This is a genomic window from Streptomyces sp. DSM 116795, assembly GCF_055792905.1.
In genome coordinates this window covers 1,659,329-1,716,999 of the sequence record NZ_CM147707.1, presented here as the reverse complement: position 1 = coordinate 1,716,999, position 57,671 = coordinate 1,659,329, and the positions used below count along the sequence as shown (strand labels likewise).

Sequence of the window (57,671 nt, the reverse complement as noted above, 5' to 3'; positions counted from 1 at the left end):
CTGGGCGAGGTGTCGGGGAGCGCCTCCCGGACGGCGCCGAGCACCTGCTGTTCGAGGTCCAGGCCCTGAGCGGCGATCCGGGTCCGCACGCGGTCCAGCAGCTCCGCGACCTCACGTGCCGCCCGGCCGGCGGGGCGGGGGGCGACGGCGTCGGCCAGTGCCCCGAGCGCCGCGCGTGCGTCGGCGTGGATGCCGAAGGCGGGGTGGTTGGCCTCCAGTTTGCCCAGGTCCGCCTCGATGTGGATGACACGGCCGCGGGGCGCGAACGTGTGGTAGTTGGAGGAGAGTTCGCCGAGTCCGGAGCCGACGACGAGCAGTACGTCGGCGTCCGCGAGGAAGTCGGTGGTGTGCTGGTCCTCCAGCCATGAGCCGAGCGAGAGCCGGTGCTCCCAGGGGAACGCGCCCTTGCCCCCGAAGGTCGTGGCGACGGGGGCATCCAGCCGTTCGGCGAGGCTGAGCAGCTGTGCCTGCGCGCCCGCCCGTACGACTCCGCCGCCGGCGAGCACGGCGGGGCGCTCGGCCGCGTTGAGCAACGCGGCCGCGCGGGCGGTGAGTTCGGGCCGCGCCGGCAGCGGCCGTGGCCGTGCCGGTCCGTCCGCGGCGGCGAGCGACTCGGGGGGCGGTACGTCGGTGGGTGCGAGGAGGACGTCCTGCGGGACCTCGACCCAGACGGGGCCGCAGGGCGCCTCCAGGGCGTCGGCCCAGGCTGCGGCGAGCGCCGAGGGGATCTGCGAGACGGCCCGCACCGTGTGGACGGACTTGACGACATCGCGGAACGACGCCTGCTGGTCGCGGAGTTCGTGCAGGTACCCCTTGCGGCTGCCCCCGAGGCCGGCCGTGGGCACCTGACTGCTGATGCCCAGCACGGGCGCCGACGCCGCCGCCGACTCCTGGAGCGCGGCGAGCGACATCAGCGCGCCGGGACCGGTGGAGATCAGCAGCGGCGTGACCGTGCCGGTGAGGCGGGCGTACGCGTCCGCGGCGAAGCCGGCGTTGTTCTCCACCCGCAGCCCGACGTATGACAGCGGGGAGCGGCGTACGGCGTCGAACGCCCCCAGCGCGTGCTGCCCCGGCAGTCCGAAGACCGTGCGGGCACCAAGGGAGTTGAGGGATTCGGCGACGAGGTCGCCTCCGGTACGTACTGCGGCTGCGGGTGGCATGCGGGGGGTTCGCGCCTTTCCTCGTCGGGACGGTTTCGGGTGGGCCGGGGGCCGGGGGACCGGTCGGCGGCCGGGACCGGCTCGGTGAACGGTGCGGGGGTCACACTCCCGCGGGAGCGTCGGCGCCCGGCTTCTCACCGCCGGGCTGCCGGCCCTCGGGTGCCTCGCCCGCGAGCCGGGCCCGCCATGCCGCGAGCACCTCGGGGTCGGTCGGCTTGCCGGCGAGGCTCACCACGACGTGCGTGAGCAAGGAGGCCAGCAGCCCGAAGTAGATGGCCTCGTTGGCGAGTACGCCCTTCCAGGCCATCATCGCGATGACCGTGGCGCCTCCCACGGCGACGGAGGCCAGTGCGCCGTGTGCGGTGCCGCGCTTCCAGACCAGACCGCCCAGGATCGGCACCAGCAGCCCGCCGACCAGCAGGTTGTACGCCACGGTCAGGGCCTCGACGACGTCGTTGAGGGCGATGGATATCACCACGACCGCCACACCCATGATCAGGATGAAGATCCGGTTGCCGCGGACCTCGTCGTGGGTTCCCTCGCCCTCCGCGCCCGGCTCGGGCGCCGTGCGGCGCAGCCGCTTCCAGATGTCGTTGTTGGCGACCGTCGCGCACGCGATCAGCGCACCCGAGGAGGTGGACATGACCGCCGACAGCGCCGCCGCGAGCACGAGTCCCTTCACGCCGACGGGCAGCGCTTCGCCGACGATGGTGGCGAACGCCGCGTCGGGGCTGTCCAGTTTCGGGTAGAGCGCCTTGGTCGCGGTGCCGATCGCGGCGCCCGCGATCGCGTACACGAGGCAGTAGACGCCCGCGACCGAGCCGCCGCTGCGGGCGACGGTGTCGCTGCGCGCCGTGAACACGCGCTGCCAGATGTCCTGTCCGATGAGCATGCCGAACGAGTAGATCAGCACGTACGTGAACACCGTCTGCACGCCGATGTTCATGGGGGAGAAGTAGTCGTCGGGCAGCTGCTTCTGCATGCCGTCGATACCGCCCGCCTTCCAGACGGCGATGGGCAGCAGGAGCAGCAGCACGCCGACGGACTTGACGACGAACTGCGCCATGTCCGTCAGCGTGATCGACCACATGCCGCCGAGCGTCGAGTACGCGATGACGATGCCGCCGCCGAGGACGATCGCCAGCCACCTGTCCAGGCCGAAGATGACGTCGAAGATGGTGGCGTACGCGATCGTCGAGGTGACGGCGAGCATCAGCGTGTACGCCCACATCACCGTCCCCGAGATCACCGAGGACGAGCTGCCGTAGCGCAGGTCGAGCATCTGGCTGACCGTGTAGACCTTCAGCCGGGAGATGCGGGCGGAGAAGAACAGGCTCAGGGCCAGCAGCCCGAACCCGATGGCGAACACCAGCCACGCGCCGGAGAGTCCGTACTGGTAGCCGAGGCCGACGCCGCCGATGGTCGAGGCGCCGCCGAGCACGATGGCGGCCATGGTGCCGGAGTAGAGGGTGGGGCCCAGGCGCCGGCCCGCCACGAGGAAGTCGCTCTTCGACTTGGCGCGGCGCATGCCCCACCAGCCGACCGCGAGCATGCCCACGAGATAGATGATGATCACTGCGTAGTCGACGGCCATGAGCGCTCCTCGGGGCGAGCGGGACGAGCGGGATGCGGGGAGGGGGAGCGGGGGTGTGGGGACGGGGTTGTGCGAGCGTTCGAGCGGGAGCCTAGGTGTCGTCAAGGCGGCCAGGAAGTGTACGTTTCATCCACTGAGAGGCTCTCGGCTGCAGGAATCGTCCATGAGGGGTGGTGTGGCCGTGCAGGAGCTGGTTCCGCCCACCGTCCCGGTGCCGCTGTCCGTACTCACGGACGACCCGGAGCTGGGTCTGCGGCAGGCCGCCGGCCCGGACGGTTCGCCGGAGACGCCGGTGCACACGGTGCACACCAGCGAGATGGCCGACCCGCTGCCGTATCTGCTCGGCGGGGAGCTGCTGCTGAGCGCGGGCGTGCACTGCCCTCCGGGCCCGGACCAGGGCGGGCACTGGGAGCGTTACGTGCAGCGTTCGGTCGAGGCCGGGGCCGCGGCGCTCGGTTTCGGCATCGCCCCCGTGCACGACGAGGTTCCGCCGGAGCTGGCAGCCGCTTGCGACCGGCACGGTCTGCCGCTGGTCGAGGTGCCGCGGGACACCCCGTTCACCGCCGTCGCACGGGCCGTCTGGCAGGCGGTCACGGAACGTAGGCACCAGGCGCTGCGCAGGCTCAGCGAGGCACAGCAGACGCTGGCCGCGGCTGCCGCCTCGGCCCATCCCGTACCGGCGGTCCTCGGCCAGCTGGCGCGGCGTCTGGACGCATGGGCCGTGCTGCTGGACCCGGACGGCGCCGAGCTGGCATCCGCCGGCACTCCGCCGCCGCCGGAGGCGCGCGCCGAACTCGCTTCGCTCACCGGCCTGTTGCGGCCCGGGCCCACTTCCGCCGCGGGCTCTTCCGGCGAACTCCACCTGAGTGTGTACGGAGTGGGCAGCGGCCGGCGCAGACCCCTAGGACCTGCCCGGCGGACCTTCTCGGGCCCGCGACGACAGCTACGGCACCTCTCCCCCGCTTCGCGGGAGGTGCCCCCAGCGTTGTCGGAGTCGCCCGAGTACTCCCGCCCCTGGCTTCGCATGGGGAACCCCAGCCCTTCGAGGCATGGGGGACCCCAGTACGAGGACGATGCTCCGCCTTGCGATGCGTCCCCTCGGCCCTTGCAGGCCTGGGGAGGCCCCACGCATCTGACGCCGCGGGCTGATCCTCAAAGATCCGCCGGACAGGCCCTCGCGCTCGGACTTTGCGCACCTCACCGGGACGAGATCGACGGCGCCATCGCCGCGGTGGCCGTCGTACTGCTGTCGCTGCTGACGGAGCGGCGCGCCGCGGAGGCCGAAGAGCAGCGCTCGGCGGCCCTCGTACGGCTGATGCTCGGCGCTTCGGCGGAGGAAGCCGCACCTCTGCTGGACGGCGGCGCCCGCCGCTGGGCCGTTGTGCACGGGCAGCGGCGCCGCGGTCATGCGCCGGGTGGCGCGCGTACCGGCCCGGCGGCGGACGGGCAGCACCCCGACCCCTTCGCGACGGCGGCCCTCGCGGCCGGGCTGGGCACCACGCTCATCGACGCCGCGGGCGACGAGTTGCGCGCCCTGGTGCCCGCGCCCGGCCCGGCGGACCGGACGGGCGGGCCCGCCCCGGTCGAGGCCCAGGAAGGCTGGACCCTCGGTGTGAGCAGCCCTGTCCCCGCCGCGGAGCTGAGCCGGGGCGGCGCCGAGGCGGCCCGTGCGCTGCGCCGCGCGCTCGCGGAACGGCGGTCGCTGGTACGCGGGCGGAACCGGGACGTCGCGGACGTGGCCTCGCTGGTGGCCCCCGAGGAGGGCAGGGCGCTGGCGGCGGCACGGCTCGGGCCGCTCGACGGGAGCCCGCATCTGGTCGAGACGCTGCGGATGTGGCTGTCGCTGAACGGCAGTTGGGACCGTACGGCGGTCGCACTGGAGGTGCACCGCAACACCGTCCGGCAGCGCGTCGCCCGCGCCGGCGCGCTGCTCGGTGAGGACCTGGCCGATCCGGACGTACGGATGGAACTGTGGTTCGCGCTCAAGTGGGCCTGAAACCATGGACGTTCAAGAGCCCAGGGGCCGCGGGCCCACAGGGCTCACCCGCTCACGCGTTCATCCGCTCAGAGCTTCGTCCACGCCTCCGTCAGCACGGACCGGAGGATGCCCTCCGCCTCGTCGAAGACGCTCTGGTCCGAGATGAGCGGCGGAGCGAGCTGGACCACGGGGTCGCCGCGGTCGTCGGCGCGGCAATAGAGCCCGGCGTCGAAGAGCGCCTTGGAGAGGAAGCCGAAGAGGATGCGCTCCGACTCCTCCTCGGTGAAAGTCTCCTTGGTGGCCTTGTCCTTGACGAGTTCGATGCCGTAGAAGAAGCCGTCGCCCCGCACGTCGCCGACGATCGGCAGATCGAGCAGCCTGCGCAGCGTCGCCAGGAACGCGCCCTCGTTGTCCAGCACGTGCTGGTTGAGTCCCTCGCGCTCGAAGATGTCGAGGTTCGCGAGCGCCACGGCCGCCGAGACGGGGTGGCCGCCGAAGGTGTAGCCGTGCAGGAAGGTGTTGTCGCCCTTCCAGAAGGGCTCGGCGATCCGGTCGGAGATGATCGCGGCGCCGATCGGCGAGTAGCCCGAAGTCATGCCCTTCGCGCAGGTGATGATGTCCGGCACGTAGCCGAACTTGTCGCATCCGAAGAGGGTGCCCAGGCGTCCGAAGGCACAGATGACCTCGTCGGAGACGAGCAGCACGTCGTACTGGTCGCAGATCTCGCGGACCCGGCGGAAGTAGCCGGGAGGCGGCGGGAAGCAGCCGCCGGCGTTCTGTACCGGTTCGAGGAAGACCGCGGCCACGGTCTCCGGGCCCTCGAAGAGGATCTGCTGCTCGATCTGGTCGGCGGCCCAGCGGCCGAACGCCTCGGGATCGTCGCCGTGCGCCGTCGCCCGGTAGATGTTCGTGTTGGGCACCTTGTGCGCACCCGGCACCAGCGGCTCGAACGGCGCCTTGAGAGCCGGGAGTCCGGTGATCGAGAGCGCACCGTGCGGGGTGCCGTGGTAGGCGACGTTGCGTGAGATGACCTTGTACTTGCCGGGGGCCCCGTTCAGCTTGTGGAACTGCTTGGCGAGCTTCCACGCCGTCTCGACGGCCTCGCCGCCGCCCGTGGTGAAGAAGACCTTGTTCAGGTCGCCCGGGGCGTGGTGCGCCAGTCGCTCGGCGAGTTCGACGGCCTTGGGGTGTGCGTAGGACCAGATGGGGAAGAAACCGAGGTCCTGCGCCTGCTTGTTGGCGGCTTCGGCCAGCTCGGTGCGGCCGTGCCCGGCCTGTACGACGAAGAGTCCGGCGAGGCCGTCGAGGTAGCGCTTGCCGTTCGTGTCGTAGATGTGGGTGCCCTCGCCGCGGACGATGGTCGGGACGGGCGCCTGCTCGTACGACGACATGCGGGTGAAGTGCATCCACAGGTGGTCGTGGGCGTTCTTGGAGAGGTCCTTGCTCACGGTTATCGCGTTCCCCAGGTATAGGTCTGCTTGCGCAGCTTGAGGTAGACGAAGCTCTCGGTGGAGCGCACGCCGGGCAGCGAACGGATCCGCTTGTTGATCATTTCCAGGAGGTGTTCGTCGTCCTGGCAGACGATTTCGACGAGCAGGTCGAACGAGCCGGCTGTGATCACCACATAGGCGACCTCTTCGATCTCCGCGAGCGCGTCGGCCACGGACTCCAGATCGCCTTCTATGTTGATGCCGACCATCGCCTGCCGCAGGAAGCCGACGGTGAGGGGGTCGGTGACGGCGACGATCTGCATGACGCCCTGGTCCTGGAGCTTCTGGACCCGCTGCCGCACGGCGGCTTCCGACAGGCCCACAGCCTTGCCGATGGCGGCGTACGGGCGCCGGCCGTCCTCCTGCAGCTGTTCGATGATCGCCAGCGATACAGCGTCAAGCGAACGGATGCCGTTGCCGTTTGTCTTCTTCGCTTCTCGGGCCACGCACGCCACTGTGCATGAGACCTCCTCCGAATCGCAACCCGTAAGCGATGTAATTCGAAGCAATAGGTGTCCATAAGAACAGAATCCGTCGTTGCTGGTGTGGTGGTGTATCGAAAGCGTTGCGCTGCTGGTTAGGGTGGCGGTCTCACCCAATGGACAACGGAGCAGGAGGGGTGCGAAGTGACCACCGAGCTGCGTCGGCTGCGCAACTACATCGACGGGGAGTTCCGGGACGCCGCCGACGGCCGGACCACTGACGTGCTGAACCCGGCCACGGGCGACGTGTACGCCACCGCGCCGCTTTCCGCAGCAGCCGATGTCGACGCCGCGATGGCCGCAGCCGAGAAGGCCTTCCCGGCCTGGCGCGATGCCACCCCGGCCGAGAGGCAGAAGGCGATCCTGAAGATCGCGGACGCGCTGGAGGCCCGGGCTGAGGAGTTCCTGGCCGTCGAGTGCGAGAACTGCGGCAAGCCACTGGAGCTGACGCGGCAGGAAGAACTGCCCATGATGCTCGACCAGATCCGCTTCTTCGCCGGCGCCGCCCGGATGCTGGAGGGCAAATCCGCCGGCGAGTACATGGAGGGGCTGACGTCGTACGTACGGCGCGAGCCGGTCGGCGTCTGCGCACAGGTCGCACCGTGGAACTACCCGGCGATGATGGCCGTCTGGAAGTTCGCACCCGCGCTGGCGGCGGGGAACACGGTCGTCCTCAAGCCTTCCGACACCACTCCGGCCTCAGCAGTCTTCATGGCCGAGGTGATGGGCGAGATCCTGCCCAAGGGCGTCTTCAACGTCGTCTGCGGCGACCGCGACACCGGCCGCCTCATGGTCGAGCACAAGACGCCCGCCATGGCCTCGATCACCGGGTCGGTGCGGGCGGGCATCCAGGTCGCCGGCAGCGCGGCCAAGGACGTCAAGCGCGTACACCTGGAGCTGGGCGGCAAGGCGCCGTGCGTCGTCTTCGACGACGCGGACGTACCGGCCGCGGTGGAGGGCATCCGGGACGGCGGCTTCTTCAATGCCGGCCAGGACTGCACCGCCGCCACCCGCGTGCTCGTACAGGAGGGTGTGTACGAGCAGTTCGTCACCGCGCTGGCCAAGGCCGCCGGCGAGGTGAAGACCGGCGACCTCAGCGACCCGGACTGCTTCTACGGCCCGCTCAACAACCCCACGCACCTGGAGAAGGTGAGCGGCTTCATCGACCGGCTGCCCGCGCACGCGAAGGTCGAGTCGGGCGGTGAACGGGTCGGCGACAAGGGCTGGTTCTACGCGCCGACGGTCGTCTCAGGGCTGCGCCAGGGCGACGAGATCGTCCAGAACGAGGTCTTCGGGCCGGTGATCACCGTCCAGAAGTTCACGGACGAGGACGAGGCCGTGGGCTGGGCGAACGACGTCGAGTACGCACTCGCGTCGTCGGTGTGGACGACCAACCACGGCCGTGCCATGCGGATGTCGCGGGCGCTGGACTTCGGCTGCGTGTGGATCAACACCCACATCCCGCTGGTCGCGGAGATGCCGCACGGCGGATTCAAGAAGTCCGGTTACGGCAAGGACCTCTCGGCGTACGGCCTGGAGGACTACACGCGCGTCAAGCACGTGATGACGGCGCTGTGAGCCGATGAGCCTCCGGGGCTCCTGAGCTTGCGGGCTCCTGAGCCTGAGCCGTCGGTCCCCGCGGGCCCCGGAGTGCCGTGCGCTCCGGGGCCCGCGGTGTCACGGCTTGCCCCGTTGGGGCCGTCTCGTTACACGGCTCACTTGACGGGCGGTATGCGCCGGGTGGTTGTCTACGTCAGACACCTGTACGCACTCGGAAACGGAGCCCCCGTGCTCATCTTCGGCGCCTCGACCAAGACGCATCAGCTGGCCATGCTGAACCTGCTGTGCAGCTTCTGCGGCAATCCGTCGGCTCACGCCCTGCGCAAGAAGGTGACGAAGTTCTCGTTGTTCTTCATTCCGCTGTTTCCGATCGCGCCGCCGAAGCACCAGCTGCAGTGCACCTTCTGCGGTGCCGCGAGCGAGGTGACGAAGGAGAACGCGGAGCAGTTGCTCGCACAGGGCGCCGGCGCCCCGCAGCCTGGCGGGGGTCAGCCCCCGCAGCAGGGCAATCCGTTCGCCGGCAAGCACCCGCAGGGGCCGCAGGGCGGCGGGCAGCCGCCGCAGAACCCGTACTAGTCCTGAACACGTACCGGTCCTGAACACGTACCGGTCCTGAAGGCGTACCGGTGAAGGCGGGCGCCAGCCGGTCCGCAGGGACCCTTCCTCAGGGCCGCCGGCCCCAGTCGGTGAGGTACGCGTCGATCTCGCCGCTCAGCCCTCTCTTGCCGGCCTCGTCCATGAAGGAGGCACGCACCGCGTTCTTCGCGAGCTCGGCGATGCCCGCGGCATCGAGGCTGAGCAGGCGGGCCGCGATGGCGTACTCGGTGTTCAGGTCCGTGCTGAACATGGGCGGATCGTCGCTGTTGATCGTGATGAGGACGCCGGCCTCGGCCATCTCCCGCACCGGGTGCTCGTCGAGGTCCTCGACGGCGCGGGTGGCGATGTTGGAGGTCGGGCAGACCTCCAGCGGGATCTGCCGCTCCGCGAGGTGTTCCAGCAGCCGGGGGTCCTGCGCCGCGCTGGTGCCGTGCCCGATGCGCTCTGCCCGCAGCGAGGTCAGGGCGTCCCAGATCGTCCCGGGCCCGGTCGTCTCGCCCGCGTGCGGCACGCTGCGCAGCCCCGCGGCGATCGCCCTGTCGAAGTACGGCTTGAACTGCGGGCGCGGGACGCCGATTTCGGGGCCGCCGAGCCCGAAGGAGATCAGGCCGTCCGAGCCCAGCTCGGTGGCGATGTGCGTGGTCTCCTCGGCCGCCGGCAGCCCCGCCTCACCCGGGATGTCGAAGGTCCAGCGCAGTACGACGCCCAGCTCCTTCTCCGCCGCGACCCGCGCGTCCTCGATGGCCTCCAGAAAGGCCTCGGCGGGTATGCCGCGGCTGGTGGAGCTGAAGGGCGTGACGGTCAGCTCCGCGTAACGCACCTGCTGACGGGCGAGGTCGCGGGCGATCTCGTACGTCAGCAGCCGTACGTCCTCGGCGTCCCGCAGCAGGTCGACGACCGACAGATAGACCTCGATGAAGTGCGCGAAGTCGGTGAAGGTGAAGAACTCCCGCAACGCCTCGGGGTCGTGCGGAACGCTGGAGTCGGGGTGCCTGGCCGCCAGTTCGGCGACGATCCGGGGTGAGGCCGAGCCGACGTGGTGGACATGCAGCTCGGCCTTGGGCAGCCCGGCGATGAATGCGTTGAGGTCGGACAACTGAGGCCTCCAGCGGGGGAAAGGTATCCGGATCATCGTATGCGGGGCGTTCCGCCGGACGAATAGCATGGCCACCGGACGAGGAACCCCAGGAGGGGACATGGCAGACGACACCGGACAGCCACGGCGGTCCGGCGACGAGGGGCACGATCCGTGGGCGCCTCCCCGGGAGGGGACCGCACCGGGCAGGGGGAGCATGGACCAGAACGACGAGGCCGGTAAGCACAATTCGGTGCACGAGCAGCCGACGATCACTTCGGGCAGCGGCGCCGCGGTGCCCCCTCCGGTTCCGCCCGCGCCCGGGGCGCCTCCGCCGGGCTCCGGCGGAGCGCCGGGCTCCGGTTTCGGATCTTCGCCGTACGCGGCCCCGTCGCCGTACGGGCAGGGCGGGCAGCGGTACGGACAGGGCGGCGCTGCCTACGGCCATCCGTCCCCGGCGCCTCAGCCCTACGGATACGGAGCGGGCCCGGGCCCCGGTTCAGTCCCGGGCCCGGGTCCCGGCGGCTTCGGCTGGCACGGTGCCCCGCCGTCCACCGGGAGGTCGGTCGCCTCGATGGTGCTCGGCATCATCGGTCTCGTGGCCGTGGCCACCTGCTGGGGGAGCTTCATCGCCATCTTCCTCAGCCCTCTCGCGCTGGCGCTCGGCCTCTCCGCGCGGCGCGCCGCCGACCGCGGCGAGATGGGCGCGCGCGGCCAGGCCGTGGCGGGTTTCGTGATGGGGATCATCGGCACGGTCCTGTCCGTGCTGTTCGTCGCCTTCCTCATCGTGATGCTGACGGTCTACAACGAGGAGTTCGGGAACTACGACTCCGATCCCGGCTCCGGCCCGGGAGACGGCGACTCCCTCGACGCGCGCAAGCGCGCGGCGGTGCTCGTGCTGCCCGGCGCTGCGGATCGTGGACTGTAACCGGGGGCGGGCTGCAGATTCCGTAGCGCAATCAAAAGGTGACGACGGAATCCCTTGTTGAATCGGGGCCGTCCTGTCAGGATCGGCGTTCAAACCAGCTGACGCACCGCCTTGGCAGGAGAGCCCGATGGTCCAGCGCTTCGACGTGTCCTCACGGTTCGCAGCGGGCGCGCAGTTCACCGCAGGCCGGCTCGGATCCGGATCCTCGGGGCGGACGCACACCGTCCTCGACCCGGCCACGGGCGAGGGCGTGCTCGGGTACGAACTGGCGGGCCCCGCCGACGTCGGCGCGGCCGTGGAGGCGGCCGGGCGGGCGCTGCCGGAGTGGGCGGGAGCGACCCCGGGCGAACGCTCGGACGCGATGCACCGCTGGGCGGCCCTGCTGCGGGAGCGCACCGGGGAGTTCGTGTACGCCGAGTCGCTGCAGTGCGGCAAGCCGCTGAAGCTCTCCGAGGAATTCGACGTACCGGGCTCCTTCGACAACGTCGCGTTCTTCGCGGGCGCCGCACGCCAGTTGCCGGGCGTCGCCGCAGCCGAGTACAGCGGCGACCACACCTCGTACGTGCGCCGCGAACCGCTCGGCGTCATCGGCTCGGTCGCGCCCTGGAACTACCCGCTGCAGATGGCCGCGTGGAAGATCCTCCCGGCCGTCGCCGCGGGCAACACAATCGTCCTCAAGCCCTCCGAACTCACCCCGCTGACCTCGCTGATGTTCGCCGAGGCGGCCTGCGAGGCCGGCATCCCGGACGGAGTGGTCAACATCGTCTCCGGCGCCGGTGCGGACGCCGGCGAGGCTCTGGTGGGACACACGTCCGTCGCGATGACCTCCTTCACCGGGTCGACCGCCGTCGGCAGGCGCGTGGCCGAGATCGCGACCGGCACCGTCAAACGGCTCCATCTGGAGCTGGGCGGCAAGGCGCCGTTCGTCGTCTTCGACGACGCCGATCTGGCGGCAGCCGTGCACGGGGCGGTCGCCGGAGCGCTGATCAACTCCGGCCAGGACTGCACCGCCGCGACCCGGGCGTACGTACAGCGGCCGCTGTACGAGGAGTTCGTCAGCGGCGTCGCCGGCCTGATGCGGGAGATACGGGTCGGCGACCCCTTCGCACCCGGCACCGATCTGGGCCCCCTCGTCTCGCACGCGCACCGCGACCGCGTCGCCGGATTCGTGGAGCGGGCACGCTCATACGCCACCGTCGTCACCGGCGGCGAGGCGCCCGGCGGTGAACTCGCCAAGGGCGCCTACTATCTGCCCACGCTCGTCACGGACGCACCCCAGGACAGCGAGATCGTCCAGCAGGAGGTCTTCGGGCCGGTGCTGACGGTGCTGCCCTTCGACGCCGACGACCAGGGCATCGCACTGGCCAACGACACCCCGTACGGGCTGGCCGCCTCCGCCTGGAGCCGCGACGTCTTCCGTACGGGCAGCGCGGCGCGCGAGATCCGGGCGGGCTGCGTCTGGATCAACGACCACATCCCGATCATCAGCGAGATGCCGCACGGGGGCTACAAGGCCTCCGGTTACGGCAAGGACATGTCCGCCTACTCCTTCGAGGAGTACACACAGCTCAAGCACGTCATGCAGGACACCACCGCACAGGCGCGCAAGGACTGGCACCGCACCGTCTTCGGCGACCGCTGACACCGCTCGCGGCGCCCCCGCACCCACCCGCACTTCCTTCCCCGTCCCTCAACCGGAAGGCAGCCCCGATGGACCTGGACCCGAAGCTGTACGAAGGCTTGCCGGAGCCCGTGCGCAAGGCCTGGGAACGGAGCCAGACCAGCGGACGCGCGGCCATGAGCCGCCGCCGGCTGCTGCGCCTCGGCCCCCTGGCCATGGGCGGCGCGGCGCTCGCCGCGTGCGGCATACCGCCCGCGGCGGGCAGCCGCGGCGGCGAACCCGAGGACACCCCCGACCACTCCAAGAAGGAGCGCGTCCTCAACTTCGCCAACTGGCCCCTCTACATCGACGTCGACGACAAGAACAAGAAGAAGCGCCCCACGCTGGACCGCTTCGAGCGGCAGCAGGGCATCAAGGTGAAGTACGTCGAGGACATCAACGACAACAACGAGTTCTACGGCAAGATCAAGCCGCAGCTCGCCGCCGGCCAGGACACCGGCCGTGACCTGGTGTGCCTCACGGACTGGATGGCCGGGCGCCTGATCCGCCAGGGCTGGGCGCAGCGTCTGGACCCCGCTCGTATGCCCAACGCGGTGGCCAACCTGGAGGACCGCTTCCGTACGGCCGCGCAGGACCCGGGGCGCCAGTACAGCTACCCGTGGGCGGGGATCGCCTGCGTCGTCGCGTACAACAAGAAAGCCACCGGTGGGAAGAAGGTCACCAGCGTCAGCCAGCTGCTGGAGGACGAGTCGCTCAAGGGCAAGGTGTCCATGCTCACCGAGATGACGGACACCGTCGGGATGACGATGCTGGACCTCGGCATCGATCCGGAGAAGTTCGACGGCGACGACTTCGACAGGGCCATCGCCCGGATACAGAAGGCCGTGGACCGCAAGCAGTTGCGACGCTTCAGCGGCAACGACTACATCGACGAGCTGAGTTCGGGCGACATCGCCGCATGTCTGGCCTGGGCCGGCGACATCGTGCAGCTGAAGCTCGACAACCCGGACATCGAATTCGCCATCCCGGAGAGCGGCTACCGCTTCGCTACCGACGACCTGCTCGTACCCGCCAAGGCACGGCACCGGGCGAACGCCGAGGAGTTGATCAACTACTACTACGACCCCAAGGTGGCCGCAGAACTGACCGCCTGGGTCAATTACATCTGCCCGGTCTCCGGAGCCAAGGCCGAGATGGAGAAGATCGACAAGGACCTCGCAGAGGACCCGCTGATCTTCCCCGATGCCAAGACCGCAGAGCGCGGAAAGGCCTTCCGGCCGATGTCCGACAAGGAACAGGCCCGCTACGAGAACAAGTTCGCCAAGCTCATCGGCGCCTAGGGGGCATCGGCCATGACGATCACGCTCACCGGAATCAGCAAGGTCTTCGGCGACTTCACCGCCGTGCATCCCCTGGACCTGACCATCCCTGAAGGCTCCTTCTTCGCGCTGCTCGGCGCCTCCGGCTGCGGCAAGACCACGACCCTGCGCATGATCGCCGGGCTCGAGGAGCCGACGGGCGGCAGCATCCGGCTCGGCGACGAGGACATCACCGGGCTGCCGCCGCACAAGCGCCCCGTGAACACCGTGTTCCAGAACTACGCCCTCTTCCCACACCTCGACGTGTCGGAGAACGTCGCCTTCGGGCTGCGCCGCCGCGGCATCACGTCCGTGCGCAAGCAGGTCGAGGAGATGCTGGAACTCGTCGAGCTGGGACCGCTGGCGGGACGCAAGCCGCGTCAGCTCTCCGGCGGGCAGCAGCAACGCGTCGCGCTCGCCCGCGCGTTGATCAACCGGCCGCAGGTGCTGCTGCTGGACGAGCCGCTCGGCGCGCTCGACCTCAAGCTGCGCCGGCAGATGCAGCTGGAGCTCAAGCGCATCCAGACGGAGGTCGGCATCACCTTCGTCCACGTCACGCACGACCAGGAGGAGGCCATGACGATGGCCGACACCGTGGCCGTCATGAACGCGGGACGCGTCGAGCAGCTCGACGCCCCCGACGCACTGTACGAGCGGCCGCGCTCCACCTTCGTCGCCAACTTCCTCGGCACCTCCAACCTCATCGAGGCGGAGATCACCGAGACCGAGGGGGAGTACCTGCTGCTCAAGGCCGTCGGCAACGACACCGCGCTGCGGCTGCCCGCGGAGCGGTGCGCGGTGGAGAACCCGCAGGCGGGCGGCAAGGTGCTCGTCGGCGTACGCCCCGAGAAGATCACGCTCGCGCATGCCGAGGACGCGGACACCGGCACCGGGAACGGCAGCGCGGACAACCGGCTCACCGGCCGCATACGCGACGCCGGATATCTCGGCGTCTCCATGCAGTACGTCGTCGACACCCCCGTCTGCCCGGAGTTCAGCGTCTACGAACAGAACGTGGAGCGTGACGCCCGTCTGGCGCCGGGCGCCGAGGTCGTCCTGCGCTGGCGGCCCGCGCACACCTTCGCGCTGGACGCCGCCCAGGACGCCGACGCCGGCACGGTGGAGGACTCGCTGTGACCGCGTCGACAGCTCCGGCATCCGCGGGCGCCCCGCCGCCGTCCGGGCCCGGGCCGCGCGGCTCCGGCCCTTCCGGTTCCTCCGGGGCGTCGGGCGGGGCCGTGGCAGACGTCACCGCGCGTCCCCGGCGCCGCCTCACGCCGTACTGGCTGCTGCTTCCGGCCGGGCTCTGGCTCGCCGTCTTCTTCGTCGCGCCGTTCTTCTACCAGGCCTCGACGTCCGTACAGAGCGGTTCGCTGGAGGAAGGCTTCCGCGTCACCTGGGACTTCACCAACTACACCGAGGCGCTGGCGACTTACGCCCCTCACTTCCTGCGCTCGTTCCTCTACGCCGCCGCGGCCACCCTGCTCTGCCTGCTCATCGGCTACCCCCTGGCGTACATGATCGCCTTCCGTGCGGGGCGCTGGCGCGGACTGCTCCTGGTGATGGTGATCGCGCCCTTCTTCACCAGCTTCCTCATCCGTACGCTCGCCTGGAAGACGATCCTCTCGGACTCCGGCCCGGTCGTGGGCGTACTGAAGTCGGTGCACATCCTGGACGTCACGAGCCAGCTGGGCCTGACCGGCGACGAGAGACTGCTGGCGACCCCGCTGGCGGTGGTGTGCGGACTGACGTACAACTTCCTGCCGTTCATGATCCTGCCGCTGTACAGCTCGCTGGAGCGGATCGACCTCTCGCTGCACGAGGCGGCACGGGATCTGTACGCGAGGCCGGCGACCGTCTTCCGGAAGGTCACCTTCCCGCTCTCCCTCCCCGGTGTGGTCGCGGGCACGCTGCTCACCTTCATCCCCGCCTCGGGCGACTACATCAACGCCCAGCTGCTCGGCTCGCCGAACACGCAGATGGTCGGCAACGCCATCCAGAAGCAGTTCCTCAACGTCCTCGACTACCCGGCTGCGGCCGCCATGTCGTTCATCCTCATGGCGATCATCCTGATCGCGGTCAGTGTCTATATGCGCAAGGCCGGAACGGAGGAACTCGTGTGATGAGCGCCCCAACCGTCCCCCCGTCAGCTTCCGCGCAGACCTCCCCGGCTCCAACGAGGAAGCCGGGCTCCGTGCCGCTGCGCTGGCTGCGCCGCAACGCCGTCGTCCTCGCGGGTGCGGCTTCGCTGGTCTATCTGCTGCTGCCCAACGTCGTGATCATGCTCTTCTCCTTCAACAAGCCGGCGGGCCGTTTCAACTACGAATGGCGCACTTTCTCCACCGACGCCTGGACCGACCCGTGCGGCGTCGCCGACATGTGCGGATCTCTCGGACTGAGCCTGCAGGTCGGCCTGTTGGCGACGGTGTTCGCCACCGCCTTCGGCACGTTCGCGGCGTTCGCTCTCGCCCGCTACCGCTTCCGCGGCAAGGGCACCGGCAACGCGCTGATCTTCCTGCCGATGGCGATGCCCGAGGTCGTCATGGGCGCCTCGCTCGGCACGCTCTTCCTGAACACACGGGTCGCCTTCGGCTTCGTCACCATCCTGATCGCACACATCATGTTCTGCCTGAGCTTCGTGGTCGTCGCGGTGAAGGCACGCGTGATGAGCATGGATCCGAGGCTGGAGGAGGCGGCGCGTGATCTGTACGCGGGGCCGCTGCAGACGTTCCTGCGGGTCACGCTGCCGCTGGCCGCTCCCGGCATCGCGGCGGGCGCGATGCTCAGCTTCGCCCTCTCCTTCGACGACTTCATCATCACGCAGTTCAACGCCGGCCCTTCTACGGTCACTTTCCCGATGTTCGTCTGGGGAGCGGCACAGCGCGGCGTCCCGGTGCAGGTGAACGTCATCGGTACGGCGATGTTCCTGATCGCGGTCGCGATCGTCCTCGGCGGCAGGATCGCAGCCGGCCGCCGGAGGAGGCAGGCGTGACGGCACGGCCCCACGGACCCGGGGCAGGCCCGGCGGCCGGGGAGCGGGAGTCCGAGGCCGTACGGTCGCTCGCGGGCGCGCGGCCCGTCCCGTTCTGGCTGGACGACCCGGAGCACCGCCCCGAGGCGCTGCCGGCCCTCGCGGGCGAGACGAAGTGCGACCTGCTCGTCGTCGGCGGCGGATACAGCGGCCTGTGGACGGCGCTCATCGCGAAGGAGCGCGACCCGTCCCACGACGTGGTGCTGCTGGAGGGCAAGGAGACCGGCTGGGCCGCCTCCGGCCGTAACGGCGGATTCTGCGACTCCTCCCTCACCCACGGCTTCGCAAACGGGCTCGCCCGCTGGCCCGACGAGATCGAGACCCTGGAACGCCTCGGCATGGCGAACCTCGACGCCATCGGGGAGGCCGTGCAACGCCACGGCATCGACTGCGACTTCGAACGCACCGGCGAAATCGAGACGGCGACCGAGCCGCACCAGGTGGCGGAGCTGCGCGAAGCCGCCGAGCAGGCACGGCGGCACGGGCTCGGCGACCGCGTGACCTTCCTGGACGGAGCCGCCGTACGCGAACAGGTCGACTCGCCCGCCTTCCTCGCCGGTCTGTGGTTCCGCCACAGCGTCGCCATGCTCAACCCCGCGAGGCTCGCCTGGGGGCTCAAGCGCGCCTGCCTGGCGGCGGGCGTGCGCGTCTACGAGTACACACCGGCGCGCGGCCTGACCGCCGCCGCCGACGCGGTGACGGTGGGCACCCCCTACGGACGCGTCCGCGCCCGGCGGGCCGCCCTCGCGACGAACGCCTTCCCGTCGCTGCTGCGGCGACTGCGCCCGTACATCGTGCCCGTCTACGACTACGCACTGATGACCGAGCCGCTGAGCGAGCGTCAGCGGGCCGCCGTGGGGTGGCAGGGACGGCAGGGGCTCGCGGACAGCGCCAACCACTTCCACTACTTCCGGCTCACCGCCGACGACCGCATCCTGTGGGGCGGCTACGACGTCCTCTACCACTACGGCAGCAGGATCGCCGCGGAGTACGAGCAGCGGCCCGAGACCTTCCGCAAGCTGGCCGGCCATTTCTTCGACACCTTCCCGCAGTTGAGGGGGCTGGGCTTCAGCCACGCCTGGGGCGGTGTGATCGACACGTGCTCGCGCTTCTCGCCGTTCTTCGGAACGGCGCACGGCGGACGGGTCGCCTACGCCGCCGGCTATACGGGGCTGGGCGTGGGCGCGACCCGCTTCGGCGCCGAGGTCATGCTCGACCTGCTCGGCGGTGAGTCCACGGAGCGTACGGAGCTGGAACTGGTCCGCAAGAAGCCGTTGCCGTTCCCGCCTGAGCCGGTGCGGTGGGCGGGCATCGCCCTGACGCAGTGGTCGCTGGCACGCGCCGACGCGCGAGGCGGGCGACGCAATCTGTGGCTGAAGGCGATGGACGCGACGGGCATGGGCTTCGACAGCTGAGCGCGGCCCCGAGCCTGCGCGCGAACACTGCGCCGCCTCGTGGGAGTTGAGATCTCCGCGGCAGACCTGTTCATGGGTTCCGAAGGCGGTTCCGCCGGGCCTCGCGGTCCGGCGGCGCCCGCGACCGCGGATACCCGCCGGACCCTCTTGCTGCGCCGGCCGCGTGTTTCCGGCCTCCGGCGCAGCGCGCTCAGGAGCGCGGAGGCGCTGGGGTGAGCCGGAGCGCCTGTGCGCCCGGCGGCGCCGCCGCGAAAGCCGCAGCCCGCCGCGCGGGCGAAGACGGCCCGGGCACTCGCGCTCTGCGGCCCGCGGCCCGTGTAACGCGTCGTCACTGGTGGGGCCGCTGAAACATGTGTAGACCTCTGCCCCCGCGTACCGCCTTGATGGCATGCTCCCCTCAACTACCCCCCACTGAGGAGCAGCTGAATGAGTATCAGGTGCAGATCGAGGGCCAGAGCCGTGGCGGTGACGGTGGCGCTGACGGCCACGGGGCTGCTGGCCGCCCCCGGAACGGCGGTCGCGGACGGGTCCCATGGGGCCGCGGTTTCGCGGATCGCCGCCGAGCCGGGAGCGTCGGCGGCCCCGGTCGAGGTCAGCCGTGACGGCTCCTCGGTGCGCACGGAGGCGAGCGAAACCAAGGCCTCCAAGACGCTCGAAGTGGAGTACCAGGTCCAGGAGACCGGCTACTGGTGCGGCCCCGCCGCGACCCGTATCGCCCTGTCCGCGCGCATCGGACCGCCCAGCCAGACCGACCTGGCGGCCCAGCTCGGCACCACCGAGAACGGCACCGACGACATCAAGCAGGTCACCGGCGTGCTCAACGCGAATCTCGGCGGCAGCGACTACGAGTCGAAGTACATGCCCGACGACCCGCCGTCGCAGGAACAGAAGGACGTGCTGTGGCAGGACATCGTCGGGGGCATCGACGGCAACTTCCCGCTCGTCACCAATATCGTCGCGCCGCCCGGCAACCAGCCTCCCGGCTATCCGCCGGACCAGACGATCTACCACTACTTCACGGTCATCGGCTATGACGACGCCAACAGGTCCGTGCTGATAGCGGACCCGGCCTCCTTCTCCGGCAACCAGATCTACTGGCTCTCCTTCGATCAGCTCGCGTCCCTCATCCCGCCGAAGGGCTACGCGGCCTGACGCGGTGACGGCGTCCCCTCGCCCCGTACGCCGGGCCGGGCCCTCCCGCCCCGGCCCCTACCCCCCTGTGGCCGGGGTCTTCCGGCCCGGCGTACGGCTTCTCCGCGGCGACTCGCGGGCGCTTCCCCGTCTTCGCGCTCTCCCGTCTTCGCGCCTCAACGCCTGCTCGGCCCGCTCGGCCCGCCCCGCCCGCTCCGCTTCGACGGCCCCGGATCCGACTTCGAGACCGACGGCTCACGCAGCCCGCGCAGAGTGACGGCGACCGCCCCCGTCAGCACCACCCAGCTGAGGCACCAGCTGGCCACCACGTCCAGCGGCCAGTGGTAGCCGCGCCACACCAGGCCCGCGCTGCACGCCAGGGTGAGCAGCGCGGCGGTGATGGGCAGCGGCCAGTACGGAGGCCGCCGGGCCGTCAGTGAGAAGAGCAGCGCCGCACCGCCGAAGGCGACGGCTGCCGTGGCGGTGTGACCCGACGGGTAGTAGTTGGTGCCGCCGGGCGGCCCGGGCCTGCCCAGCCACACCTTGACGACGCTGACCGCCAGGGCCGTTGCCGCCAGCGCCAGCCCCGCGTACACGGGCGGCAGCCAGTGGCGCGCACCTGGGCCGCCGTGTCCCCCTCGCCCGCCTCCCGTCACGGCCGCGTAGGTCATCGCTGCGGCGAGCACCGGCAGCGCGACGGCCAAGTTGCCCAGATCCGCGCAGAGTTCGGCCACCGGGGCGGGCGGGGAGGTGCGCTGCAGCGCGTCGCCCAGGCGCACATCCACCCCGACGAGGGGCCCGTCGACGGCGACCTGCCAGGTGACGAGGGCGAACAGCACGCAGCACAGCGCGCAGAGCGTGAGATGAAAAACCGACCGCCCCGGAACAGGGGGGAGAGTTCCGGAGCGGCCGTATCGACCGGCGGCATTCCGCGAGCCCCGGGGGGTGTGGAGCGAGCGGTCCCCCGATCGGTGAGGAGCGTGCGCCAGGGCACTACCCGGCCTGTCTTGGGGAGAGACGGGCTCGGGCCGGGAATCCGGAGTGGAGTTCCGAAGTACCCGAATACCGAAACCGTACGGCAGGTCAGCGGGGCCGGACAGCCGGATTACGTACCGGCCATCGGCCTCGCACACATTCTTCACGCCGAACGGTTTCCGCACCGTGCTTCACAGACCCGCGAGGGCGCCTTCCAGCACGTCGAGGCCCTCGTCGAGCAGGTCCTCGCCGATCACCATGGGCGGCAGGAAACGCATCACGTTGCCGTACGTGCCGGTGGTCAGCACCAGCAGCCCGTTCTCGTGGCAGGCCTTGGCGAGCGCGGCGGTGACCTGCGGGTCCGGCTCCTTGCCGCCGGGCTTGACCAGTTCGATCGCCAGCATGGCGCCGCGGCCCCGTACGTCCCCGATGACGTCGTACTGCTCGGCCAGCTTCTGCAGCCGCGGCTTCATGACCTCCTCGATGCGCTTCGCCCTGGCGGGCAGATCCAGCTCGCGCATCGTCTCGATGGAGCCGAGCGCGGCGGCGCAGGCCACCGGGTTGCCGCCGTAGGTGCCGCCGAGGCCGCCGACGTGCGGCGCGTCCATCATCTCGGCGCGACCGGTGACCGCCGCCAGCGGCATCCCGCCGGCGATGCCCTTCGCGGTGGTGATCAGGTCCGGGACGATGCCCTCGTCCTCGCAGGCGAACCACTGGCCCGTACGGCAGAAGCCGGACTGGATCTCGTCCGCGACGAAGACGATCCCGTTGTCCTTCGCGAACTGCGCGAGGCGCGGCAGGAAGCCCTTCGCGGGCTCGATGAAGCCGCCCTCGCCGAGCACCGGCTCGATCAGGATCGCCGCGACGTTCTCCGCACCGACCTGCTTGCTGATCTGGTCGATGGCCTGGGCCGCGGCCTCCTCGGCGCAGTTCTCGGGGCCGGTCAGCCAGCGGTAGGGATAGGCGACGGGCATCCGGTACACCTCGGGCGCGAAGGGGCCGAAGCTGTGCTTGTACGGCATGTTCTTCGAGGTCAGCGCCATCGTGAGGTTCGTACGGCCGTGGTAGCCGTGGTCGAAGACGACGACGGCCTGACGCTTGGTGTACGCACGTGCGATCTTGACGGCGTTCTCAACGGCCTCGGCGCCGGAGTTGAACAGCACGCTCTTCTTGGCGTGGTCGCCGGGGGTGAGCCGGGCGAGCTCCTCGCAGACCTCCACGTACGGCTCGTACGGCGTGACCATCACACAGGTGTGGGTGAACTGGGCGAGCTGCGCGCTCGCGCGGCGCACCACCGCTTCGGCGCTGTTGCCGACGCCGGTCACGGCGATTCCGGAACCGAAGTCGATGAAGGAGTTGCCGTCGACGTCCTCCAGGACGCCGCCGCCGGCACGCTTGGCGAAGACGGGCATCACGGTGCCGATGCCGTCGGCCACCGCGGCCTGCTTGCGGGCCATCAGTTCCTGGGACTTCGGCCCCGGGACGGACGTGACGACTCGGCGCTCCTGGGGGAGGGCAGGGCCACCGGACATTTCCGTCATCGTGCTCATAGCGCTCTCTCTCAGGACGAAGGGGTCTGCACGTCCTTCGCAGGCTAGAGGCCGGGACGAGGGCGGGACATGCACCGGTGCGGAGAAGTGCCCGTGTCGTGTTGGCCGTCACGGCTATAGGCACGGAGGTGCGGTAACCGGCCGTACGCGACGGTCACGGCCGCCCGTCGGGCCGCCCTGGGTGGGTCAACTCCCTCCTCCGGCGGCTAGATTGGGACCGGGAGCAGGGACCAGGGACCAGGGCGCCGTGACGAGGCGGGACCCACCGGCCGGGCAAGGGTAGAGGCAGTACATGGACATGGAGTCTCCGCACCGGGGGCAGCGTGCGGACAGCGCACAGGGTTCGCAGGGGGAGCCCGGCACCGGGTTGCCCCGCCAGGGGAGCGCGCAGGACCGTGAGGCGGCCGACGGCCGGCCGCCCGCCGAGCAGGCGCCCCCGCAACCGCCCCGGCAGGCGCCCCGGCAGACGTCCCCGCGTCCGCCTAGTGACCCGCCGCGGCCGGCCGAGCCGCCCAGGCCCGCGCGCGCACCCGGCGCCAGTCACCGGCTCGCCGACTGGCTGCGCACCCCGCGCCCCGAGGCCGAGCCGGGCATCTGGCGGCACGGCTACCGGCCCCTGCCGGAACAGGACCCGGGCCGGGTCCCCACGCGTCAGCTGCTCGGCGGTGCGCTGGTCTCGTTCCTCATCGCCTGGCTGATCTGGTCGCTGCTCACCAACGGCTATCTGGGCCAGTACTACATGTGGCCCCTGTTTGCGGTGATGCCCGACTCCGCGGGGGAGGGCGCACGCGGAGTCGCCGTGATCGTCTACTCCGCCCTCATCATCGCCGCCCTCGCCGTCGTCTTCGGACGGCTGGGCCACTGGCCGGAGCTGGCCCGCCGGGCGCGTGCACGCCTCACCGGCAGGGGCAGCTCGCGCAGGAGGGCGGAGAGGCGCGCCGGCGCCGTGCCTCCGGTCCCGGCTCCCGCGCCCGAGTCCGACCCCGTCGAGTGGCCGGATCTGCGCGCCCACGGTGCCGGAAGCGCCGCCGATCTGCTCGCCTCCGAGGTGCGCGACGGCCGCATGAACGACGTCGACCACGCCCGTATCCACCGCGCATGGGAGTCCGTACGTACGCGCCCGGGCCGGCTCCCCGCCTTCGTCGAGACCGTGCTCGCGCACGGGGCGGGGGCCTGCGTGCATCCTTCGGGCCGCCGCGACCTTCCGCACGGCCGGTCCGCACGGCACGACCTGAGCGTCGGTCAGGTCCGCATCGGCACCGCCGCCGACAGCGAACGGAACCCACTGGGCTACCGGGGCGCCGGCATGGCCCTGGAGCCGTCGCTGCTGGGCACCTCGGCGCTCGCCGTCGGACCGCCCGGCTCGGGTAAGACCCAGCGCCTGGCCCGGCCCGTGACCGAATCCCTCTGCTTGCAGGCACTCGCAGGACAGGCCGCCGTCGTGGCGGTGACGGCACACGGTGAGCGGCTCGCGCCGGACGAGTCCTTCGACGTCGTCGTGCGCGTCGGCCACTCCGGCTCCTCGCACGATCTGGACCTCTACGGCGGTACGCACGACCCCGACGAGGCCGCCGGCATGCTCGCGGAAGCGCTCGTCGGAGATCTGACCGAGGCGCTCCCCGGCGGTGACAGCCGCCGCGCCGCGACGGCGCTGGCGCAGCTCATCGGTCCCTTCCGTGCCGTGCACGGCCGCTTCCCCGCGGTACCGGAGCTGCGTGAGCTGCTGGACGGCTCCGCCTCCGCGCTCGACGAGCTGCGCACCGCTCTCGAGGACGCCGGGCTGGCCGCGCAGCTTCGCGAACTCGACGCGTACGGACGGCAGTCGGGCCGCGCCGGCGACGCCCCGGCGCTTCTTGCGGACCGCATCGCGCTGCTGGACAGGCCCGCTTTCTCCGGCTTCTTCGTGCCCGAGGGCGCCGACGGCCCGGCCGGCGAAGGCAGCGGGGTGCCGTCCCCCCGGCCGTTCTCGCTGCGTGCCCTGGAGAAGCCCCTCCGCGTCCGCATCGATCTGCCCGGCAGCGGCCACGCGGAGGCGTCGCGGATCCTCGCGCGGCTCGTGCTCGCCCAGTTCACCGAGTGCGCGGCCGCACGCGAGGACCAGTCACTCTTCGCGGGCCTCGTCCTCGACGACGCGGCCCAGACCGTCACCCCGCAGGCACTGCGCGGCCTGCAGCGGGTCCGCTCCGCGCACGGCGGCGTGCTGCTCACGCTGCGCGCGCTGGACGACGTACCCGCGCGGCTGCGCGGTCCGCTGCTGGGCGCGGTCGGCTGCCGGATGGTGTGCGCGGGCGTCACTCCGTGGGACGCCGAGCACTTCGCGGAGGTGTGGGGCACGGAGTGGGTCGAGACCCGCGACGTCACCAACCGCCAGCTCGTCTCCGATGAGCCGCTCACCAAGATGATGCACGCGGTGCGCAGGCTGGCCACGGGCAGGCACGTCACCGCCGAGTCGGTGACCGTACGAAGGGTCCAGCGCGAGCGCTGGTCCGCCTCCGACCTCGCCAACGATCTGCCGCCCGGGCACGCTGTGTTGTCGCTGACCACGGTCCGTGGGAAGCGGACGCCGCCGATCCTGGCGGAGCTGGGGGAGTGAGTACGGTAATGGTTTCGGGAATGACCGAAATGAGCCGGGCGCCTGTACCGTGAGGCTTGTTATGCCACCCACTCTTGCCTCGCTCGTACAGCACTCCGCACTCCGGCTGGCCGTGCTCACCGGGCAGGACAGGCTGGACACCGATGTGCGCTGGGCGCACGCGAGCGAGCTGGCGGACCCGACCCCTTATCTGGACGGCGGCGAACTGCTGCTCGTCACGGCCCTGAAGCTGGACGCCGAGGACCCGGAGGCCATGCGCGCCTACGTGGACCGGCTCACCGAAAAGGGCGTGGTCGGACTGGGCTTCGCCGCGGGGGTCAACTACGAGAAGGTGCCGGACGCGCTCGTCGAGGCGTGCCGCGAGGCCGGGCTGCCGCTGCTCGAAGTGCCGCGCCGTACGCCCTTCATCGCCATCAGCAAGGCGGTCTCCGCCGCCATAGCGGCCGAGCAGTACCGCGCTGTCACTGCCGGTTTCGAGGCGCAGCGCGAGATGACCCGGGCGGCCCTGTCGCAGGAAGGCCCGGCGGCTCTGCTCACCAAGCTCGCCTCGGAGGTGGCCGGTTGGGCCGCGCTGTACGACGCCTCCGGTGCCATGGTCGCCACCGCGCCGGCGTGGGCCGTCCGCCGTGCCGCCCGCTTCGTCGCCGACGCCGAGCGGCTGCGCGACCGGCCGGCACCGGCGAGTGCCGTGGTCAGCGGATCGGACGCCGGTGACGACCGCGTCGAGCTGCAGTCGGTCGGCAGCGGGCGGCGCGCGAAGGCCGTGCTCGCGGTCGGTACGGCGGCTCCGCTCGGCACCGCCGAGCGCTATGCCGTGCACTCCGCGATCGCGCTGCTGACACTGACGATGGAGCGGTCGAGAGCGCTTCAGGAAGCCGAACAGCGCCTCGGCGCCGCGGTGATGAGAATGCTGCTCTCCGGCGAGGCCGACCATGCGCGTGCCGTCGCCGGATGCCTGTACGGCGGGCTGCTGGACGCCCCGATGCGGGTCATCGTGGCCGAGCCGGCCGCCGGCCCCTCGTCCCGCGGGCGTGCGAACGGGCAAGCAGGGCAAGCCGGTCAGGCGGCGGCCGCGGCCGCGGTGAACGGACGCGGTCCGGGGGGCGGCAACCTGCCCGTCGTGACCGTCACCGAGTCCTCGGCCGTGCCGGTGCCCGTTCCGGACGGTCTCGCAGAGGACCTGCCCGGGCCCCTCGAACAGCTCGCCGACCTCATCGAGACGGCCGCCGCGCGCAGCGGCGAGGCGGTCCTCGTCGTGCCGGACGGCAGCCGTCTCGTCGTACTCGCCTCCGACGGCGGAGCCGCGGTCGCGGCGTGCGCTCAGTACGCGTCGGCCTGCGCCGAGGCGGTGGGCGCCTCCGGCCCCGGCGGCTCCCGTACAGCGGGCGGTGCTTCGTCGTCCGCCTCCGAGGACGCACTCGTCATCGGGGTCTCTGCGCCGGCCGGGCTCGCGGCGGCCGCAGTCGCCTTCAAGCAGGCCGACCAGGCGCTGTCGGTCGCCCGCCGCCGTGGCGCTCCGCTCGTCGAGCACGAGGACGTGGCCGCCGGCTCGGTGCTGCCGCTGCTCGCCGACGACGCCGTACGCGCCTTCGCCGACGGTCTGCTGCGTTCGCTCCGCGATCACGATGCGAACGGCAGGGGCGATCTCGTCGCGTCGCTGCGGGCCTGGCTCTCGCGGCACGGTCAGTGGGACGCGGCCGCCGCCGACCTGGGCGTGCACCGGCACACCCTGCGCTACCGGATGCGGCGGGTCGAGGAGATCCTCGGGCGTTCCCTCGACGATCCGGACGTACGCATGGAGCTGTGGCTGGCCCTGAAGGCGACGGGCTGACGGGCACGAGGAACGGGCCGGCCAGGCCAGGTCTCCGTGACAAACCGGTGTGTGCCGAGCGGCGACTGCTACGCGCCGGACAAGAAGGACAGGTCTTCGCAGGCCCTACCGTTGGCAGAAGAGCCGACGAGTGCGGCCCGGCACTGATCACGGCCGTCAGCCACTCGTCATCTCTCACGTGTCATCTCTCGTGCATTCATCTGATCCCGCGAATTCCGAAGGGCGGCTCCGCAGTGACGACAGCGACTTCCCCGCACGCGTTCTGGCTCGCCGGGCGTGAGGCCACCGGCGACGCCACGCTCGATGTCACCTCGCCCTGGGACGGCCGGCTCGTCGGAAGCATCAGCCTTCCCACCGCGGCCCAGGTCGAGGAGGCCGTGGCCGCCGCTGCCGCCGTCGCCGGCGAGTTCTCCGCGACTCCCGCGCACGTACGCGCCGCCGCCCTCGACCACGTCACGAACCGCGTGCGCGAGCGCTCCGAGGAGATCGCCACGCTGATCTCGGCGGAGAACGGCAAGCCGATGAAGTGGGCGCGCGGCGAGGTCGGCCGGTGCGTCTCCGTCTTCCGGTGGGCGGCCGACGAGGCCCGCCGCTTCAACGGCGGCGAGGCGCAGCGGCTGGATTCCGACGCCGGCGGCACGGGACGTCTGGCCTACACCCGGCGCTTCCCGTACGGACCGGTGCTCGGCATCGCGCCCTTCAACTTCCCGCTCAACCTGTGCGCCCACAAGGTCGCGCCCGCGCTCGCCGTCGGCACGCCGATCATCCTCAAGCCCGCCCCGGCCACGCCCCTGTCGGGGCTGCTGATCGGCGAGCTGCTCGCGGAGACGGACCTTCCGGCCGGCTCGTGGTCCGTGCTGCCCGTGCCGAACGACCGGATGCCCGAGCTGGTCCAGGACGAGCGGTTGCCGGTCGTCTCCTTCACCGGCTCCGCGCCCGTCGGCTGGTCCATCCTCGACTCCGCCCCGCGCAAGCGCGTCACCCTGGAGCTCGGCGGCAACGGCGCGGCGGTCGTGCTGGGCGACTTCTCCTCCGAGGAGGACCTGGACTGGGCGGCGCAGCGCATCGCCACCTTCTCCAACTACCAGGGCGGCCAGTCCTGCATCTCCGTACAGCGTGTGATCGCCGACTCCTCCGTCTACGACCGTCTGGTGCCCAAGGTCGTCACCGCGATCGAGGCGCTGCGCACGGGCGACCCGTCCGACCCGGCCACCGACGTCGGACCGCTGGTGAGCGAGGACGCGGCCAAGCGCGTCGAGTCCTGGGTCGAGGAGGCCGTCTCGCGCGGCGCGAAGCTGCTCACGGGCGGCGAGCGCGAGGGCGCCACGTACGCGCCGACGGTGCTGGAGAACGTCCCCGCGGACACGCAGATCGGCTGCGAGGAGGTCTTCGGGCCGGTCATGTCGCTGACGAAGGTCGAGGGCGAGGAGGAGGCCTTCGCCGCGGCCAACGACTCCAAGTACGGCCTTCAGGCAGGCCTGTTCACGCACGACATCCAGGCCGCGTTCCGTGCCCACCGTGCGCTGGAGATGGGCGGCGTCATCGTCGGCGACGTCCCGTCCTACCGCGCCGACCAGATGCCCTACGGCGGCGCCAAGCAGTCGGGCGTGGGCCGCGAGGGCGTGCGCTTCGCGATGGAGGACTACACCTACGAGCGCGTGATGGTGCTGACGGGCCTGGATCTGTAGCGCCGGCTCCCGCGCGTCGGTCTTCGGGCACAGGCGCAGGAACGTACAGGGCGAGGGTCGCCGCGGCTCACGAAGCGAGCCCCGGCGACCGCCCGTACCGCTTCCGCTCAGATGCCGGCGAGGTCTCCGGCGAAGACGACCATCTGATCGATGCGTTCGTCCCGCAGGTGCACCATGTCGGTTCCCGTCAGCAGCAGTTGGCCCGCCTCGTTGTGGTAACTCCAGCTGTAGCGCGCCCACTCGCCGGGGGCGTCCACCACTGTCGTACGGGTCACCCTCCCCGGGCCTTCCGGGTGGGCGCGGAGCTCGTTGATGAAGTTCTCCACGGCCTCGACGCCGACGCTGCGTCCCAACGGCCCCCAGAAGACGACGTCCTGCGTGAGCGCGCGCGACAGCAGTTCGGTCACATAGGCCTGGTTGGACGCGTTGAAGGCGGCGAGGAAGATGTCTACAGCGTCTTCGCCGGGTTCGACCTGCATGCCTCTGTCCTATCAGAAGGATGCTCCCCGCACAGGGCCGAGGAGCGCCGCCGCTGCCGCCGTAGGCTGGTGTCCGCTGCCACGGAACGGGTCACCGGAGAGAGTGAGCAGAGTTGTTCGTCTTTGCGCACATCAGCGACGTGCACATCGGGCAGGACCGCGGCGACGGGGGCTCCCGCGCGCGGGAGCGCACGGAGCGTGTGCTTCGCTATCTCGACGCGCTGCCCGGCGAGCTGGACGCGGTGATCCTCACCGGCGACGTCACCGACCACGGCACACCGCAGGAGTACGAGGAGGCCGCGAAGCTGCTCGACGGCTCCCGGCACACGCCGCTGCACTGCCCTGGCAACCACGACGTACGCGGGCCCTACAGGCAAGCGCTGCTCGGCGGCGACCCCGCCGACCCGGCCGACCACTCACCGGTCAACCAGCTCCACGTCCTGCCCGGTGCCACCTTCGCGATGTGCGACAGCAGCATCCCGGGCCGTGGCGAGGGCCGGCTCGACGACGCGACTCTCGCGTGGCTCGACACCGCCCTGGCCGGGGCGCCACGGGACAGGCCCGTCTTCGTCTGCTTCCACCATCCGCCGCTGCCGCTGCACGGCCAGTACGTCGACCCCATCCGGCAGTTCGGGGAGGACCGGCTCGCGGCCGTACTGGAACGGCACGCGCACGTGACGGCGCTGCTGTGCGGCCACAGCCACACGCCTGCGGTCACGTCCTTCGCCGGCTTGCCCCTCGTCGCCGCCCCCGGAGTGGTCTCCACCCTGAAGATGCCGTGGGAGGGCGAGCAGGACGGGCCGATCGACTACGCCCTGCCCCCGATGTTCGCGTTCCACATCCACGACGACGAGGGCCGCCTGACGACGCACTTCCGCGCGGTCCCCTGAGCGGCCCCGCGGCCGGCGCCCCGCGGACGGGAACCGCGCACGCCGAGCCGCCCGGCGCCCGCGCGGCGAACCTGCTGCCGGGACCCTGGTACGCATCGGATGAATCGGGTACATACGAGCGAGTAGCACCGGCCGGTAGTGCGCGCCGTCACAGGGCGCCGCACGGCGTTCCCTGTCCCTACCACGCGGCGAGATGAGTGAGATGACTGTCTCCGAGCGCGAAGCCCGAGAAGTAGCCGAGGCCGCACGCGAACAGGACTGGCGCAAGCCCAGCTTCGCCAAGGAAATGTTCCTGGGCCGCTTCCGGCTGGACCTGATCCACCCCCACCCCGAACCTCCCGCCGAGGACGTACGGCGCGGCGAGGAGTTCCTCACCAAGCTGCGCGACTTCTGCGAGGCGACGATCGACGGCGCCCGGATCGAGCGCGAGGACCGCATCCCCGACGAGGTCGTCACGGGGCTCAAGGACATCGGTGCACTCGGCATGAAGGTCGGCCCCGAATACGGCGGTCTCGGCCTCACGCAGGTCTACTACAACAAGGCGCTGGCCATGATCAGCAGCGCCAGCCCCGCGGTCGGAGCGCTGCTCTCCGCCCACCAGTCGATCGGGGTGCCGCAGCCGCTGAAGATGTTCGGCACGCAGGAGCAGAAGGACACCTTCCTGCCGCGCTGCGCCCGTACCGACATCTCCGCGTTCCTGCTCACGGAGCCCGACGTCGGCTCGGACCCGGCACGGCTGGCGACCACGGCGGTCCCGGACGGCGACGACTACGTCCTCGACGGCGTGAAGCTGTGGACGACCAACGGCGTCGTCGCCGACCTGCTCGTCGTCATGGCCCGAGTGCCGAAGTCCGACGGCCGCAAGGGCGGCATCACGGCCTTCGTCGTCGAGGGCGGCTCCGAGGGCATCACCGTCGAGAACCGCAACACCTTCATGGGACTGCGCGGCCTGGAGAACGGCGTCACCCGCCTCCATCAGGTCCGAGTCCCGGCGGCGAACCGCATCGGCAAGGAGGGCGACGGGCTCAAGATCGCGCTCACCACCCTCAACACCGGGCGGCTCTCGCTGCCGGCCACCTGCGTCGGCGCCGGCAAGTGGTGTCTCAAGGTCGCCCGCGAGTGGGGCGAGGCACGGGTGCAGTGGGGCCGTCCGGTCGCCAAGCACGAGGCCGTCGGCAGCAAGATGTCCTTCATCGCCGCGACGACCTTCGCGCTGGAGGCCGTCCTCGACCTCTCCAGCCAGATGGCCGACGAAGAGCGCAACGACATCCGTATCGAGGCCGCGCTGGCCAAGCTGTACGGCAGCGAGATGGCCTGGATCATGGCCGACGAACTGGTGCAGATCCGCGGCGGACGGGGCTACGAGACCGCCGAGTCGCTCGCGGCGCGTGGCGAACGCGGCGTACCGGCCGAGCAGTTGCTGCGCGATCTGCGCATCAACCGCATCTTCGAAGGCTCGACGGAGATCATGCATCTCCTCATCGCCCGTGAGGCCGTCGACGCCCACCTGGCGGTGGCGGGCGATCTGATCGACCCGGACAAGACGCTCTCCGACAAGGGCCGCGCCGCCATGGCCGCGGGCGGCTTCTACGCACGCTGGCTGCCCAAACTCGTCGCGGGCCCCGGCCAGTTGCCGGGGACGTACGCCGACTTCGGCGAACTGGCCGTGCATCTGCGCTACGTGGAGCGCACCTCGCGCAAGCTCGCCCGCTCCACGTTCTACGCCATGTCGCGGTGGCAGGGACGCATGGAGACCAAGCAGGGATTCCTGGGGCGCATCGTCGACATCGGTGCGGAGCTGTTCGCGATGAGCGCGGCGTGCGTACGGGCGGAGAAGCTGCGCCGCGACGCCCTGAGCAGCGGGCCCGACGGCAGGGCCCCGTACCAGCTGGCCGACGTCTTCTGCAGGCAGTCGAAGGTGCGCGTGGAGGAACTGTTCGAGCGGCTCTGGCACAACACCGACGACCTGGACCGCAAGGTCGTCAGCGGCATCCTCGACGGTGCGTACACCTGGCTGGAGGAGGGCGTCATCGACCCCTCGTCCGAGGGGCCGTGGATCTCGGACGCCGTACCCGGGCCTTCGACGAAGAAGAACGTGCACAGGCGCATCACCTGACGCCTGGCGCACCCTGACGAGCCTTCGCCACCCGACGGACCGGCAGGTCCGGCGCGGGAGGGGGTGGGCGCCCGGCGCGGAATCACACGCCGGGCGCCCGCGGCGGCCGCATGCGCGTCTGGCGGGCGCCGGGGCGGAGCCGGTGGACGCGGCGGTCCGAGTAGCCGTCAGAATGGGTTCATGACCGAATCCCTCGCTGATCCGCACCTGCGGTCCGCCGGCCCGCCGAGTGTGCCGGAAGGGCCGCGCGACATCGTGATCCTCGGATCGACCGGCTCCATCGGCACCCAGGCAGTCGATGTCGTACTGGCCAACCCCGGCCGGTTCCGGGTCACCGGACTGTCCGCCGCGGGCGGCCGGCTGGAGCTGCTGGCCGGGCAGGCGCACCGGCTTCAGGTGCGGACCGTCGCCGTCGCCCGTGAGGACAAGGTCGGGCTGCTGCGCCAGGCCCTGCGCGCCGAGTACGGGCCGGGGGAGCCGATTCCCGAGGTGCTCGCCGGGCCGGACGCGGCGACCGAACTGGCGGCGAGCGAGTGTCACACGGTGCTCAACGGCATCACGGGCTCCATCGGCCTGGCGCCGACCCTCGCGGCGCTGGAGGCGGGCCGGATGCTGGCCCTGGCGAACAAGGAGTCGCTGATCGTCGGCGGTCCGCTGGTGCGGGCGCTGGCCGCCCCCGGCCAGATCGTCCCCGTGGACTCCGAGCACTCCGCGCTCTTCCAGGCCCTGATGAGCGGCACGCACGCGGAGGTGCGCAAGCTGCTGGTCACCGCCTCGGGGGGCCCGTTCCGCGGACGCAGCAAGGCCGAACTGGCCGACGTCACGCCCAAGGAGGCGCTGGCACACCCGACCTGGGACATGGGCCCGGTGATCACCGTCAACTCGGCGACCCTCGTCAACAAGGGCCTGGAGGTCATCGAGGCCCATCTCCTCTACGACGTCCCCTTCGAGCGGATCGAGGTCGTCGTGCACCCGCAGTCGGCCGTGCATTCGATGGTGGAGTTCGCCGACGGCTCGACCATGGCCCAGTGCGGCCCGCCTGACATGCGGCTGCCGATCGCACTCGGCATCGGATGGCCGGAGCGGGTACCGGACGCCGGGCCGGTCTTCGACTGGTCGCGTGCGATGTCCTGGGACTTCTTCCCGCTGGACGCCGATGCGTTCCCCGCCGTGCCGCTCGCCTTCCAGGTCGGCGGCTCGGGAGGCACAGCGCCGGCCGTCTACAACGCCGCGAACGAGGAGTGCGTGGAGGCGTTCTTGAGCGGAAGGCTGCCGTTCCCCGGCATCGTGGATACGGTTGCCGCTGTGGTCGAGGAGCACGGGACCCCCCGCGCGGCGGCGTTGACGCTCGACGATGTCCTCGACGCGGAGACCTGGGCGCGCAAGCGCGCCCGTGAACTGGCGACGGCAGCAGCGGAGGCCCGCGCATGACGACCTTCATGACGATTCTGGGCATAATCGTCTTCATCGTCGGTCTGCTCTTCTCCATCGCCTGGCACGAGCTGGGGCACCTGTCGACGGCGAAGATGTTCGGCATCCGTGTACCGCAGTACATGGTCGGCTTCGGCCCGACGATCTTCTCGCGTCGCAAGGGGGACACGGAGTACGGCCTGAAGGCGGTGCCCCTCGGCGGCTACATCCGCATGATCGGCATGTTCCCGCCCGGCGAGGACGGGACGCTGCGCCAGCGCTCCACCTCTCCGTTCCGCGGCATGATCGAGGATGCCCGCGCCGCGGCCTTCGAGGAGCTGAAGCCGGGCGACGAGAAGCGGCTGTTCTACACGCGGGCGCCCTGGAAGCGCGTCATCGTCATGTTCGCCGGGCCGTTCATGAACCTGATCCTCGCCGTCGTGATCTTTCTGGTCGTGCTGATGTCCTTCGGCATCAACACCCAGACCACCACCGTCTCCTCCGTCTCCAAGTGCGTGATCCCGGCGTCAGCGAAGTCCGACAAGTGCCCGGCCGACGCCAAGGACTCGCCGGCCAAGGCGGCCGGCATGCTGCCCGGCGACAAGATCGTCGCCTTCGACGGCAGGCCCGTCACCGAATGGGGCACCCTCCAGCAGGCGATTCGTGACACCACGGGGCCCGCGACCATCACCGTGCAGCGTGACGGCGACCGCAAGACGCTCCAGGCCGACCTGATCCCGAACAAGGTCGCCAAGTCCGACGGCCGCGGCGGCTATGTCGAGGGCGAGTACGTCACGGCCGGCTTCCTCGGCTTCACCCCGGCGAGCGGAGTGATCCCGCAGACCTTCCCGCAGTCCGTCGACCGGATGAGCGACATGATGGTCCAGGGCGTGGAGGCACTGGTCGCGCTTCCCTCCAAGGTCCCCGACCTGTGGAACGCCGCGTTCGACGGGGGCGAGCGCAAGCAGGACTCCCCGATGGGCGTCGTCGGCGCGGCCCGGGTCGGCGGCGAGGTCTTCTCGCTCGACATCCCGCCGACGCAGCGGGTGGCGACGATGCTCTTCCTCGTCGCGGGCTTCAACCTGTCGCTGTTCCTCTTCAACATGCTGCCGCTGCTGCCCCTGGACGGCGGCCACATCGCGGGCGCCCTGTGGGAGTCCGTACGGCGGGCCTTCGCCAAGGTCTTCCGGCGGCCCGACCCCGGTCCCTTCGACGTGGCGAAGCTGATGCCCGTCGCGTATGTCGTCGCGGGGATCTTCATCTGCTTCACGCTGCTCGTATTGGTCGCCGACGTGGTCAACCCGGTGAGACTCGCGGGATAGGCCGGGGCCAGGGGTTGCCCGAGCCTGGCCCGGGGGGCCCGGCGGAAGATGGCGGCCCGTGTCATCCGGGCGGGTTTTGGCCCGGTATGTACGCTTCCGCCGGTTACCGGGAGAGGGATGTGCTCGTACGGGTGACGGTGCCGTAATCTCGGGGCCTGGAGCCCGTCGATCTATCGGGACTTCTCGATCCATACCTTGGGGTTGCACGCCTGATGACAGCGACAGCGATTTCGCTCGGAATGCCGGACGTACCGACCAAGCTGACCGACCGCCGCAAGAGCCGGAAGATCCAGGTCGGTCCGGTGGCTGTCGGCGGCGACGCACCGGTGTCCGTACAGTCGATGACCACGACCCGCACGGCCGACATCGGTTCGACGCTCCAGCAGATCGCCGAGCTCACCGCGTCCGGCTGCCAGATCGTGCGAGTGGCCTGCCCCACGCAGGACGACGCCGACGCGCTGGCCACCATCGCCTCCAAGTCGCAGATCCCCGTGATCGCCGACATCCACTTCCAGCCGAAGTACGTCTTCGCAGCGATCGACGCGGGCTGCGCCGCCGTCCGCGTCAACCCGGGCAACATCAAGCAGTTCGACGACAAGGTCAAGGAGATCGCCCGGGCCGCCTCCTCGGCCGGCACCCCCATCCGTATCGGCGTCAACGCGGGCTCGCTCGACAAGCGGCTGCTGCAGAAGTACGGGAAGGCCACCCCGGAGGCGCTCGTCGAGTCGGCGCTGTGGGAGTGCTCCCTGTTCGAGGAGCACGGCTTCCGCGACATCAAGATCTCGGTCAAGCACAACGACCCCGTCGTCATGATCAACGCCTACCGGCAGCTCGCCGCGCAGTGCGACTATCCGCTGCACCTCGGCGTCACCGAGGCGGGCCCCTCCTTCCAGGGCACGATCAAGTCCTCCGTCGCCTTCGGCGCCCTGCTGTCGGAGGGCATCGGCGACACCATCCGAGTCTCGCTGTCGGCGCCGCCCGCCGAGGAGTGCAAGGTCGGCATCTCGATCCTGGAGTCGCTCGGCCTGCGCCAGCGCCGCCTGGAGATCGTCTCCTGTCCGTCCTGCGGCCGGGCCCAGGTGGACGTCTACAAGCTGGCCGACGAGGTGACCGCCGGGCTGGAGGGCATGGAGGTCCCGCTCCGGGTCGCCGTCATGGGATGCGTCGTCAACGGCCCGGGTGAGGCCCGCGAGGCGGATCTCGGTGTCGCCTCCGGCAACGGCAAGGGGCAGATCTTCGTCAAGGGCGAGGTCATCAAGACCGTCCCGGAGTCCAAGATCGTCGAGACGCTGATCGACGAGGCGATGAAGATCGCGGAGAAGATGGAAGCGGACGGGGTCGCATCGGGCGAACCGCAGGTCGCCGTCGGCGGCTGAGCGCCCCCCGCCACCGCCGCAGCCGTCCGCGTACGTACGCATCCGGCCCCGTTGCCCGCCCGGCACGGGGCCGGAGGTACGCCCGGCCGGTGCGGGGTACAGTCGGAAGAGCGCCCGCTCCCCTTCGCTTCCGTCCCCGGGGCCACATCACGGTGAGGCAGCCGACACGTTGTTGACCACCACCTCCACCAGGGTTGTCGAGCCGGCCGAACTCGACGACGTCTTCGCTGTGCTGGACAGCGAGCCTGTCAACAACGCCTTCATCGCCTCCCGTGTGCGCAGCGCCGGCCTCGACGCGCTGCGCCTCGGCGGCGAGATGTGGGGCTGGTACCAGCGGGGGAGACTCACCTCCCTCTGCTACGCCGGAGCCAACCTCGTACCGCTGTGCGCGGAGCCGGAGGCCGTGCGGGCCTTCGCCGAACGGGCACGGCGGCAGGGGCGCCGCTGCTCCTCGATCGTCGGCCCGGCGGAGTCCACGGCCGCCCTGTGGTCGTATCTCGAACCGCACTGGGGTCCCGCCCGCGAGGTCCGTCCCCGGCAGCCGCTCATGATCGCGCGAGAGATCCCCCGCGACGTACGGCCGGATCCGCTGGTGCGCCGCATCCGCAAGGACGAGATGGAACTCGTGCTGCCGGCCTGCGTGGAGATGTTCACCGAGGAGGTCGGGGTCTCGCCGCTCGCCGGTGACGGCGGGCTGGTCTACCAGTCCCGGGTCGCCGAACTCGTCGGCTCCGGCCGCTCCTTCGCCCGCGTCGAGAACCGCCGGATCGTCTTCAAGGCGGAGATCGGCGCGGCCACGCCCCACGCCTGCCAGATCCAGGGCGTCTGGGTCACCCCCGAGCGGCGCGGCGAGGGTCTGTCCGTATCGGGCATGGCGGCGGTGCTGCGCTACGCGCTCACCGAGGTCGCACCGCTGGTCAGCCTCTACGTCAACGACTTCAACCACGCGGCACGTGCCGCGTACCGGCGCGTGGGCTTCCGCGAGGTCGGATCCTTCATGAGCGTGCTGTTCTGAGTCCGCGCCAGGTGGCGGCGCCACGGCGGGTCGCCGCGGCCGTAACTGCTAGTAGCCTCCCGGGCATGCTGCATTCTGCCGGGGGACCACCACCCCAGGACCCCCGCGAGCCCTTCATCGCACCGCTGGACCTGGAAGCGAACGTGGACGACGCACTCGCCGTGCAGGCCGTCGCCTTCGGCCTGAGCGACGACGAGATCGGGGTACGGCGCCACATCGTGCTGCGCCACGTGAAGTCTCCGGGCGCACGGGCGCTGGGAGCGCGCACACCGGAGGGGCGGCTGATCGGTTTCGTCTACGGCATGCCCAACGACCGCACGCAGTGGTGGTCCGGCGTCGTCGCGGGCCATCTGCGCGCGGCCGGCTGCGAGGACTGGCTGAACGACTCCTTCGTCATCACCGAACTTCACGTGCTCCCGCTGCACCAGCGGCGCGGCATCGGCCGTCGCCTGATCACCATGCTCACCGACGCCGCCGGGGAGCCGCGCTCGCTGCTCTCCGCGATCGACACCGAGAGCCCGGCCCGCTCCCTCTACCACCGGCTCGGCTACCGGGATCTGGCCCGCAATGTGCACTTTCCGAGCGCGCCGAGCCCGTACGCCGTGATGGGGGCGTGGCTGCCGCTGCGCCGCCCCTGAGCGACGCGGGGAGACGTCCGGGGGTGGGGGAATCGCATTTCCGTGCCGTGCACGGGGCCGGATAGTCTCCTCCCCAGTTGTTTCGACTGCTTTCAACCCACCGCACGGAGAATTCCATGGCAGCCCGAGTCCAGCGTTTGTCCCGGTCGATGCTGAAGACACTGCGCGACGACCCGGCCGATGCCGAGACCGTCAGCCACAAGCTGCTGGTGCGTGCCGGATACGTGCGCCGTGCGGCGGCCGGCATCTGGACGTGGCTGCCGCTGGGCCTGCAGGTGCTGGAGAACGTCACCCGGGTCGTACGCGAGGAGATGGACGCCATCGGCGCCCAGGAAGTGCTCCTTCCCGCGCTGCTGCCCAAGGAGCCCTACGAGATCTCCGGGCGCTACACCGAGTACGGCGATCTGCTCTTCCGCCTGGAGGACCGCAAGGGCGCCGGCTATCTGCTCGGGCCCACGCACGAGGAGATCTTCACCCAGGTCGTCAAGGACCAGTGCACGTCCTACAAGGACCTGCCGGTGACGCTCTACCAGATCCAGACCAAGTACCGGGACGAGGCGCGTCCCCGCTCGGGGATCCTGCGCGGGCGTGAGTTCACGATGAAGGACGCCTACTCCTTCGACGTGAGCGACGAGGGCCTGGCTGAGTCCTACGCGCGGGAGCGCGAGGCGTACAAGCGCATCTTCGAGCGGCTCGGGCTCGACTACCGCATCGTCTCCGCGGTCTCCGGCGCCATGGGCGGCTCGGCCTCCGAGGAGTTCCTCGCGCCGGCGGCCGCGGGCGAGGACACCTACGCGCAGTGCCCCTCCTGCGGTTTCGCGGCCAACACGGAGGCGCTGTCGGTCGTCGTCGAGCCCGCCGCGGCCGCGGACCACCCCGCGGTCGAGGAGCTCGACACCCCGGACACCCCCACCATCGAGACCCTCGCGGAGTACCTGGGTGTCCCCGCCTCTGCCACGCTGAAGAACCTGCTGGTGAAGATCGACGGCGAGATCGCGGCCGTCGGCGTCCCCGGCAACCGCGACGTGGACCTCGGCAAGCTCGCCGAGCATCTCGCCCCCGCCGAGGTGGAGTTGGTCACAGCCGACGACTTCACCGACAGGCCCGACCTCGTACGCGGCTACGTCGGCCCGCAGAACGGCATGGCAGGCAAGGCCTTCCGCTACATCGCCGACCCGCGCGTCGCCCCCGGCACGGAGTGGGTCACCGGTGCCAACAAGCCCGACAAGCACGCACGTCACGTGGTGTGCGGCCGCGACTTCGACGTGGACGACTATCTCGACGTGGTCGTCGTGGAGGCCGGTGACCCCTGCCCGCAGTGCGGTTCGGGCATCGTGCTCGACAGGGCGATCGAAATCGGCCACATCTTCCAGCTCGGCCGCAAGTACGCCGACGCCTTCGAACTGGACGTGCTGGGCCAGGACGGCAAGCCCGTGCGCGTGACCATGGGCTCGTACGGCATCGGCGTGACGCGCGCGGTGGCGGCTCTGGCCGAGCAGACCGCGGACGAGCAGGGGCTGTGCTGGCCCCGGGAGATCGCCCCGGCCGACGTTCACGTCGTGGCCGCGGGCAAGGCCCTGCAGACCGAACTCGCCGTCGACGTCGGGGAGAAGCTCGGCGCCGCGGGTGTCCGCGTGATCGTGGACGACCGTGCGGGCGTCTCTCCCGGCGTGAAGTTCACCGATGCCGAGCTGATCGGCGTGCCCTCGATCCTGATCGTGGGCCGGGGCGCCAAGGACGGGCTGGTCGAGCTGAAGGACCGCCGCAGCGGCGAGCGCGAGGAGCTGTCGGTGGCGGACGCGGTCGCCCGGCTCTCGGCCGGCGCCTGACGCCTGGCGTCAGGCGTCAGGCGTCTGGGTGTCCGAGCGTTCCGGGCCCGCAAAAGCTCGGCCCCGGAACGACCGGCCCTTGACAGCGCCTTGGACCGCTGGGCCTTGACCGCCTGACGGTCAGGATGCCCCGCGTCGCCGGTAACGCCTGAGGATCTGCTGGGCGTTGGCCGCCATGGCCTCGTCCACCATCTGCCCCTCGAAGGTCACGGCGCCCGCGCCCTGTGCCTGCGCCTCCCGTACGGCGGCGATCAGGCGCTCGGCGCGGGCGAGTTCGCCGGCGTCGGGGGAGAACACCTCATTGATCACGGGGACGTGCGAGGGGTGGACCGCCATCATGCCCGCATAGCCGAGGGAACGGTTCTGCTCGGCGAACCGGCGCAGCCCCGCGAGATCGTCGATGTGCGTCCACAGACCGCTGACGGGGTGTTCGGCGCCGGCGGCCCGTACGTCCAGCAGGACGCGGGAGCGCAGCGCGTGGGTCTCGTTGCTTCTGGGACTCCAGCGGTAGCCCAGCGCGCGTTCGACGTCGCCGCCGGGCGCGGTCAGGGCGCCCGTGTAGTCGGTGCGGGAGGCCGCGGCGGTGATGTCGTGCGCGTTGCGTAGCGCCTGAGCCGTCTCCAGCAGCGGCACCAGGGCGATGCTGCCGACCGGCAGTCCCTGCTCGCGCTCGGACCAGGCCAGCAGCCGGTCGGCGGTCCGTACCTCCTGCTCGGACCGCACCTTCGGCAGGACGAGCCCGGCGAGGCCGGGGCGTGCGACGGCGCGGAGCTCCTCGACGGCGGACCAGGCGTCGAGTGAGTTGATCCGTACGAAGAGGGCCATGTCGTCGTCGTCGCCGCCGTCGTCGTCGCCGTCGGCGGCACCGGCACCGGAGCCGCCGGCGTCCCGGGCGCCGGCGTCGGCTGCGTGGCGGGCGAGTGCCTCGACGACGTGATCGCGGGCGGCCCGCTTGTCCTGCTCCGCGACGGCGTCCTCCAAGTCGAGGATCGCCGCGTCGGCGCCGGACGCTTCGGCCTTGGACAGCCACTCCGTCTTCGTACCGGGCACGAACAGCAGTGAGCGAAGCGGAGCCCGCCCGGGACGGGACGGCCTGCCGGACTCAGACGACACCTTGCTGCTCCAGTTCCGCGAGCTTCTCGTCACCGATACCGAGCCAGTGATGGTAGACGAGCCGGTTGTCCTGGCCGAGCGCGGGTCCGGTCCGCCACACCTGCCCCGGGTTCTGCCGGAAGTGCGGGATGACGGCCTGCATCCGTACGGGACCCAGGTCCGGGTCCTCGACGGTCACGATGTCCTCCCGCTCCTCGTAGACGGGGTCGGCCGCGATGTCCGCCGCGTCGAAGACGCGGGAGGCGACCACCTCGTTCTGCGCGAACAGCTCCAGACACTCCTGTGCCGAGCGCCGCGCGACCCACTCCCGCAGTCCCGCGTCGAGCCGTTCGCGGCCCGCCTGCTGCGCCTCGGAAGTGGCGAACTCCGCCTCGTCCAGGCCGAGAAGGCGGGCGACGTTGCGTACGGAACGGACAGTCGCGGAGGTGACCGTGATCCACTCGGCGTCCGCGGAACGGTAGGTGTTGATCACGGCGGCGGGCGCGACGGCGAGCTGGTTGCCGGACCGTTCGGGCACGGTGCCCAGCTGGTCGTGCACGATGACCTGCCATTCGACCAGCCGGAAGAGCGGTTCGAAGAGGGCCATGTCGATCCACTCGCCGTCGAAGTCCGGGTCACGTTCGCGGCGGTGGAGGGCGGCGAGGACCGCGTAGGCGCCCATCAGCCCGTTCACGGCGTCCCCGTGGGAGAAGCCGGTGTGCACCGGCGGGCCGTCCGGGAAGCCGGTCAGATGGACGACTCCGCTGCGCGCCTCGCCCATCTTCCCAAAGCCGGGGCTGTCGGCCAGCGAGGAGGTCGCCCCGTACCCGGATATCTGAAGCAGCACGGCCCGGGGGTTCAGCCGGTGCACCGACTCCCAGTCGAGTCCCCATTCGCGCAGGCGTCCGGCCCGCAGCGTGACGATCACGACGTCCGCCCAGGCGACGAGGCGGTGCGCGAGCGTGCGTCCCTCGCCCCGGTGCAGATCGAGGGTGACGGAGCGCTTGTTGCGGCAGGCGACCTTGAACCACAGCGGGGTGCCGTCGCGTCGCGGGCCCATGGCGCGGGCGGCGTCGCCGGCGCCGGGAGGCTCGACGTGTACGACGTCCGCCCCCTGGTCCGCCAGCATCGAGCCCGCCAGCGGGCCGGCGACGACATGGGCGAACTCGACGACCTTCAGGTCGCACAGCTGCCCCCGGCGCCCGGCGTCGTGGTGGTCGTCGGTCACAGGGGCGCTCCTCGCTCGGCGGTCGGTCACGGCGTCTTCCGGCCGTCTTCCGGATCAGCCTCTCCGAGCGGAGAAATGCCTGTCCAGCAAGAAAGGACGATCAATCGATGCGCTTTTCGCATGAGCTTCCGTACGCATACGGCCCCGGCGTCATGCCCACGTGACGCCCTCCGGGAGGCTTCCGCCCTCCTCGCGCAGCGCGTCCAGCGTGTCGAGGAAACCCCGGGCCGCGAGCGGTACGGTCCGCCTCGCCCTCATCACGACGTCGAGCCGGCGGTGGACCACGGGACGGACGAGCGGCGCGGAGACGAAGTCTCCGGTTCCCAGCAGCGGCAGCACGAGTGCGGGCATCGCGGACACCCCGAGCCCGGCGGCCACCAGCCCGCCGACCGTCGCCACGCTCGCGGCCTCGGCCGCGGGCGGCACCCGGGCGTCGATCTGCGCGAACGTGGCGTCGGCGAGCCGCCGCACGCTGGAGTCCTCGCCGACCGCGAGATACGGATGCCGTGCCAGGTCCTCCCAGGCCACCTCGTCCCGCCCCGCCAGCTCGTGACCGCTCGGCAGCACCGCGACGAACCGGTCGCGCACCAGCGGCAGATGCTCCAGCTGGGCCGAGGGCTCGCCCGCCGTCGTGATGGCGAAGTCCGCGTCGCCGGAGGACACCTGGTCCAGCACCGAGCGCTCCGGACCGTCCATGATCCGTACGGCTGCGTGCGGCCGCAGCCTGCGGAACTCCGAGATCACCCGCGGCAGCAGCACGGCGGCGACCGAGGGCAGCGTGGCCACGGCGACGGTCCCCGATTCGCCGAGCAGGAAGCGCTCCAGTTCCTTCATTCCCGCGCGGTGCGCGCCCAGGATCTGGTCCGCGATCCGCAGCGCCTCGGTGCCGGCTGCGGTCAGCTGCACGTTGCGGGTGTCGCGCTCCAGCAGCTGGGCGCCGAGCACCCGCTCCAGGTCGGCGACCGCCCTGCTCAGCGACGACTGCGACACGTGCAACTGCGACGCGGCGGCCGTGAAGCTCGCCGCCCGTGCGACGGCGGCGTACGCGGAGAGCTGGCGCAGGGTGGCATCCATGAGCGGCGAGCATAGGCGCAGCAAGGCGGAACTGATGCGCAGATCGCATGAGTGGATCCCGGTTCAATGCTGGACACCCATTCGATCCGGCTCCGAAACTCTCCGGCAACGCGACGCCCCTGGAACGTGCGTCGCCCGCCGCAAGGCCCGGGAACAGGAGAGCGAGAGATCATGCTGGCAGCACTCGGCTTCACCACGATCGGTCTCTTCCTTCTGCTCACCATGACGAGGCGGCTGTCCGTGCTCGTCGCACTGGTGCTGCTTCCGGTGCTCGCCGCGCTCGCCGGAGGCTTCGCGGACCGGCTCGGCGAGATGATCCTCGAGGGTCTGACGACCGTGGCGCCCACCGGCATCATGATCGCCTTCGCCTACCTCTACTTCAGCCTGATGGTGGACGCCGGGCTCTTCGATCCCCTCATACGCGGCATCCTTCGCTTCGGCCGCCGGGACCCGCTGCGCATATGCATGGGCACGGCCGTCCTGACGATGTGCGTCGCCCTGGACGGCGACGGCGCCTCCACATTCCTGATCACCGTCTCCGCCCTGCTGCCCGTCTACCAGAAGCTGGGCATGCGGCCCCTGGTGCTGAGCGGAATCATCTGCCTGGGCGCCGGCGTGATGAACATGATCCCCTGGGGCGGTCCGACCGTACGGGCGGCTGCGGCGCTGAAGCTCGACACCTCGGAGGTCTTCCTGCCCGTACTCCCGGCCATGGGGTGCGGCATCGCATGGGTGCTGGTCGCCACATACGTGATCGGGCGTCGGGAGCGGAACCGGCTCGGCAACCTGGACGCCGTGCCGGCGGGCGCGGCAGCCGTCGCCCACACCGGTTCGGCTTCGGCTGCGGGTTCCGCCGACGACGGGGAGCAGGGGGCGGAGCCTCCGGCCCGGACCGCCGAGGACGGAGACGAGGACGGGAACAGCCGAGGTCAGGGGCAACTCGCGGTCGCCGGGCGTCCCCGAACCTGGCTGACCGTCTTCAACCTGGTGCTCACACTCGCTCTGCTCGTCAGCCTCGTCCTGCAACTGATGCCGCTCGAAGTCCTCTTCATCATCGGCTTCGCGGTCGCACTGCTCGTCAACCACCCCCGGTGGGAGGACCAGCAGGCGCTGCTGGACAGGCACGGCAAGAACGTCGTCCTGGTCACCACCATGATCTTCGCCGCGGGCGTTCTCACCGGAGTCCTCACCGAGACCAAGATGATCGACGAGATGGCGAAGGCCCTCGTCTCCGTCATCCCCGCGTCGCTGGGCGGCCACCTCCCCGGGATCGTGGCCGTCACGGGCATGCCGCTGAGTCTCGCCCTGACCCCCGACGCCTACTACTTCGGTGTACTGCCGGTGCTCTCCGAGACCGCTCAAGGATTCGGCACCGAACGGGCCGAGATCGCACGGGCCGCGATACTCGGCCAGATGACGACGGGCTTCCCCCTCAGCCCTCTCACCGCCTCCACCTTCATCCTCGTCGGCATGACAGGCATACAGCTCGGCGAGCACCAGCGCTTCATCTTCGGCTGGGCGTTCGGGACCACTTTGGTGATGACCGCCGCCGCGGTGCTGACCGGCGTCGTCCCGCTCTGAATGCGTCCGCCTCCGCGTCCGGGTTCCGGGCCGGTCCCGGACGTGCCGCCGGGTCAGAGCCAGCCGGCGAACTCCAGCAGCAGCTCCCCGTCCTCCCGGTTTCCGCTGTTGATGTGCCGTACGCCGGACTCGACCGCGCGGTAGAGCGACCAGCCCCGCAGCCGCTCGCGGTCCACCTCCAGGGAGTCGGCGAGCTTGTGCAGCCGCCGCCGGGTCGCCGAGGCCGCGCCGGGGGAGGCGAGCAGATCGTGCAGCCGGTCGCGTACGAGCCGGGCCAGGTCGTATGTGCGCTCGCCCAGCAGCGGGTCCGGGCCCGTCGCGAGCCACGGCACACGTCCGGCGTCGGCGGCCAGGACCGCCCCCTGTCTGAAGTCGCCGTGCAGCAGCACCTCTTCGGGCGGATCGGCCAGCAGCCCGTCCCGCAGCTCCAGTGCCTCGTCCCGAATCGGCCGCACCTCCTCCGGCGTCGCGGAGGAACGCAGGAACGCGCTGCTCGCGGCGGTGTGCCCGGCTACGGTGCCGAGGCCGCCTGCCCCCGCGGCCGTTCCAGCAGCCGGCCCCTCGGCCGCCGCCGTGCCCGCGCCGTCCGGCTCCGGGGCGACCCACAACCGCCGTACGGCGGACGCGGCCTCCAGCATCGCCTTCGCCTCCGGGAGCGACCGCAGCGACATCTCGCCGTGCAGCCGCTCCAGCAGCAGCGCACCTGCGGCGTCGTCGGAGCGCAGCAGCCGCACCGCACCGTGGCCGTTCCAGTGCGCGAGGGCCGTACGCTCCCGCTCGGTGCGCTCCCGCGCCCCGGAGACGTACGGAGCGAGCAGCTTCAGTGCCGCGGGAGCCCCGTCCGCCTGCCGCACGAGCGCCACCAGACTGCTGCGGCCCCCGGGTGAGACCACCCGTTCCGGCGTCAGTTCCCACTTCCCCAGCACTTGCTCCAGCAGTGCCGGGAGCTTTGCGAGCCACTCCTCACCGGCACGGCCCATCTGCTCGCCCGCGTGCCCGTGCTGCGAGCCGAGGGTGCGCACAAGCCGCTGCGGGGGATCGAGAGGCAGTGCAGAAGGCATGCGGTGAAGTGGACCTTTCCGGACGGGTGTGCGTACGGGCGGGGCCGGCGGACGGCCGGCGAACCCGGCGGTGTCGTGCCGGACCGGGCGGTGTCGTGCGGTGCCGGGCGAAGCGGTGCGGTGCCCTGCATCGCCCGGTGTTGCGCAGTGCGGTGCTGCGAATCGTGCCGAGTGCCGGTACGCCGGGCGTGGGGAACGTCAGAGCGAACCGGACATCCCACCGTGCGCGGGCGACCCCGACGGCGCCGGGCCGTCGGAGGCGGAGCGCTCGGAGAGACCAGGGAAGGCTACGCTGCTGCCCCGCCACCGCGCCGACCGGACCGCCGCCTCGCTCAGTGCCGACGCGGCCTCCCGCCTCCGGGCGCCCTCGCTCGCCCGTACGAGATCCCCGTACACCCCGGCCAGCCGGTCCTCCAGTTCCGCCGCGAGCCGCACCGCAGCGGCGCTGTCCGGCACGGCGAACGGCAGCGCGTACGCGGCGGCGGCGGGTTCCGGTTCGCCGCCCAGATCGCGGATCTCTCGCCGCAGCACGTCCCGGCGGGCGCGGTGGACGTCGTAGGCGCTGCGCGCCTCGTCCTGACGCGACGATTCGATGCGGCCGCCGACGACGCCGTAGCCGTAGACGGTCGCGTGCTCCGCGGCGAGGGCTGCCTGCACGGCGTCGACCAGCTTCTTCATGCGCCGTCGTCCTTCCCGTCCTGCGCTTCCTCTGCGTCCCGCGCCCCGAGCAGATACGCGTGCACCGCGCCCGCCGCGGCGAGGGACGCCAGCACGCGGGCCGTCTCCGGCGGCGCCTTCACCAGCGCCGCGGTGCGGGCCCGGGCCGTGCGGCGCTCCGCGTCGCCCAGTTCCGTCAGCGCGGCCTTCTCGCCCTCGGGCACCCGGGGCCTGCCGTGCTTGCGGTCCTGCCCGCCGCCCTCGGCGCCGCCGAGCTCGTCCCTGCCGCCGCCGCCGTCCTTGCCCCTGCTCCCGTGCCTGTCCCCGCCCTTGTTCTCGCCCTCGCCGCTGAGGACCTCGGCGTGCCGCATCGTCGCCGCGCGCAGCGGACGCAGCCGGTCCGCGAGCCCGGAGTGGGTGTCGGCGGTGGCGTCGTAGCGGGCCAGCAGTTCGAGGCTCTGACGGGCGGCCTCCCGCCGCAGCCGCTTCTCCGAGGCGGCGTGCTGTTCGGCGTCCGCACTCCCGCCGTCCCCCGAGCAGCCCGCGGTGAGCGTCGTCAGCGCCCCGAGCGGAGCCAGAGTGCCCAGCGTCCCGGCGACCATCGACCGTCTGCGCGGGCCCGCCGACGGCTGGGGGCACCCCCAGGCCGGAGGATCTGGGGGAGGCATGAGCGCCATGGGGGGCTCCCTGATCAGCGTCGTATCGCTCGGACCTCTGCGGTGGACACCGCATGCGGTGATCACCGCCCGTGAGGGTACCTGCGCGCATTCGAACGTATCGACGGGCCACCCTCACTGCCCCATGAATACCCGCACGTCCCTGACATCCCGCCCGGATCGCCCGTCTGGTCGGCGCCGCCCGTGGCAGACGTTAGGCTTGGAGCCGGTACACGCCCACGTCACCTCCCCATCACAGGCGCCCGTACAACAGCACACGCGGCCGAGGAGTCACCCGGATGAGCACCACCCAGAGCGAGAGGCTGCGCGAACTGCTGGAGCCCCTCGTGAGCAAGAAGGGGCTGGATCTCGAAGAGCTCGAGGTGACGCCCGCCGGAAAGCGGCGGGTGCTCCGTGTCGTGGTCGATTCCGACGACGGAGTCCAGCTGGACACCTGCGCCGAGCTGAGCCGCACCCTCTCCGAGTCGCTGGACGAGGGCGACACCATGGGCGGCTCCCCTTACGTGCTGGAAGTGACCTCACCCGGCGCCGAGCGCCCCCTGACCGAGCAGCGCCACTACCGCCGCGCGCTCGGCCGGCTGGTCAAGGCGAACCTCACCGAGAGCGCCGGCGGCGGCGAGGTGACCGCGCGCATCACGGGCGTGGACGCGTCCGGCGTCGATCTGGAGGTTCCGGGCGTGAAGGGCCGCAAGCCCACCGCCCGCCGGCTCGCCTTCGACGAGATCGCGAAGGCGCGCGTCGAGATCGAGTTCAACCGCAAGGCCGCCGAGCAGAGAGCGCAGCACGAGTCCGCGGCCGCTGACGACGAAGGCAAGGAGGAGGCGTAGCCGTGGACATCGACATGAGTGCCCTGCGCGGGCTTGTGAGGGAGAAGGAGATCTCCCTCGATCTGCTGGTCGAGGCGATCGAGTCCGCTCTCCTCATCGCCTATCACCGCACCGAGGGCAGCTACCGTGACGCCCGCGTCGAGCTGGACCGCAAGACCGGACATGTGACGGTCTGGGCCAAGGAGAGCCCGTCCGAGCTGGCCGAGGGGGCGGAGCCGCGGGAGTTCGACGACACCCCGTCCGGCTTCGGGCGCATCGCCGCCACTACCGCGAAGCAGGTCATCCTGCAGCGGCTGCGGGACGCCGAGGAGGAAGTCACCTTCGGCGAGTACGCGGGCCGCGAGGGCGACGTCGTCGCGGGCGTCGTCCAGCAGGGCAAGGACCCCAAGAGCGTGCTCGTCGACATCGGCAAGCTGGAGGCGATCCTTCCGCCGCAGGAGCAGGTCCCCGGTGAGGACTACGCGCACGGCACCCGCCTGCGTACGTACGTCGTGCGCGTCGCCAAGGGTGTGCGCGGACCTTCGGTGACGCTCTCGCGCACCCACCCGAATCTGGTCAGAAAGCTCTTCGAGCTGGAGGTGCCGGAGATCGCGGACGGCTCGGTGGAGATCGCCGCCATCGCCCGCGAGGCGGGACACCGTACGAAGATCGCCGTGCGCTCGACGCGCTCCGGGCTGAACGCCAAGGGCGCCTGCATCGGCCCGATGGGCGGCCGTGTGCGCAATGTCATGGCGGAGCTGCACGGCGAGAAGATCGACATCGTCGACTGGTCCGAGGACCCAGCGGACCTGGTCGCCCACGCGCTCTCCCCGGCACGTGTGAGTCAGGTCGAGATCATCGATCTGGCGGCGCGGTCGGCGCGTGTGACGGTGCCCGACTACCAGCTGTCGCTGGCCATCGGCAAGGAAGGCCAGAACGCACGCCTCGCCGCGCGTCTGACCGGCTGGCGCATCGACATCCGCCCGGACACGGCAGAAGCCGGCGAAGCCGTCTCGGCCGAGCCGGAACCCGCGCCCGGACGCGCTGCCGAGCAGGGCTGAAACCATAAGGGTGGCCGTTACCCCCGAAGGGGTGTGACGGTGCGGGGAGGTAGACTTATCAGTGTCTGGCCGGACGCGAGTCCGAGCATGCCCACAGCGCACTTGCGTGGGCTGTCGGAAGCGCTCGGACAAACCCGATCTGCTGCGTGTGGTGCTGACCGGGGGCCGATGCGTCCCTGATCTTCGCGGTACGCTGCCCGGCCGGGGCGCGTATCTGCATCCCACGTCAGCCTGCCTCTATCAGGCTGTCCGTCGACGGGCGTTCAACAGGGCCTTCCGCGGCCCGGGGCCGTTCGACGTGACGGAGCTGCACCGGCAGGTGGAGCAGATCGAGCAGGCGGAACCGTAAGACAGTCCGTTCGGAACCCTCCGTTCGGAGAGGTACCTCGCGAGTCGGAAGTAGGTCGAGATTGCGATGAGCACTCGATGAGTACGCGATGAGTACGCCCATGCATAAGTAGCGAAGGTCCGGCGGCGGACGAGCCCCCCGGACCGTAAGGAGCGAAGTGGCTAAGGTCCGGGTATACGAGCTCGCCAAGGAGCTCGGAGTCGAGAGCAAGGTCGTCATGGCCAAGCTCCAGGAACTGGGCGAATTCGTCCGCTCGGCGTCCTCGACGATCGAGGCGCCGGTAGTACGCAAGTTGACCGACGCATTCGACGCGGGCGGTGGTGCCGGCGCAGCCTCCGGTGCCAAGAAGTCCGCGGCGAAGCCGGCGGCGCCGAAGAAGGCGGCCGCCAAGCCCGCAGCACCCAAGCCCGCCGGCGCAGCGCCCAAGCCCGATGCGGGAGCCGCCAAGACGGGCCAGTCCAAGACCCCGAAGCCGGGAGCCCCCAAGCCGGCGCCGGAGGCCCCCGCCGCACCTGCTCCCGCGGCCGAGGGCGAAGCCGGCGGCCCGGTCACTCCGGCCGCACCCGTCTCGGAGGAGACGCAGGCGCCCAAGCCGGGCGGCCCCAAGCCGGGTCCTGCGAAGCCCGAGTTCTCGGCGCCCGCCGCCTCGGCGGACGCCCCCAAGCCCGGCGCGACGGCTCCCAAGCCCAGCCAGGCGGCACCGAAGCCCGGTCAGGCGGCACCGAAGCCCGGGCAGGGCCAGGGTCAGGGCCAGGGGCAGGGTGGCCGCGGCGGCCAGGGCGCACGTCCCGGTGGCGCACCCAAGCCGGGTGGCCGTCCCTCCGGGCCGCGTCCGGGCAACAACCCCTTCACGTCCGGTGGTTCCACCGGCATGGCACGTCCGCAGGCCCCGCGGCCCGGCGGTGCGCCGAAGCCCGGTCAGCCCGGTGCCAAGCCGGGTCAGGGCCAGGGCGGTCCGCGTCCGCAGGCGCCGGGCGGCCGTGGCGGAGCCACGCCGGGCAACATGCCTCGTCCGCAGGGCGGCGGCCAGGGCGGTCCGCGCCCCGGTGGCGGCGGAGGCGGAGGCGGAGGCGGCAGCCGGCCCAACCCGGGCATGATGCCGCAGCGTCCCGCTGCCGCTCCGCGTCCGGGTCCCGGCCGCGGTGGTCCCGGTGGCGGTCCCGGCCGTCCCGGCGGCGGTGGCGGCGGTGGTCGTCCCGGCGGCGGTGGCGGCGGCTTCAGCGGCCGTCCCGGTGGCGGTGGCGGCGGCGGTCGTCCCGGTGGCGGTGGCGGTGGTTTCGGCGGCCGTCCCGGTGGCGGTGGCGGCGGCGGTCGTCCCGGTTTCGCGGGGCGCCCCGGCGGTCCCGGTGGCCGTGGCGGCACGCAGGGCGCGTTCGGCCGTCCCGGCGGTCCGGCGCGGCGTGGCCGCAAGTCGAAGCGGCAGCGCCGTCAGGAGTACGAGCAGATGCAGGCGCCGTCGGTCGGCGGCGTGATGCTTCCGCGCGGCAAGGGCGAGACCGTACGGCTCTCGCGCGGCGCGTCGCTCACCGACTTCGCGGAGAAGATCAACGCCAATCCGGCGTCGCTGGTCCAGGTGATGTTCAACCTGGGCGAGATGGTCACCGCGACGCAGTCGGTCTCCGACGAGACGCTGGGTCTGCTCGGCGAGGAGATGAACTACGTCGTCCAGATCGTCAGCCCGGAGGAGGAGGACCGCGAGCTTCTCGAGTCCTTCGACATCGAGTTCGGCGAGGACGAGGGCGGCGAGAAGGCGCTCGTGCCGCGTCCGCCGGTGGTGACCGTCATGGGTCACGTCGACCACGGCAAGACGCGTCTGCTGGACGCCATCCGCAAGACGAACGTCATCGCGGGCGAGGCCGGCGGCATCACCCAGCACATCGGTGCCTACCAGGCCGCGACCGAGGTCAACGACGAGGAGCGCAAGCTCACCTTCATCGACACCCCCGGTCACGAGGCGTTCACCGCCATGCGTGCCCGCGGTGCGAAGTCGACGGACATCGCGATCCTCGTGGTCGCGGCCAACGACGGCGTCATGCCGCAGACGATCGAGGCGCTGAACCACGCCAAGGCGGCCGAGGTGCCGATCGTGGTCGCGGTCAACAAGATCGACGTCGAGGGTGCCGACCCGACGAAGGTGCGCGGTCAGCTCACCGAGTACGGCCTGGTGGCCGAGGAGTACGGCGGCGACACCATGTTCGTCGACATCTCCGCCAAGCAGGGCGAGAACATCGAGGCGCTGCTGGAAGCGGTCGTGCTGACCGCGGACGCCGCGCTCGACCTGCGGGCCAACCCGGAGCAGGACGCACAGGGCATCGCGATCGAGGCGCACCTCGACCGCGGCCGTGGCGCCGTGGCGACCGTGCTGGTCCAGCGGGGCACGCTCCGCGTCGGCGACACCATGGTCGTGGGGGACGCCTACGGCAGGGTCCGCGCGATGCTCGACGACAAGGGCGAGAACATCAAGGAAGCGGGTCCCGCGACCCCCGTCCTCGTCCTGGGTCTGACCAACGTCCCCGGCGCCGGGGACAACTTCCTCGTGGTCGAGGAGGACCGTACGGCCCGTCAGATCGCCGAGAAGCGTGCCGCCCGCGAGCGGAACGCCGCCTTCGCCAAGCGCACCCGCAGGGTCTCCCTGGAGGACCTGGACAAGGTGCTCAAGGCGGGCGAGGTTCAGCAGCTCAACCTCATCATCAAGGGCGACGCGTCCGGTTCGGTCGAGGCCCTGGAGTCCTCGCTGCTGCAGCTGGATGTCGGCGAAGAGGTCGATCTGCGCATCCTGCACCGCGGCGTCGGTGCGGTCACCGAGACCGACATCGACCTGGCGACCGGTTCCGACGCCATCGTCATCGGCTTCAACGTCCGCGCCGAGGGGCGTGCGACGCAGATGGCAGAGCGCGAGGGCGTGGACGTCCGCTACTACTCGGTGATCTACCAGGTCATCGAGGAGATCGAGGCGGCCCTGAAGGGCATGCTCAAGCCGGAGTACGAAGAGGTCGAGCTCGGCACGGCGGAGATCCGCGAGGTCTTCCGCTCCTCCAAGCTCGGCAACATCGCGGGTGTTCTCATCCGCTCCGGCGAGGTCCGGCGGAACACCAAAGCCCGCGTGGTGCGTGACGGCAAGGTCGTCGCGGAGAACCTCAACATCGAGGGCCTGCGCCGCTTCAAGGACGACGTCACCGAGATCCGTGACGGTTTCGAGGGTGGTATCAACCTCGGCAACTACAACGACATCAAGGTCGACGACGTCATCGCCACGTACGAGATGCGGGAGAAGCCCCGCGGCTGACGCTCTGACGTCAGCCGGCAGTTGAGCCGGTCCGGGGCCGGTCGGCGGAGGAAACTCCGTCGATCGGCCCCGGCGGCATCTTCTACGATCTCCAGGTGTATGTGGGGACTCTTTCCATCGACTTGCTGCTGGGCGACGTGCGTTCGCTGAAGCAGAAGCGCTCCGTCATCCGCCCCATCGTCGCCGAGCTGCAGCGCAAGTACGCGGTGAGCGTGGCGGAGGTCGCGGAGCAGGATCTCTACCGGCGCACCAGGATCGGCCTGGCTGCGGTGTCGGGGGACGTGGGGCACGTGGCCGACGTGCTGGACCGGTGCGAGCGGCTCGTGGCCGCCCGGCCGGAAGTGGAGCTGCTGTCCGTGAGGCGGCGCTTCCACGGAGAAGATGACGATTAGCGAGGAGACGGACCAGTGGCCGACAATGCACGGGCTAAGAGGCTTGCCGACCTCATCCGTGAGGTGGTCGCTACGACGCTTCACCGGGGGATCAAGGATCCGCGGCTCGGCACGCATGTGACCGTCACGGACACCCGGGTCACCGGAGACCTGCGGGAGGCGACGGTCTTCTACACCGTCTACGGGGACGACGAGGACCGCAAGGCGGCGGCCGCGGGCCTGGAGAGCGCGAAGGGCCTGCTGCGTACCGCGGTCGGTGCGGCGGCGGGCGTGAAGCACACCCCCAGCCTCAGCTTCGTCGCGGACGCCCTGCCGGAGAACGCCCGTACGATCGACGATCTCCTGGAGCGGGCCAAGGCATCCGACGAGGAGGTCCGCAAGGCCTCATCCGGCGCGGACTACGCGGGCGGGGCGGACCCTTACCGCAAGCCGGCCGACGACGAGCAGTCCGAGGACGAATGAGCCGTGGCACGTAAGAAGGACCAGGAGCCCGGCGGGCTTGTCGTCGTCGACAAGCCCGCCGGCTTCACGTCGCACGACGTCGTCGCAAAGCTGCGCGGCATGGCCCGTACGCGACGGGTCGGGCATGCGGGCACGCTGGATCCGATGGCGACCGGCGTGCTCGTCGTCGGGACCGGGAAGACCACACGGCTCCTCGGTCATCTCGCCCTCACGGAGAAGGAGTACACCGCCACGGTCCGGCTCGGGCAGAGCACAGTGACCGAGGACGCGGAGGGCGAGGTCACCGATGCGCCCGGGGCGTCCGGCATCAGCGGCGAGGCCCTGGAGGCCGCCGTCGGCAAGCTCACCGGGCGCATCCTTCAGGTGCCGTCGAAGGTGAGCGCGGTGAAGGTCGACGGCAAGCGCTCCTATCAGCGGGTGCGCGAAGGAGAGGCCGTCGAACTCGCGGCCCGCGAGATCACCGTCTCCGCCTTCGACGTGCACGAAGTGCGCGGCAGGGAGCGCGCGGAGGACGGCACGGAGGTCACCGATCTGCTGGTCTCCGTCGTGTGCTCGTCGGGCACGTACGTACGGGCGCTGGCGCGCGATCTGGGCGAATCCCTCGGTACGGGCGGGCACTTGACGGCTCTGCGCCGTACGAGGGTTGGGCCGTACCGGCTGGAGGACGCCCGTTCCCTGGAGCAGCTGCAGAGCGAGGCCGACAGCGGTACGGGCGTACCGCTGCTGCCGCTCGCCGAAGCCGCAGCCGCGGCCTTCCCCCGCTGGGACGTGGACGAGGAGGCGGCACGGATGATCGGCAACGGCGTCCAACTCAGCATGACGGGGCGGGAGCCGGCGGGCGAGGAGGCCGGTGCGCCGGTGCCGGGGGCGGCGGAGGCTTCGGTGCCCGTCGCGGTCTTCGGGCCGGAGGGCTCCCTCGTGGCGCTCGTCGAGGAGCGCGACGGCCGCGCGAAGAGCCTCGCGGTGTTCGTCTAGCCGCTGTCGAAGGCGGTTTGCTGCGGCTGCCTGTTGAAGTTGCGCGGTTCGCGCGAGTACTCCTTTCCATCCACCCCTTGACAGTCCCTGCCTGCTGCGACGACGCTTCGCTGAACGAAACACGCAAGAAAGTGTGCGTGAATCAGTCAAGTCGAGCTCCGGTCGAGGTCTCCAGGCCCGATGGGGGCGAAGCCGGGCAGAAAGGGCATCGTGGCGCAGATACTCGTGGTCGCCGACGACCTCACCGGCAGCAACGCCACCGGCGCCCTCTTCGCCCGGCTCGGCCTGCACACCGTCACCGTCAGCGACCTCGCTCAGGTGCCCCGGTACGCCGACTCCGTCGACGTCCTCGTGGTGAACACCGGCTCCCGGCGCTTCACCCCGGCGGAGAGCTACGACGCCGTGCACGCAGCGGTGACCGCGGCCGCTGGCGACACCCTCGTCGTCAAGCGCGTCGACACCACGCTGCGCGGCAACCCCGGCCGTGAACTCGACGCCGTGGTCGACGCGGTCACCGCCCGTGGCGCTTCAACTCCCGTACGGGCAACTCCCGTACGGGTACTGGCGGTTCCGGCGTTCCCCGACGCCGGACGCACCACGGTCGGCGGCATACACCTCGTGGACGGCGTCCCCCTGACCCGTACTCCCGTCGCCCATGACCTCTTCAACTCGGTACGGCACTCCAGGGTCGCGTCCGTCATCGGCGAGCAGAGCCCGCAGACCACCGCCGAAGTCCCGCTCGACGTCGTCGAGGACGGCGCCGGCGGCCTTGTCGAGGCCCTGCGGCAGCCCGCCGGCGTCCTGGTCTGCGACGCCACCGAGAACGAACATCTGCGTACCGTCGCGGCCGCGGCCGCCAGGATCACCGCCGAAGACGGCACACGCTGGATCTCCCTTGACTCCGGGCCGTTCGGCGCGGCGCTCGCCGCGGAGCTGGGCATCCGGCCCGCGGGTTCCCCGCCCCGAATCCTCGCGATCGTCGGCAGTGTCACGGAAGCCACGCACGAGCAGCTCGCGAGGACCGAGAAGGCGCTCGCGGCGCACTACGTCGAGATGGACCCGGAGGAACCGGCGCCGGATCCGCGCCGCATCGTCCGCGAGCTTCAGGCGGCCGCCGATTCCGGGGCCGCTGTGCTCGGCGTACGCATCGCTCCGCGTGCCGTACGCGATCCCGGCGCCGCGGCGCGCATCCTGCGCTGCCTCGCCGACGTCGCCGCACACGCCGTCGGAGCCCTGAACCCCGGGGGCCTGTACACCTCCGGCGGCGACGTCGCCGCGGCGGTCACGGGCGCACTCGGCGCCGAGGGCTTCCAGATCGAGGCCGAGGTGCTGCCGCTGGCGGTCGCCGGCCATCTGGTCGGCGGTCCGCACAGCGGTCTGCCCTTCGCGACCAAGGGCGGGCTCATCGGCGGGCCCGACGCCGCCGTGGCCTGCCTGGAGCGGTTGCGCGCCATGCACACGCGCGGCGCACTCCGCGCTCCGGGGACGCCCGGTCCTCCTGAGCGACCGGACCCGCCGGGCACCACCCCGAACGACTACTCCACACCCGGTTCCGACCCCGACCACCCCACAGCAGAAGAGGTTTCCTCATGAGCAGCCGCCGGCTTCCCGTCCTCGCCGTCACACTCGGCGACCCAGCTGGCATCGGGCCCGAGATCACCGCCCGTACCCTCGCGGACCCGCAGACCGCGGGTCTCGGACACGGCATCGCCGTCGGAGACGCAGCCGTGCTGCGGCGTGCCGTGCAGGTGTGCGGTCTGAACGTCGAGGTGAACGCGGTCGGTTCCGTCGCGGAGGCACGCTTCGCGCCGGGGACCATCGACGTCCTCGACCTGGGCATCGCCCGTGACGACCTGGAGTGGGGCAAGGTCAGCGCCGTGGCCGGCCGCTCGGCCGTGGCCGCCATCGAGGCGGCTACCAGTGCCGCCATGGCAGGCGAGGTCGACGGCATCGTCACCGCACCCATCAACAAGGAGGCGGTCTGGGCCGCCGGTGCCGAACACCTCGGCCACACCGAGATGCTCGGTGAACTGACCGGCGCCGCACACTTCGACACGATGTTCGTGGTCCGCGGACTGAAGATCTTCTTCACGACGCGGCACGTCTCGCTGCGCAAGGCGCTGGACCAGATCGACGAGGAGCGGGTCGCGGCGAGCATCCGCCACGCCACCACCGCTCTGCGGGTCTTCGGGCACGACGAGCCGCGGCTCGGCGTCGCCGCCATCAACCCGCACGGCGGGGAGAACGGCCACTTCGGGGACGAGGAGATCACCGCGCTGCGCCCTGCTGTGGAGAGGACCGCCTCGGAGGGCCTCGACGTCACCGGCCCCGTCCCGGCCGACTCCGTCTTCCACCAGGGCCTGCAGGGGCGATTCGACGGCGTGCTCTCGCACTTCCACGACCAGGGCCACATCCCCGCCAAGACCGTTGACTTCGACGGGACGGTCTCGGTGACCGTCGGGCTGCCGATTCTGCGTACGTCGGTGGACCACGGCACGGCGTTCGACATTGCCGGCACCGGCAAGGCATCGCCGGGCACCATGGCCGCCGCGTTCCGCTCCGGAGTGCACTTCAGCGCCTTCACCGACCGCATCCGGGCGGCCTACGGAGGCGGCGCCTGAGTCGGCGGACAGCCATCGGCAACACCCCGCAACACCCGTACCGCGCAAGCGCAGTTGGAGCAGCAGATGACCCCCGCCTCACCGCCGCCCGCGTCGCCGGCGGCCGGAACGCCCGTACCAGCGAAGCGCTGGACGTACGTCATCCCCGTCGCCGTCGTGATGTACATGCTGGCGTTCCTGGACCGCAGCAACGTCTCCGTGATCCTGCCCTACATGGACGGCGACCTGAGCCTGTCCGCCGCCGACGAGGGCATGGTCACCGGGATCTTCTTCCTGGGATACGTCTTCCTGCAGATCCCGGGCGCGATCCTCGCCCAGCGCTGGAGCGCCCGTAAGACCGTGACGATCCTGATGGTCGCCTGGGGCGTCGCCGCCATGGCGTGCGGGCTCGTACAGACCAAGGAGCAGTTCTACGTCGCGCGGTTCGTGCTCGGCCTCTTCGAGGGCGGAGTGTGGCCGGCGGTGCTCATCCTGCTCGCCTCCTGGTTCCCGCTGCGGGAGCGTGCGCGGGCCAACGCCCTGTGGATGGCCTGTCTGCCGGTCTCCTCGATCCTCATGGCTCCGCTCTCCGGACTGATGCTGGACCACACCGACTGGCGCTGGGTGCTCGTGCTGCAAGGGCTGCCGCCGCTGATCTGGGCCGTGGTGTGGTGGTTCGCCGTCGCCGACCACCCCTCGCAGGCGCGCTGGATCTCGCGGCGCGAGTCCGAGTACGTCGAGCGGGCGCTCGCCGAGGACGAGGCGGCCAAGCCCGCTGCAGGCAGCGGCTCCTACCTCGACGCCATCAAGCAGCGGTCCGTGCTCGTCCTCATCGGCGTCTACTTCTTCTGGATCACCGGCTTCTACGGCTTCACGCTCTGGCTGCCCTCCGTCATCAAGACCCTTACGAACGACGGCTCTTCGACGGAGGTCGGACTGCTCAGCGCGACCCCCTTCACGGTCGCGCTGATCGTGATGGTCGCGAACGCGGCCTGGTCGGACCGCACCGGGAAGCGCCGCCAGGCCGTGGCCGTCCCGCTCGTCGTGGCGATGGCCACGCTGCTGCTCGGACAGGTCGTGGAGGGAGGCGTCCTCGGGATGCTGCTCCTGTGCGTGACCGCGGGCGCCCTCTACGCACCGTACGGGCCGTTCTGGGCGATCCCCGGCGGAGTGCTGCGCATCGAGGTGGTGGCGGTGGCCATGGGCCTCATCAACGCCCTCGGGAACCTGGGCGGTTA

General features: G+C 71.0%; 47 protein-coding genes (2 of these 47 running past the window's edge). 33 read left to right on the top strand and 14 right to left on the bottom strand.

What is annotated here, in order from left to right; all coding sequences use genetic code 11:
* Both ACSMXX_RS07225 and ACSMXX_RS07220 read right to left on the bottom strand, forming a co-directional pair.
* Window positions 1–1,160, bottom strand: the 5' portion of a protein-coding gene (locus tag ACSMXX_RS07225; RefSeq protein WP_473183213.1) for a thiamine pyrophosphate-binding protein. 499 nt of this gene lie to the left of the window's left edge; only the first 1,160 of its 1,659 coding nucleotides appear in the window; it begins with the start codon at window positions 1,158–1,160; its stop codon lies beyond the left edge, outside the window.
* Window positions 1,161–1,260: 100 nt separating this feature from the next.
* On the bottom strand, window positions 1,261–2,754 hold the full coding sequence (locus ACSMXX_RS07220; protein WP_473183212.1) for a sodium:solute symporter family protein: 1,494 nt from the start codon (window positions 2,752–2,754) through the stop codon (window positions 1,261–1,263).
* Between the two features lie 163 nt (window positions 2,755–2,917).
* Here ACSMXX_RS07220 and ACSMXX_RS07215 point away from each other — a divergent pair, with 163 nt between their 5' ends.
* Window positions 2,918–4,750 carry a PucR family transcriptional regulator gene (locus ACSMXX_RS07215; protein ID WP_473183211.1) on the top strand — a complete coding sequence of 611 codons (1,833 nt, stop codon included), beginning with the start codon at window positions 2,918–2,920 and terminating at the stop codon, window positions 4,748–4,750.
* Window positions 4,751–4,818: 68 nt separating this feature from the next.
* On the opposite strand, the gene ACSMXX_RS07210 is transcribed toward ACSMXX_RS07215, so the two are convergent.
* Together ACSMXX_RS07210 and ACSMXX_RS07205 are read right to left on the bottom strand one after the other, a co-directional pair.
* Window positions 4,819–6,198 (bottom strand): aspartate aminotransferase family protein, encoded by a 1,380-nt coding sequence (locus ACSMXX_RS07210; RefSeq protein WP_473184675.1) that lies wholly within the window; start codon window positions 6,196–6,198, stop codon window positions 4,819–4,821.
* Window positions 6,183–6,677 carry an Lrp/AsnC family transcriptional regulator gene (locus tag ACSMXX_RS07205; protein WP_473183210.1) on the bottom strand — a complete coding sequence of 165 codons (495 nt, stop codon included), beginning with the start codon at window positions 6,675–6,677 and terminating at the stop codon, window positions 6,183–6,185. Before ACSMXX_RS07205 ends, ACSMXX_RS07210 begins: the two co-directional genes overlap by 16 nt.
* A 171-nt stretch (window positions 6,678–6,848) precedes the next feature.
* On the opposite strand from ACSMXX_RS07205, the gene ACSMXX_RS07200 reads away from it, so the two are divergent.
* On the top strand, window positions 6,849–8,282 hold the full coding sequence (locus tag ACSMXX_RS07200; protein WP_473183209.1) for a gamma-aminobutyraldehyde dehydrogenase: 1,434 nt from the start codon (window positions 6,849–6,851) through the stop codon (window positions 8,280–8,282).
* Between the two features lie 210 nt (window positions 8,283–8,492).
* Window positions 8,493–8,840 carry a zinc-ribbon domain-containing protein gene (locus ACSMXX_RS07195; protein WP_473183208.1) on the top strand — a complete coding sequence of 116 codons (348 nt, stop codon included), beginning with the start codon at window positions 8,493–8,495 and terminating at the stop codon, window positions 8,838–8,840.
* Between the two features lie 88 nt (window positions 8,841–8,928).
* Here ACSMXX_RS07195 and ACSMXX_RS07190 read toward each other — a convergent pair whose 3' ends face one another.
* Entirely contained in the window at window positions 8,929–9,957 is a 1,029-nt protein-coding gene (locus ACSMXX_RS07190) for an adenosine deaminase (protein ID WP_473183207.1), read from the bottom strand.
* Between the two features lie 100 nt (window positions 9,958–10,057).
* Between ACSMXX_RS07190 and ACSMXX_RS07185 the strand changes: the two genes are divergently transcribed.
* The 8 genes from ACSMXX_RS07185 to ACSMXX_RS07150 all read left to right on the top strand — a co-directional run bounded on the left by ACSMXX_RS07185 (window position 10,058) and on the right by ACSMXX_RS07150 (window position 19,441).
* Window positions 10,058–10,864 carry a DUF4190 domain-containing protein gene (locus tag ACSMXX_RS07185; protein WP_473183206.1) on the top strand — a complete coding sequence of 269 codons (807 nt, stop codon included), beginning with the start codon at window positions 10,058–10,060 and terminating at the stop codon, window positions 10,862–10,864.
* Between the two features lie 127 nt (window positions 10,865–10,991).
* On the top strand, window positions 10,992–12,506 hold the full coding sequence (locus ACSMXX_RS07180; RefSeq protein WP_473183205.1) for a gamma-aminobutyraldehyde dehydrogenase: 1,515 nt from the start codon (window positions 10,992–10,994) through the stop codon (window positions 12,504–12,506).
* Between the two features lie 68 nt (window positions 12,507–12,574).
* Window positions 12,575–13,825 carry an ABC transporter substrate-binding protein gene (locus ACSMXX_RS07175; RefSeq protein WP_473183204.1) on the top strand — a complete coding sequence of 417 codons (1,251 nt, stop codon included), beginning with the start codon at window positions 12,575–12,577 and terminating at the stop codon, window positions 13,823–13,825.
* Between the two features lie 12 nt (window positions 13,826–13,837).
* Window positions 13,838–14,980: an ABC transporter ATP-binding protein gene (locus ACSMXX_RS07170; RefSeq protein WP_473183203.1), complete on the top strand. Its 1,143-nt coding sequence runs from the start codon at window positions 13,838–13,840 to the stop codon at window positions 14,978–14,980.
* Window positions 14,981–15,081: 101 nt separating this feature from the next.
* Window positions 15,082–15,966, top strand: coding sequence for an ABC transporter permease (locus tag ACSMXX_RS07165; protein WP_473184674.1), 885 nt, complete (start codon window positions 15,082–15,084; stop codon window positions 15,964–15,966).
* A gap of 77 nt (window positions 15,967–16,043) precedes the next feature.
* Window positions 16,044–16,835 carry an ABC transporter permease gene (locus ACSMXX_RS07160; protein ID WP_473184673.1) on the top strand — a complete coding sequence of 264 codons (792 nt, stop codon included), beginning with the start codon at window positions 16,044–16,046 and terminating at the stop codon, window positions 16,833–16,835.
* On the top strand, window positions 16,832–18,289 hold the full coding sequence (locus ACSMXX_RS07155; RefSeq protein WP_473183202.1) for an NAD(P)/FAD-dependent oxidoreductase: 1,458 nt from the start codon (window positions 16,832–16,834) through the stop codon (window positions 18,287–18,289). The genes ACSMXX_RS07160 and ACSMXX_RS07155 overlap by 4 nt, the downstream gene beginning before the upstream one ends.
* 426 nt (window positions 18,290–18,715) lie before the next feature.
* Window positions 18,716–19,441, top strand: a complete 726-nt coding sequence (locus ACSMXX_RS07150) for a C39 family peptidase (protein WP_473183201.1) — start codon at window positions 18,716–18,718, stop codon at window positions 19,439–19,441.
* 155 nt (window positions 19,442–19,596) lie between these two features.
* On the opposite strand, the gene ACSMXX_RS07145 is transcribed toward ACSMXX_RS07150, so the two are convergent.
* Entirely contained in the window at window positions 19,597–20,259 is a 663-nt protein-coding gene (locus ACSMXX_RS07145; RefSeq protein ID WP_473183200.1) for a phosphatase PAP2 family protein, read from the bottom strand.
* Window positions 20,260–20,586: 327 nt separating this feature from the next.
* Complete coding sequence (gene gabT, locus ACSMXX_RS07140) at window positions 20,587–21,936, bottom strand: 4-aminobutyrate--2-oxoglutarate transaminase (RefSeq protein WP_473184672.1); 1,350 nt, start codon at window positions 21,934–21,936, stop codon at window positions 20,587–20,589.
* Between the two features lie 301 nt (window positions 21,937–22,237).
* Between gabT and ACSMXX_RS07135 the strand changes: the two genes are divergently transcribed.
* From ACSMXX_RS07135 to ACSMXX_RS07125, 3 genes are all read left to right on the top strand, one after another.
* Window positions 22,238–24,538, top strand: coding sequence for a type IV secretory system conjugative DNA transfer family protein (locus tag ACSMXX_RS07135; RefSeq protein ID WP_473183199.1), 2,301 nt, complete (start codon window positions 22,238–22,240; stop codon window positions 24,536–24,538).
* 61 nt (window positions 24,539–24,599) lie between these two features.
* The gene (locus ACSMXX_RS07130; protein WP_473183198.1) at window positions 24,600–26,369 is read left to right on the top strand and encodes a PucR family transcriptional regulator; all 1,770 of its coding nucleotides are present in this window, start codon (window positions 24,600–24,602) and stop codon (window positions 26,367–26,369) included.
* Between the two features lie 233 nt (window positions 26,370–26,602).
* Window positions 26,603–28,057, top strand: a complete 1,455-nt coding sequence (locus tag ACSMXX_RS07125) for an aldehyde dehydrogenase family protein (protein WP_473183197.1) — start codon at window positions 26,603–26,605, stop codon at window positions 28,055–28,057.
* Window positions 28,058–28,164: 107 nt separating this feature from the next.
* Here ACSMXX_RS07125 and ACSMXX_RS07120 read toward each other — a convergent pair whose 3' ends face one another.
* The gene (locus tag ACSMXX_RS07120) at window positions 28,165–28,536 is read right to left on the bottom strand and encodes a nuclear transport factor 2 family protein (RefSeq protein ID WP_473183196.1); all 372 of its coding nucleotides are present in this window, start codon (window positions 28,534–28,536) and stop codon (window positions 28,165–28,167) included.
* 113 nt (window positions 28,537–28,649) lie between these two features.
* On the opposite strand from ACSMXX_RS07120, the gene ACSMXX_RS07115 reads away from it, so the two are divergent.
* From ACSMXX_RS07115 to ACSMXX_RS07080, 8 genes are all read left to right on the top strand, one after another.
* Window positions 28,650–29,426, top strand: coding sequence for a metallophosphoesterase (locus tag ACSMXX_RS07115; protein ID WP_473183195.1), 777 nt, complete (start codon window positions 28,650–28,652; stop codon window positions 29,424–29,426).
* Between the two features lie 202 nt (window positions 29,427–29,628).
* Window positions 29,629–31,542 (top strand): acyl-CoA dehydrogenase family protein, encoded by a 1,914-nt coding sequence (locus ACSMXX_RS07110; protein WP_473184671.1) that lies wholly within the window; start codon window positions 29,629–29,631, stop codon window positions 31,540–31,542.
* A 180-nt stretch (window positions 31,543–31,722) separates the two neighbouring features.
* Complete coding sequence (gene dxr / locus ACSMXX_RS07105; protein ID WP_473183194.1) at window positions 31,723–32,973, top strand: 1-deoxy-D-xylulose-5-phosphate reductoisomerase; 1,251 nt, start codon at window positions 31,723–31,725, stop codon at window positions 32,971–32,973.
* Window positions 32,970–34,274: a M50 family metallopeptidase gene (locus tag ACSMXX_RS07100; protein WP_473183193.1), complete on the top strand. Its 1,305-nt coding sequence runs from the start codon at window positions 32,970–32,972 to the stop codon at window positions 34,272–34,274. The genes dxr and ACSMXX_RS07100 overlap by 4 nt, the downstream gene beginning before the upstream one ends.
* Before the next feature lie 212 nt (window positions 34,275–34,486).
* Window positions 34,487–35,650, top strand: coding sequence for a flavodoxin-dependent (E)-4-hydroxy-3-methylbut-2-enyl-diphosphate synthase (ispG, locus tag ACSMXX_RS07095; protein ID WP_473183192.1), 1,164 nt, complete (start codon window positions 34,487–34,489; stop codon window positions 35,648–35,650).
* Window positions 35,651–35,819: 169 nt separating this feature from the next.
* Window positions 35,820–36,665 carry a GNAT family N-acetyltransferase gene (locus ACSMXX_RS07090; protein ID WP_473183191.1) on the top strand — a complete coding sequence of 282 codons (846 nt, stop codon included), beginning with the start codon at window positions 35,820–35,822 and terminating at the stop codon, window positions 36,663–36,665.
* Window positions 36,666–36,730: 65 nt separating this feature from the next.
* Window positions 36,731–37,303, top strand: coding sequence for a GNAT family N-acetyltransferase (locus tag ACSMXX_RS07085; protein WP_473183190.1), 573 nt, complete (start codon window positions 36,731–36,733; stop codon window positions 37,301–37,303).
* 116 nt (window positions 37,304–37,419) lie between these two features.
* Window positions 37,420–39,132: a proline--tRNA ligase gene (locus tag ACSMXX_RS07080; RefSeq protein ID WP_473183189.1), complete on the top strand. Its 1,713-nt coding sequence runs from the start codon at window positions 37,420–37,422 to the stop codon at window positions 39,130–39,132.
* 120 nt (window positions 39,133–39,252) lie between these two features.
* Here ACSMXX_RS07080 and ACSMXX_RS07075 read toward each other — a convergent pair whose 3' ends face one another.
* The 3 genes from ACSMXX_RS07075 to ACSMXX_RS07065 all read right to left on the bottom strand — a co-directional run bounded on the left by ACSMXX_RS07075 (window position 39,253) and on the right by ACSMXX_RS07065 (window position 42,526).
* On the bottom strand, window positions 39,253–40,245 hold the full coding sequence (locus ACSMXX_RS07075; protein ID WP_473183188.1) for an HpcH/HpaI aldolase/citrate lyase family protein: 993 nt from the start codon (window positions 40,243–40,245) through the stop codon (window positions 39,253–39,255).
* A complete protein-coding gene (locus ACSMXX_RS07070) occupies window positions 40,235–41,452 on the bottom strand; it encodes a CaiB/BaiF CoA transferase family protein (RefSeq protein ID WP_473183187.1) in 1,218 nt (405 codons plus the stop codon). Before ACSMXX_RS07070 ends, ACSMXX_RS07075 begins: the two co-directional genes overlap by 11 nt.
* Window positions 41,453–41,602: 150 nt before the next feature.
* Window positions 41,603–42,526, bottom strand: coding sequence for a LysR family transcriptional regulator (locus tag ACSMXX_RS07065; RefSeq protein WP_473183186.1), 924 nt, complete (start codon window positions 42,524–42,526; stop codon window positions 41,603–41,605).
* A gap of 171 nt (window positions 42,527–42,697) precedes the next feature.
* On the opposite strand from ACSMXX_RS07065, the gene ACSMXX_RS07060 reads away from it, so the two are divergent.
* Window positions 42,698–44,107 (top strand): CitMHS family transporter, encoded by a 1,410-nt coding sequence (locus ACSMXX_RS07060; RefSeq protein WP_473183185.1) that lies wholly within the window; start codon window positions 42,698–42,700, stop codon window positions 44,105–44,107.
* A 53-nt stretch (window positions 44,108–44,160) separates the two neighbouring features.
* Here the strand turns inward: ACSMXX_RS07060 and ACSMXX_RS07055 are convergent, their stop codons facing one another.
* From ACSMXX_RS07055 to ACSMXX_RS07045, 3 genes are all read right to left on the bottom strand, one after another.
* Window positions 44,161–45,168, bottom strand: a complete 1,008-nt coding sequence (locus ACSMXX_RS07055; protein WP_473183184.1) for an aminoglycoside phosphotransferase family protein — start codon at window positions 45,166–45,168, stop codon at window positions 44,161–44,163.
* A gap of 198 nt (window positions 45,169–45,366) precedes the next feature.
* Window positions 45,367–45,846, bottom strand: coding sequence for a ferritin-like domain-containing protein (locus ACSMXX_RS07050; RefSeq protein ID WP_473183183.1), 480 nt, complete (start codon window positions 45,844–45,846; stop codon window positions 45,367–45,369).
* On the bottom strand, window positions 45,843–46,502 hold the full coding sequence (locus tag ACSMXX_RS07045) for a hypothetical protein (RefSeq protein WP_473183182.1): 660 nt from the start codon (window positions 46,500–46,502) through the stop codon (window positions 45,843–45,845). The genes ACSMXX_RS07050 and ACSMXX_RS07045 overlap by 4 nt, the downstream gene beginning before the upstream one ends.
* A gap of 278 nt (window positions 46,503–46,780) precedes the next feature.
* Here ACSMXX_RS07045 and rimP point away from each other — a divergent pair, with 278 nt between their 5' ends.
* The 10 genes from rimP to ACSMXX_RS06995 form a co-directional block, all read left to right on the top strand.
* Window positions 46,781–47,329, top strand: coding sequence for a ribosome maturation factor RimP (gene rimP / locus ACSMXX_RS07040; RefSeq protein ID WP_473183181.1), 549 nt, complete (start codon window positions 46,781–46,783; stop codon window positions 47,327–47,329).
* A 2-nt stretch (window positions 47,330–47,331) separates the two neighbouring features.
* Window positions 47,332–48,369 carry a transcription termination factor NusA gene (nusA, locus tag ACSMXX_RS07035; protein ID WP_473183180.1) on the top strand — a complete coding sequence of 346 codons (1,038 nt, stop codon included), beginning with the start codon at window positions 47,332–47,334 and terminating at the stop codon, window positions 48,367–48,369.
* A gap of 61 nt (window positions 48,370–48,430) precedes the next feature.
* Window positions 48,431–48,718, top strand: coding sequence for a YlxR family protein (locus ACSMXX_RS07030; protein WP_473183179.1), 288 nt, complete (start codon window positions 48,431–48,433; stop codon window positions 48,716–48,718).
* A 157-nt stretch (window positions 48,719–48,875) separates the two neighbouring features.
* Window positions 48,876–52,004: a translation initiation factor IF-2 gene (gene infB / locus ACSMXX_RS07025; protein WP_473183178.1), complete on the top strand. Its 3,129-nt coding sequence runs from the start codon at window positions 48,876–48,878 to the stop codon at window positions 52,002–52,004.
* Window positions 52,005–52,099: 95 nt separating this feature from the next.
* Window positions 52,100–52,396 carry a DUF503 domain-containing protein gene (locus tag ACSMXX_RS07020; RefSeq protein WP_473183177.1) on the top strand — a complete coding sequence of 99 codons (297 nt, stop codon included), beginning with the start codon at window positions 52,100–52,102 and terminating at the stop codon, window positions 52,394–52,396.
* A 15-nt stretch (window positions 52,397–52,411) separates the two neighbouring features.
* Window positions 52,412–52,858, top strand: a complete 447-nt coding sequence (rbfA, locus tag ACSMXX_RS07015) for a 30S ribosome-binding factor RbfA (RefSeq protein ID WP_473183176.1) — start codon at window positions 52,412–52,414, stop codon at window positions 52,856–52,858.
* A 3-nt stretch (window positions 52,859–52,861) separates the two neighbouring features.
* Window positions 52,862–53,833, top strand: coding sequence for a tRNA pseudouridine(55) synthase TruB (gene truB, locus ACSMXX_RS07010; protein WP_473183175.1), 972 nt, complete (start codon window positions 52,862–52,864; stop codon window positions 53,831–53,833).
* A gap of 180 nt (window positions 53,834–54,013) precedes the next feature.
* Window positions 54,014–55,426: a four-carbon acid sugar kinase family protein gene (locus tag ACSMXX_RS07005; RefSeq protein WP_473183174.1), complete on the top strand. Its 1,413-nt coding sequence runs from the start codon at window positions 54,014–54,016 to the stop codon at window positions 55,424–55,426.
* A complete protein-coding gene (gene pdxA, locus ACSMXX_RS07000) occupies window positions 55,423–56,454 on the top strand; it encodes a 4-hydroxythreonine-4-phosphate dehydrogenase PdxA (protein WP_473183173.1) in 1,032 nt (343 codons plus the stop codon). Before ACSMXX_RS07005 ends, pdxA begins: the two co-directional genes overlap by 4 nt.
* 66 nt (window positions 56,455–56,520) lie before the next feature.
* Window positions 56,521–57,671, top strand: partial view of an MFS transporter gene (locus tag ACSMXX_RS06995; RefSeq protein ID WP_473183172.1) — the 5' portion only. The gene runs 289 nt beyond the window's last position; only the first 1,151 of its 1,440 coding nucleotides appear in the window; its start codon is at window positions 56,521–56,523; its stop codon lies beyond the right edge, outside the window.

What these genes read in the sequence shown, in the direction of transcription:
- ACSMXX_RS07150 (WP_473183201.1), top strand. Translation starts at nt 18,716, where the DNA reads ATGAGTATCAGGTGCAGATCGAGGGCCAGAGCCGTGGCGGTGACGGTG.
- ACSMXX_RS07170 (WP_473183203.1), top strand. Translation starts at nt 13,838, where the DNA reads ATGACGATCACGCTCACCGGAATCAGCAAGGTCTTCGGCGACTTCACC.
- ACSMXX_RS07050 (WP_473183183.1), bottom strand. Translation starts at nt 45,846, where the DNA reads ATGAAGAAGCTGGTCGACGCCGTGCAGGCAGCCCTCGCCGCGGAGCAC.
- ACSMXX_RS07005 (WP_473183174.1), top strand. Translation starts at nt 54,014, where the DNA reads ATGGGGGCGAAGCCGGGCAGAAAGGGCATCGTGGCGCAGATACTCGTG.
- gabT (WP_473184672.1), bottom strand. Translation starts at nt 21,936, where the DNA reads ATGACGGAAATGTCCGGTGGCCCTGCCCTCCCCCAGGAGCGCCGAGTC.
- ACSMXX_RS07120 (WP_473183196.1), bottom strand. Translation starts at nt 28,536, where the DNA reads ATGCAGGTCGAACCCGGCGAAGACGCTGTAGACATCTTCCTCGCCGCC.
- ACSMXX_RS07100 (WP_473183193.1), top strand. Translation starts at nt 32,970, where the DNA reads ATGACGACCTTCATGACGATTCTGGGCATAATCGTCTTCATCGTCGGT.
- ACSMXX_RS07215 (WP_473183211.1), top strand. Translation starts at nt 2,918, where the DNA reads ATGAGGGGTGGTGTGGCCGTGCAGGAGCTGGTTCCGCCCACCGTCCCG.
- ACSMXX_RS07110 (WP_473184671.1), top strand. Translation starts at nt 29,629, where the DNA reads ATGACTGTCTCCGAGCGCGAAGCCCGAGAAGTAGCCGAGGCCGCACGC.
- ACSMXX_RS07185 (WP_473183206.1), top strand. Translation starts at nt 10,058, where the DNA reads ATGGCAGACGACACCGGACAGCCACGGCGGTCCGGCGACGAGGGGCAC.
- ACSMXX_RS07060 (WP_473183185.1), top strand. Translation starts at nt 42,698, where the DNA reads ATGCTGGCAGCACTCGGCTTCACCACGATCGGTCTCTTCCTTCTGCTC.
- dxr (WP_473183194.1), top strand. Translation starts at nt 31,723, where the DNA reads ATGACCGAATCCCTCGCTGATCCGCACCTGCGGTCCGCCGGCCCGCCG.
- ACSMXX_RS07220 (WP_473183212.1), bottom strand. Translation starts at nt 2,754, where the DNA reads ATGGCCGTCGACTACGCAGTGATCATCATCTATCTCGTGGGCATGCTC.
- ACSMXX_RS07130 (WP_473183198.1), top strand. Translation starts at nt 24,600, where the DNA reads ATGCCACCCACTCTTGCCTCGCTCGTACAGCACTCCGCACTCCGGCTG.
- pdxA (WP_473183173.1), top strand. Translation starts at nt 55,423, where the DNA reads ATGAGCAGCCGCCGGCTTCCCGTCCTCGCCGTCACACTCGGCGACCCA.
- ACSMXX_RS07085 (WP_473183190.1), top strand. Translation starts at nt 36,731, where the DNA reads ATGCTGCATTCTGCCGGGGGACCACCACCCCAGGACCCCCGCGAGCCC.
- ACSMXX_RS07080 (WP_473183189.1), top strand. Translation starts at nt 37,420, where the DNA reads ATGGCAGCCCGAGTCCAGCGTTTGTCCCGGTCGATGCTGAAGACACTG.
- rimP (WP_473183181.1), top strand. Translation starts at nt 46,781, where the DNA reads ATGAGCACCACCCAGAGCGAGAGGCTGCGCGAACTGCTGGAGCCCCTC.
- ispG (WP_473183192.1), top strand. Translation starts at nt 34,487, where the DNA reads ATGACAGCGACAGCGATTTCGCTCGGAATGCCGGACGTACCGACCAAG.
- ACSMXX_RS07180 (WP_473183205.1), top strand. Translation starts at nt 10,992, where the DNA reads ATGGTCCAGCGCTTCGACGTGTCCTCACGGTTCGCAGCGGGCGCGCAG.
- ACSMXX_RS07135 (WP_473183199.1), top strand. Translation starts at nt 22,238, where the DNA reads ATGGACATGGAGTCTCCGCACCGGGGGCAGCGTGCGGACAGCGCACAG.
- ACSMXX_RS07045 (WP_473183182.1), bottom strand. Translation starts at nt 46,502, where the DNA reads ATGGCGCTCATGCCTCCCCCAGATCCTCCGGCCTGGGGGTGCCCCCAG.
- ACSMXX_RS07055 (WP_473183184.1), bottom strand. Translation starts at nt 45,168, where the DNA reads ATGCCTTCTGCACTGCCTCTCGATCCCCCGCAGCGGCTTGTGCGCACC.
- ACSMXX_RS07175 (WP_473183204.1), top strand. Translation starts at nt 12,575, where the DNA reads ATGGACCTGGACCCGAAGCTGTACGAAGGCTTGCCGGAGCCCGTGCGC.
- ACSMXX_RS07065 (WP_473183186.1), bottom strand. Translation starts at nt 42,526, where the DNA reads ATGGATGCCACCCTGCGCCAGCTCTCCGCGTACGCCGCCGTCGCACGG.